Origin of the sequence: Nocardioides ungokensis (assembly GCF_013466985.1) — a bacterium.
Lineage (GTDB): Bacteria > Actinomycetota > Actinomycetes > Propionibacteriales > Nocardioidaceae > Nocardioides > Nocardioides ungokensis.
Genome location: NZ_CP059164.1, coordinates 1 through 55,034, shown reverse-complemented (window position 1 = coordinate 55,034; position 55,034 = coordinate 1). Strand labels below are relative to the sequence as shown.

The following is a 55,034-nucleotide window of genomic DNA, read 5'->3' as shown; positions in this document are numbered from 1 at the left end:
GGCGGAGCTCGCGCCCGCGCTGGCCGACCGGCTGACCAAGATCGGCGAGGAGCGGGTGTTCGTGCTGCACCGCCCCTACCCCGACTGCAAGACCGACGAGTGCGTTGGTGCTCTCGCAGCGCGACGTCCGCGAGCTGCAGTTCGCGAAGGCCGCGATCTCGACCGGCTGGAGCCTGCTGCTCGAGGAGCTCGGCCCTCGAGCACCTCGACGTCCAGCAGGTGCTGCTCGCCGGATCCTTCGGCAGCTACCTCTCCCCCGCCTCGCCGTGCGGATCGGCCTGGTCCCGAAGCTGCCTGTGCTGCGGATCGTCTCGGCCGGCAACGTCGCCGGCGAGGGCGCCAAGATGGCGCTGCTCTCCGTGCGCGAGCGGGCCGGCGCCCGGACGCTGCTGGAGGAGGTGACCTATGTCGAGCTCTCCGACCGCACCGACTTCAACGACCGCTTCGTCGAGCAGCTCTCCTTCTGAGCGGGTCGCGCTCGTCGCCTGCGGCGCCCTCGCCCAGCCCGCGGCGCAGGTCGTGGCTCGCCACGGCTGGCCGGTCGACGTGCACCCGCTGCCGCCGCTGCTGCACAACCAGCCCCAGCTGATCGCCGGCGAGGTGCGGCGGCTGGCGGGCGAGCTCGCCCCGTCGTACGCCGAGGTCGTGGTGGGCTACGCCGACTGCGGCACCTACGGCGCCCTCGACGAGGTGTGTCGCGACCTCGGGCTGCGCCGGCTGCCGGGGCTGCACTGCTACGACCTGTACGCCGGGGAGTCGCGCGTCGAGCGCCTCTCTCGACGAGCAGCCCGGGACCTACCTGCTCACCGACTTCCTGGTGCGTTCCTTCGCGCGCACCGTGCTCCAGGAGCTCGGGCTGGACCGGTGGCCGGAGCTGCGCGACGCCTACTTCGGCCACTACACACGGGTGGTCTGGCTGGCCCAGCGTCCCGACCCGGAGCTGCGCGAGCTGGCGGCGGACGCGGCGGCCCGGATCGGGCTGCCGCTCACCGTGGTCGAGACCGGGGACGGCCGGCTGGAGCAGGCGCTCGGCGATCTGGTCGCGCACCGGTGACACCAGTGGTCTGATGGCGGTCATGACCGAGCTGAACCGCTTCCCGAGCAGGGCGTCACCGACCGCGCCGCCCTCGACGCGCTGCTCGACTCGCAGTGGGCCGGGGTGCTCTCCTGCGTCGCGGACGGCGAGCCGCTGGCCGTCCCATGCTCTACGCGCGCGACGGCGACCGGGTGCTGCTGCACGGCTCGACGGGAGCCGGCGCGCTGCGACGGGTCGCGGGCGGGGCGCCCGCCGTGCTGACGGTCTTCGCCCTGGACGCGCTCGTGGTCGCGCCGACGACCTTCGAGTCGTCGGTCAACTACCGCTCCGCCACCATCCGCGGTCCACTCACGCCGGTCGACGACCTGGAGCCCACGCTCGACCTCTTCAGCGAGGTGTGCTGGTGCCGGGGCGTACGACGGAGGTGCGCCCGCCGACCCGCAAGGAGCTGGCCGCCACCCTGGCGCTGTCGCTGCCGATCCGCGAGGGCGGCTGGTTGCTCAAGGTCGCCGACGACTGGCCGGCCACGCCCGAGGAGGCCGGCGCCGAGCCGGACGTGTGGAGCGGGCTGGTGCCGGTGCGGACCGGGCTGGGCACCCCGGTCCCGGCCCCGTGGGCCGCGGACCTGCCGGTCCCGCCCTCGGTGCACCGCCTCACCGACTGACCCGCGCGGAGCCGTCAGGTCAGGCGGTTGCGCAGCCCGACCAGCAGGTCGTTGCGCCAGGCCTCGGTCTCGGCGATCTGGTTGAACGTGAAGACGTGCAGCCCCTCGACCAGCGCGTTCGGCTCCCCGAGCGCGGGAGCGCACTTCTCCAGGAAGCGCTCACCGGTGAAGCCGCCGGGAGCGGCCAGCCTGGCGAAGGTGCCCTTGTGCTTGACCAGGAACCGCGTCGACTCGCCGACGCCGATCTTGGTCGCCATCCCAGCAGCTTGGCCCTCTCGACCGGGCCGGCATCCCGAGCAGGAGCGGCATGGTCACGCCTCGGAGCGGAGCCGCCGCACCCACGACGACACGGCGGCGGGGTCGAAGGTCAGGTTGCTGACGATGTGGGTGGCGTGGTGGCGCTTGTCCCACATCGACTGCACGGTCAGGTCGTCGTGGATGGTGGGGTGCGACTCGGGGTAGCCGGTGATCCCGACGTGCCCGAACGGGCTGCCGAGGTCGGCGAGGTCCTCCAGGAGCGCCAGCGCGTCCGGGTAGTCCCCGACCGGCTCGGAGTCGCCGCCCGCACGAAGATCCGGGTGATGCCCTTGCCGGTCAGCCGGGCGCAGATCTCGGCCAGCTCGCTGCGGCCGCTGACCATCCGGCGGCGAGGTGCGGGACGGTCGTGTAGCCGTGCCCGGTCAGCCGCTCGGCGAGGTCGAGGGTCGCCTCGAGCCCCTTGCTCGGTGAGGCGGTGATGGTGACCGTGCGGTCACGGGGCAGGTGCTCGAGGACCTTGTCCTCGGTGGTGCCGGTGGGCAGTACCTCGTAGCGTGCCTGCTCCAGCAGCCGGACCATCGTCCGCGCGACGCTTTTGTTGCGCATGATGCAATCCGTTTCGTGATGCGCATCGACTGACGATCATGCTAGCCGCGTCGTACGGCCCCGGGAAGGGGCGCGGTCACCGCGTGCGGTCACCCGCGTCGCGGTGCTGCCCGGGCCCCCCGGGCCACCGGGCCACCCCGGTCTGCCGGATCGTCGCCCACGACAGCAGCCCACCGAGCATCAGCAGGACCGCGCAGGCGGTGACAGCGGAGCGGTACGCCGCGTCGAAGGCCACCGGGTCGGCGTACTCCGAGCCGCTCAGCCCCACCGCACCGGCAGCGCGGCCACGGCGAGCAGCGAGCCGGAGCGCGCGACCGCGTTGTTGACCCCGCTGGCGATGCCGGCGTGCTCGTCCGGCGCGGAGGCGAGGACAGTCGCGGTCAGCGGCGCGACCATCATCGCCAGGCCGAGCCCGAAGACGGTCAGCCCCGGGAGCACGTCCGTCACGTAGACGACGCGTCGGGCCGACCCGAGCAGCAGCAGTGTCCCGCAGGCCATCACCAGCGGGCCCACCGTCATCGGGATCCGGGGGCCGATCCGTGCCGCCAGGGCACCCCCGCGGGCCGCGAGGAAGAGCATGCAGATCGTGATGGGCAGCGTCGCGATGCCGGCGCCGAGAGGGCCGTAGCCGCCGACGGTCTGCAGCTGCAGCACCAGGAAGAACAGCACGGCGCCGAGCGCGGCGTACACCAGCAGCGTCATGGCGTTCGCGGCGCTGAAGTTGCGGTTGGCGAAGATCCCCAGCGCGAGCATCGGGTGGTCGCTGGTGCGCTCGACCCACCAGAACGCGACCCCCGCCAGCAGCGCCACCCCGGCCGCCCAGGGCGCGACCGGACCGCCCCACTGGATCAGGACGTACGTCGCGCCGCCCAGCGCCAGCGTCGCGAGCACCGCGCCGATGACGTCGAACCGGGCCGGCGCGTCGGGGTCGCTGGTCTCGGGGACCCGGGTCCGGGCCACCACGACGGCCACCACGGCGAGCGGCAGGTTGATCAGGAAGATCCACCGCCAGGAGGCGAACTGCACCAGGCCGCCGCCGACGAAAGGGCCGAGCGCCGCAGCGATGCTGCCCAGGCCCGACCAGGAGCCGATCGCCTGGGCACGGTCGTCGCGGTGGAAGGTGCCCTGGATCATCGCCAGGCTGCCGGGGGTCAGCAGCGCGGCGCCCGCCCCCTGCACGACGCGCGCCACGATCAGGGCCACGGGCGTGGGCGCCAGGCCGCAGGCCAGGGACGCCAGTGCGAACCACACGGTGCCGATCACGAACACCCGGCGCCGGCCGAACCGGTCTCCCAGCGACCCGCCGAGCAGGATCAAGCTGGCCAGCGAGAGCAGGTAGCCGTTGGTGATCCACTGCAGCTCGGCGAGGCTCGCTCCCAGGTCCCTCCCGATCGTGCGCAGGGCGACGTTGACGACCGTGCCGTCGAGCAGGGTCATGCCCGAGCCGAGAACCGCGGCCGCGATGACCGCGCGTCCGGTGGGAGAACCCAGCCGGACTTCTGCGCAGCCAGCGACCTCGCCCTTCACGGGCTGCGCAGCACTCGTGCGGAGATCCAGGCGATGTCGTCGGCGGTCTGCTCCGGCGGCCCGGACGGCTGCATGACGTGGCTGAGCACCACCCGCACGACCATGTCGATCGCGGCCTCGAGGTGTTCCTCGTCCATGCGCAGCTCGTAGGGCTCGATCCGGTCCGCGACGACGATCTTGGCCGCAGCCAGGAGCGACTCCGCGTGCGTGGTCAGCAGCGGGAGCAGCTCGGTGTCGGCGCCGTGCGTGGCGGAGACGACGGCGTGCAGGAGGAGGTTGTCGTGGGCGAGGACCAGCACCTCACGCGAGGCCTCGCGGATCGCGGCGACCAGGTCGTCGGGGTGGTGGTCGAACGCCTCGCTCACGACCCCGAGGAACCGGTCGAGCTCGTGCAGGATCATCGCCTCCGCGAGCCCAGGCTTGGTCCCGACCTCGTTGTAGACCGTCTGCCGGCTCACGCCCACCCGGTCGGCGATCGTCGCCATCGTGACCCGCGCCCACCCGATCTCGGTGGTGAGCGCGACCGCCGCCTCGACGATGCGCTCGCGCATGGTCGGCGCCGCGGCGGCGTACTGGGCACTGGTCACGGACACAGTCTAGGAACACCCGCCCCGGGGCAGGTGCTCGTCGATGCTCCCCGGCGCTACGGGTGGTTGAGGTGCGAGCGTCAGCGAGCCTCGAAACCCCTGCAACCCACGCGGGGCGTTGCTCCCGTCGGCTTGTGGGTAGTGGGTGGTTGCGGTCTTTGGCAGCTACGCGGGGAGGCTTGCCTTAGGTTGCGGCTGCTTCCCGGCTTTCGGGCCGGCGGCCGGAGTCGGCCAACGCCCCTATGCTCGAACATGTGACCGATTCGTTACCTTTGTCGGTGGATAACCGCAGGTCAGCGGGCCCTGACTGTCGGTGGCTCTGGTTGAGTTGGTCATGGAGCAGCCCACCGGTACGCCGACCACCCCCGCCGGGGTGCTCGCTGCCGCCAACACGCTGGTGGCTGACTCGACGAGACGATGTGGGTCGCCAGAACCTCGGAGGAGCTGGTCGAGGCGGTGGTGGTCGCCGAGAAGCTCCGCGCCCACCTGCCGCCCTCGAAGCCGGGGTGCTGGCGGAGGTGCACGCCCGTGGGGTCGCCAAGCAGGAGTTGGCGTGGGGGTCGACCGCGGAGTGGTTCACCCACCTGGCCGGCACCCACCGCGGCACCGGCACCAGACCGTCCGGCACGCCGACACTGGTCCACGAGCGCTGCGCGACCCACGCCGCGATGGTCGCGGGGCGGGTGTCGCCCGAGCAGGCGGCGGTGATCGTGGACGCGGTCGACCGGCTCCGACCGACGCAACGGTGCGGGCGGACGGGGAGGCGTTCCTCGATGCCGCGTCCCGGTGAACGCGACCGACCTGGCCAAGGCCGCCCGGCGCCTGGTCGAGGTGCCGACCCCGACGCCGCCGAACGCAGGACCGAGAAGGAGCTGGAGCGGCAGGACCGGGCCGCCCACCACGGTCGGTTCCTGGCGATCGTCGAGGACGGGCCGGCGGCATCCGGCTCCGCGGCCGGGCACCGTCGAGGACGCCGCGGCGATCAAGGCCGCCCTCCCCCGCTGACCAAGCCGCCCCGCCGTCGATCCGGTCACGGGTGGCGAGAACGTGGACCCGCGGACCACGGCGCCCGGCTCTGGGACGCGCTGTCGAGACCTGCCGGCACGCCCTGACCACCGACCTGCCACCCGACTGCCACGGCGCCCGACCCCGGATCGCGGTCACCACCAGCCTCGAGGCTCCAGCAGAGATCGACTGGGCCACCCTCGGCACCGCTGGCCTGCCGTCACCGACGACGGGCTGGAGCTCACCCCCGCGGTCGTCGGGATGGCCTGCGACGCCGACCTCATCCCCATCGCCCTCGGCACCCAGGCGAGGTGTTGGACGTCGGCCGCACCAGCCGACTGTCACCCCCGCGATCTGGCGGGCCCTGGTCTGCCGCGACGCCACTGCGCCTTCCCCGGCTGCACCAGACCCCCGGTGATGGGCCACGCCCACCACATCGTCCACTGGGCCGACCACGGAGAAACCAGCCTCGAGAACCTGGTGCTGCTCTGCGGCCACCACCACCGCACCATCCACCACACCCCCTGGCAGGTCCGCCTCAACCCGACCGACGGAAAGCCCGAGTTCCTCCCACCCCAGCGACCCGGCGCACCACCACCGACCTGGATCCGAAGCAGGCGACGGCGGGAGTGATCTGATCTGGGAGACCCGGCACCAACCGGCAACCGCCGGACTGTCAGGCGACGTCGCGCTCGAGCCGCACCGGCTCGAAGTCGACCTTCTCCCGCACCCCGCAGTCCGGGCAGCACCAGCTGTCCGGGATGTCCGCCCACGCGGTCCCGGCGGCAAACCCCTCGTGCTCGTCGCCGGCAGTGACGTCGTACACGTAGTCACAGCCGGGGCAGCGCGCCGCCATCACCTCGTCGACGGCGACTCCCGAAGCGGCGTCCGTGCCGCCGCCCACGGCAGAACCGGAAGCCGGCGGCGGGTAGGCCGCGAGGATCCGGTCGCGCTTGCGAGGGCTCAGGTTGGCGCGGCTCAGGTCGCCGTCGAAGTGCGCGAGCACCCGCGGGTCCATCACGCGTCGCCAGATCGCGGGCACGATCGCAAGCACGATCATCCCGGCGTAGCCGGTCGGCAGCACCGGGGACTCCTCGAAGTCACGCAGCGTCTGGTAGCGCCGGGTGGGGTTGGCGTGGTGGTCGCTGTGGCGCTGCAGGTGGTAGAGCAGCACGTTGGTGGCGATGTTGTTGGAGTTCCACGAGTGGGAAGGGTCGACGCGCTCGTAGCGCTGCCGCTCGCCGACGCCGACCTTCTGACGGAGCATCCCGTAGTGCTCCATGTAGTTGACGACCTCGAGCAGGGAGAAGCCGACGACGGCCTGGACCACGAGGTACGGCAGGATCCCGACCCCCAGCCACGCGACCAGGGCGCCCCACAGCACCGCCGACATCACCCAGGCGTTGAGCACGTCGTTGCCGAGGCGGAACGGGTGCTGCTTGCGGCGGGCGTAGCGGCGCTTCTCGAGGTTCCACGCGCTGCGCAGCGAGCCGAGGACCGTGCGCGGCCAGAACTGGTAGAAGTTCTCGCCCACCCGGCTGCTGGCCGGGTCCTCGGGGGTGGCGACGCGCACGTGGTGGCCGCGGTTGTGCTCGATGTAGAAGTGGCCGTAGAAGCTCTGCGCCAGGGCGATCTTGGACAGCCAGCGCTCGTGGCTCTCCCGCTTGTGGCCGAGCTCGTGGGCGGTGTTGATGCCGATCCCGCCGATGCAGCCGATGGAGACGGCCAGGCCCAGCTTGTCCAGCGTCGAGAGGTCGGAGCCGCCCATCCCGCCGTGACCGATCAGCCACATCGCGCCGAGGAAGCCGGCGTACTGGATCGGCAGGAAGAGGTAGGTGATCCACCGGTAGTAGCGGTCCTTCTCCAGCGCCTCGATCACGTCGTCCGGCGGGTTGGAGCGGTCGAGGCCGGCGACCAGGTCGATGGCGGGTACGACGACCAGGATCACGATCGGGCCGATCCAGAACCACACCCCCCACCCGGTGAGCGCCCACATCCCGTAGCCGATGAAGGCCAGCGACGGCACGACCAGGCCGATCAGCCACAGGTAGCGCTTCCTGTCCTTCCACAGCTCGGTCGAGCCGCTCGGGACGGTGCTGTTCGCGACGGTGCTGCTGGTGACGGTTCTTGTCACGGGGGTCGTCGGTGTCATCACGTGACCTTCCTGCCGAGAGGTTTACACGACCATAGGGTTTGTAAACCTCATTGACAAGAGGGTGTGGTTTGTAAACTCCGGTCAGGGACAGGTCGAGGGCCGGGGCTCAGTGGGAGAGCCGGGTGCCGTGCGGGCGGAACTTCTTCGTCGTGCAGACCATCGCGTCCAGCGGCAGGCGGTGGAAGCCGGGGATGCCGGCGAGCCGCACCCGGAAGCCGGTGGCGTGCCGGGCGTGGCACTGCGCCGCCGGGACCGGACCCGGGTCGACCCAGGACAGGACCGAGCGCACGGTCTGGCTGGCGTGGATCACCACGGGTGCCTTGCTCGGGTCGAAGCCGGGGTTGCGCGCAGAGCGGAAGCCGATCAGGCCGGTCCGGTTGAGGAAGTGGTAGCGGGTCCACCCCGGGGTGGAGCACGCGTGGGCAGACGAGTTGGTCACCCGGACCGTCTGGAAGCGCGAGCCGGCCGCGCCTTCGAGCCTGCCCTTGGTCACCGTCAGCAACGCGTTCGTGCAGGCGGGGGCCGCCCGGGTCGCGGCCGGAGCGGCGCCCGCCGCGGTGGACGTGCCGCTCGAGACCAGCCCCGACAGGGCGATCGCTGCCGCCGCAAGCGCGGCGGCGAGGTGCTTGGCGGACATCGTGAACCCCTCCTCCCGGCCCCGCGCGGGGCCGACGCGATCAGGCAAGCACGACCTCACCCGCCGCGACAGTTGCTTTGGTCCCCCCGGAACCACGAGATTGGGAGGATGACGACCAGCGACCACCCCGTGGGCATCGACTTCGGCGGCTCGGGCATCAAGGGCGCGCCCGTGGACGTCGAGCAGGGCGACTTCACCGCCGACCGCGTCCGGATCCCCACTCCGCAGCCCTCCAAGCCCGATGCCGTGGCCGAGGTGTTCGCGGAGCTGCTCACGAAGTTCCCCGACTGTCACGGCCCGGTCGGCGTGACCGTGCCCGGCGTGGTCCGTCACGGGGTGGTCCACTCGGCCGCCAACATCGACAAGGGCTGGCTCGGCGCCGACGCCGACGCCCTATTCACCGAGGCCACCGGCCGCGACGTGCACGTGGTCAACGACGCCGACGCCGCCGGCCTCGCCGAGGTGCGGTACGGCGCGGCGAAGGGCCGCAGCGGCCTGGTCATCGTCACCACGCTCGGCACCGGCATCGGCTCCGCCCTTGTGTACGACGGGGTGCTGGTGCCCAACTCCGAGCTCGGCCACCTCGAGGTCGACGGCCACGCCGCCGAGACGCGCGCGGCCAACAGCGTGCGCGAGGCCGAGGACCTCTCGTGGGAGAAGTGGGCCAAGCGGCTCACGAAGTACTACCGCGAGCTGGAGCGGCTCTTCTCCCCCGAGCTGTTCGTGGTCGGCGGCGGGGTCAGCAAGAAGGCGGGCGAGTTCCTGCCCCTGCTCGACATCGACACCGAGATCGTGCCCGCCACCCTGCGCAACCACGCCGGGGCGGTCGGGGCCGCGCTCTACGCCTGGGAGGAGTCGGGCAAGGGCTGACCTCGCTCAGGCCTGCGCCTCGGCCAGCGCCTTCAGCCGGGTCATCGCGTCGAGCGTCTGCTTCGGCAGCGAGCGCTTGATCATGGGCGTGAGGAGCTTGCCGAAGCCGTGGGTGCGGATGTCGATCTCGTGGGTGAGCGAGGTCTGCTCGCCCATGGCCGCGGTCCGGAAGTCGATGGTCACGTCCATCGTCTTGTCGACGAAGTGCATCGTCAGGTGCCGGCCGGCCTCCCGAGCAGCGATCGCCCCGTCCATCGTCCCTGACCGGCCACCCTGCTGGTAGTGGTAGCGGAGCTTGGTCCCCGCCTGGTTCGGCCCCTCGGTCAGCTTGTCGATCCCCGTGCAGCGCGAGAGCCACTCGGGGGTACGGTCGGTGTCGTCGAGGATGGCGAACACGGCCTCGGGGGAGGCGGCGACGGTCTCGGTGTGTGCGAACGAGGGCATGGCGCCAGTATCGGCCCCCGGTCACTCAGTTCGCGCACCTCAGTGCGCGCGGCTCAGTCGGCGGTGCCGCGGATGGCCGCCGCGACCGCCTTCGGCACGTCGGGGTGGAAGACCGTCGGGATGATGAAGTTGGGGTTGAGCTCGTCGTCCTTGACCACGTGCGCGATCGCCCTGGCCGCGCGCAGCAGCATCTCGACGGTGATCTCGTGGGCCCGGGCGTCCAGCAGGCCGCGGAAGACGCCGGGGAAGGCCAGCACGTTGTTGATCTGGTTGGGGTAGTCAGAGCGCCCGCTGGCCACGACCGCGGCGTACTTCTCGGCCTCGGCCGGGTCGACCTCCGGGTCCGGGTTGGCCAGCGCGAAGACGACCGCGTCGTCGGCCATGTCCTTGATCCACTCGGCCTTGAGGATCTTCGGGGCGCTGACGCCGATGAAGACGTCCGCGTCGGCGAGCACGGTCTGCAGGTCGCCGCGCACCCGGCGCGGGTTGGTGGCCTTCGCGAGCTCCAGGTGGGCGGGCGCGAGGCTGTCGTCGTCCGCGGAGAGCGCACCGGCTCGGTCGACGACCACCACGTCGGTGACGCCCGCGGCGAGCAGCAGCGTGACGATGGCCGTGCCGGCCGCGCCGCCGCCGGACACCACGATCCGCACGGCGGGGAGGTCCTTCTTCACCACGCGCAGCGCGTTGGTCAGCGCGGCGAGCACCACGATCGCGGTGCCGTGCTGGTCGTCGTGGAAGACCGGGATGTCGAGGCTCTCGCGCAGCCGGCGCTCGATCTCGAAGCAGCGCGGGGCGGCGATGTCCTCGAGGTTGATGCCGCCGAAGCCCGGCGCGATCATCTCGACGGCGCGGACGATCTCGTCGGTGTCCTGGGTGTCGAGGCAGATCGGCCAGGCGTCGATGTCGGCGAAGCGCTTGAACAGCGCGGCCTTGCCCTCCATCACCGGCATCGCCGCGCCGGGGCCGATGTTGCCCAGGCCGAGGACGGCCGAGCCGTCGGTCACCACCGCGACCGTGTTGCCCTTCGTCGTCAGCCGCCACACGTCCTCGGGGTGCTCGGCGATCGCCATGCTCACCCGGCCCACGCCCGGGGTGTAGGCCATCGACAGGTCGTCGCGGTTGCGCAGCGGGACCTTGGAGGAGACCTCGATCTTGCCGCCGAGGTGCAGCAGGAAGGTCCGGTCGCTGGTCTTGTAGACGTGCACCCCCGCGACCAGGTCGACCGCCTGCTCGAGCTCGTGGGCGTGGTCGGCGTCGCTGGCCGAGCAGGTCACGTCGACGACGAGCCGCTCGTGGCTCGACTCCGCGACGTCGATGGCGGTCACGATCCCGCCGGCCTGCGCGATCGCCGTGGCGACCGCTCCCACCACTCCGTGGTCGGGCGCGGTGTGCAGGCGCATGGTGATCGAGTACGACGAGGTGGTGGCGGCCATGGTCGAACCATCCTCCGAGCCCGTGGTTACGTTCAAGTCACCTGCGACCGCAACGACCGAAACGCCGCACCCAGCCCGCACCCACACCGAACCCACACCGCACCCCGGGCGGGGCTCAGCGGGCGACGCCGAGGTGGTCGAGCAGGTTGTGGGAGAAGCGCTGGCCCATCGTCGCCATCACGCCCTTCATGGTGGTCCTGACGGCCGGGCCCGAGACCCGGGGCAGGGGCAGCTCGACGGACACCTCGAGGCTGGTGGCCAGGTGGGTGCCCCCGTCGGCGTCGGTGAGGTCGTACCAGCCGTGCACCCCGGTCCGCTCCTGCTTCCCGGCGGGCGGGTCGTGGCGGAACTCGATGCGCTCGAGGTCGGTGAAGGTCATCCGCTCGGTGAACGCCGAGGCGACGCCGACGCCGAGCACCTCCAGGCTCGTCATCTCCCAGAGCCAGTGCTCCCCGTCGGCCTCGATGCTCTTCACGAACGGTGTCATCCGGGCCACCAGGGCCGGGTCCGTCAGTGCCGCCCAGATCTCGTCGCGTCCGGCCCGCACCACGGCCTGGGCGTCGGTGCGCGCGGCGAAGCGGTTCAAGCCGCCTCCTCGCCGGTCCGCTCGAGCGCCGACTCGATGTCGGCGGCGATCTTCTCGGGTGCGGTGGTGGGCCCGTAGCGCTTCAGCACGCGGCCACGGTGGTCGACCAGGAACTTGGTGAAGTTCCACTTGATGCGGCTGCCGAGCAGGCCGCCCTTCTCCGAGCGCAGCCACGCGAAGAGCGGGTCCGCCCCGGCGCCGTTGACCTCGACCTTGGCGAACAGCGGGAAGGAGACCCCGAAGTTGCGCTCGCAGAACGCGGCGATCTCGGCCTCGGTCCCCGGCTCCTGGCCACCGAACTGGTCGCACGGGAAGCCCAGCACGCTGAAGCCGCGTGCGGCGTACGCGTCGTGGAGCTCCTGCAGCCCCTGGTACTGCGGGGTGAACCCGCACTGGGAGGCGGTGTTGACGACCAGGACGACCTGACCGGAGTAGTCCCCGAGGTCGACCTGTTCGCCGTGGATGCTGCGGACGGAGAAGTCCGAGAGGGTCGGCATGTCCTCGAGTGTGGCAAAGGGTTGGTCAGCCGGCCGTGACCAGGCTCACCGCGAGAAAGTTGCGCGGAACATGTTTCAGCAGGGCGCATTTCGAGCACGTACCTGTTACGCACAGCCGGCTCGACCGTTCAGACCGGCCGGCCCGAAAACCGAGGAGCAGACCCGAGATGTCGTTCGTCGCCGTGTTCACCGCAAGTGCCATGGGCTTCACGCTTCTCGTGCCGATCCTCATGGTCGTCGTGCTCCTCGCCTACAGCGCGCCGGCGCGGCGGGCGGTCCGCCTGGGCACCGACACCGAGGCCGGCACCTCGGGCGACACAGCCGACCGCGACCTCACCCGTCTCGCCGCCTGAGCACCACGACCAGCAGCACCAGCGACGCCACCTGGCAGGCGCCGAGGACCACGACCAGGTCCCACCGGCCGCCGCCGTAGAGCGCTCCCGCGAGCAGGCCACCGGCCAGCGCTGCCGCACCCTGCCAGGCCGCGAACACGCCGTACGCCGTCGCCAGCCGCGGCGCGGGCACCAGGTCAGCCACCAGGGCCTTGACCGTCGAGTCCTGCACGCCCACTGCGGCCCCCCAGATCAGGACGCCGACCAGGGCCACCGCCAGCTGGTTCGCCAGCGCGAGCAGCGGCACCAGCGCCACCAGGAACGGCAGCACCAGCAGCACCCGCGGACCGACCCGGTCGTACCGGAGCCCGGTCGCCAGCGCCGAGACCGCCTCGACCGCCATCGCGACCGCGTAGACCACCGGCACCAGCGCCGGCCGGACCAGCCCGGCGTCGCTGAGGTGGAAGCCGATCAGGCCGAACGTCATCAGTCCCAGGGTGCTGGCCGCGCACGACAGCGCGAACAGGTGGAACTCGCGCGGCAGCCGGTGCCGCCCGGCGGCGACCGCTGTCGACGTCGGAGCCGCGCCCGCCGGCGGGGCCGGGACGTCGAGCGCCACGTCGGCCTCGCCGGACCCGGTCTCGAGCGAGGCGGGCTCGGGGGCGTCGTACACCCGCATGTCGGGCACCCGCACCCGGATCACGGCGAGCAGCACCATCGCGGCGACCGCAGGGACCGCGAGCGCCGCCAGGCCGGCCCAGGTGTGCGTCGTCAGGGCGACCACGCCGGCCACCAGCAGCGGCCCCGCGAACGCCCCGACCTGGTCGAGCGCCTTGTGGACCGCGAAGCCCTTGCCGCGCCCGACGGAGCGGGCGGCGTGGGCGAGCAGGGCCGACTTCGAGGGGCTCCGCACGGCCTTGCCGGTCCGCTCCAGGAGCACCATCGTGGCCCCGAAGGCGAGGCCCACGCCGCCGAGGAACGGGGCGACCGCCATCAGCGGCACGCACACCGCGGTCATCCCGTAGCCCACGATCGTCAGCGGCCAGTAGGCGCCGCTGCGGTCGGCGAGCGGACCGAACACCAGGCGCAGCACGAGCGCGGCGGCCTCGCCGGCGCCGGTGACCACCCCGACGACCAGGGCCGAGGCCCCGAGCGAGGCGAGGTAGGGCCCGGTGATGGAGCGGGCACCCTCGTAGACCATGTCGGCGGACAGGCTGACGATGCCGAACCAGATCACCGTGCGCCACGGCGACCACACCGGGAGCGTCGCTCTCGCGGGCGTCGTCTTCATCGGACCCTCACGGTCCGGACGCTACCGTCGAGCCGTGACCCAGCAGGCAGCGCCGTGAGGGTGCTCGTCGCCGAGGACGAGCCCCGGCTCGCGGCACTCCTCGACCAGTCCCTCACCGAGGCCGGCTGGCAGGTCGAGGTCGTGGGCGACGGCCGCGCGGCCTACAGCGCCGCCCTGGGCGAGACGGCGTACGACGTTCTCCTGCTCGACTGGATGCTCCCGGGGCTGGAGGGCGTGACCGTCTGCCGGCGGCTGCGCGAGGCGGGGGTCCGCACGCCGGTGCTGATGCTCACCGCCCGGACCACGGTGCCCGACCGCGTGGCGGGGCTGGAGGCCGGCGCCGACGACTACCTGGTCAAGCCGTTCGACCTCGACGAGCTGATCGCCCGGCTGCGGGCCCTGCACCGGCGGGCGGCCGGGGACGACGAGCAGCCGCTGCGGGTGGGCGACCTGGTGCTCGACCCGGCCTCCCGCCGCACCACGCGGGGCGAGGTGGAGATCGAGCTGTCCGCCCGCGAGTTCGACATCCTGCGGCTGCTCATGGAGCGCGCCGGGCGCCTGGTCACCCGGTTCACCATCCTCGACGAGGTCTGGGACGGCGAGACCGACCTGCGCAGCAACGTCATCGACGTCCACGTGGCCGGCCTGCGGGCCAAGATCGACCGGCCGTTCGGGACGAGCACGATCACCACGCTGCGCGGCGCCGGCTACCGGATCGACCCCGCCCCGTGACCGACCGGCCCCCGCGCACCACCCGCCTGCGGCGCCGGGTGGCGAGGCTTCCGCTGCGGGTCCGGCTGGTGGCCGGCTTCTCGGCGACCATGCTGCTCGTGCTCACGCGCGGGGGGCGTTCGTCTACTGGCGCGTGCAGTTCGCGCTGGACCGGCAGCTCAACGGCGACCTGTCCGCGGACACCCGGCTGCTCACCCCCCTGATCAGGCCGAACGGCCAGCTGGTGCCCGACGTGAGCCAGGTCGTGGGCAGCGAGCTCTACCAGGTCCTCGACCGGGACGGGCACGTCCTCGCGGCCAGCCCCACGCTCAACGGCCGGGCCCTGGTGTCCCCCCGGACGGTGCACACCGCCCTGGACGGGCCGGTGCGGCAGGACATCGGCGCGCTGCTGCCCACCACCCGGGACCCGCTGCGGGTCTACGCCACGCCGCTGCCCGGCGCGGCCGGGCAGGACGCCGCGGGCCAGAAGGCGGCCGTCCTCGTGGTCGCGGTCCGCCGCGACCACCGCGACGAGGCGCTGCTCGAGCTGCTGGCCCAGCTCGCGGCCGCCGGCCTCGGCGCACTGCTGGCCACGGCCGTCGTCGGCGACCTGCTGGCCCGCTTCGCGCTGCGCCCCGTCGAGCGCTACCGCGCCCAGGCCGCCGACATCGTCGCGGGCGCGTCGGGGGTCCGGCTCGAGGTGCCGCCGGGTCGCCACGACGAGGTGACCCGGCTCGGTGACACCCTCAACGCCATGCTCGACGCGCTGGAGGAGGCCGTCGAGCGCGAGCGGCGCTTCGTCAACGACGCCAGCCACGAGCTGCGGACCCCGCTGACCCTGCTCACCACGCGCCTCCAGCTGGCCCGGCGGCGCACCCGCTCGGTGGCCGAGCACGAGGCGGTCCTCGCCGAGATCGAGACCGACGTCGTACGCCTCGTGAAGCTGGCCGAGCACCTCCTCGAGGTCGGCCACGACGCCCGGATCGACGAGGTCGGCTGCGACCTGGCGCCGGTCGCCGCCGCCGAGGTCGCCCGACGCAACGCGCTCGCCCGTGCCACGGGTCGCGGCCGGTCCGCGATCACCATCACCACCGCGCCGGCGCCGGTCCCCCTGTCCGAGGCGGCCGCCGGGCAGCTGGTCGGCAACCTCCTCGACAACGCCGTCAAGCACGGCGCGGCCCCGGTCGCCGTGGCGGTCGACCGGGTCGGCGAGTGGGGCCGGCTGCGCGTGACCGACGCCGGCCCCGGGATGGACGCCGAGCTGCTCGCCACGGCCACCCGCCGCTTCACCCGGGCCGCGAGCTCCCGGTCCCGCGAGGGGTTCGGCCTGGGGCTGTCACTGGTGGAGAGCCTGGTCACCCGGGCCGGCGGGCAGCTGCGGCTCTGCTCGTCCGGACACCACCAGCAGTACGGCGCCGCGCCTGCTGCCGAGGAGATCCCCTGCGACCACGGCGGTGAGATGACCGTCACGGTGCTGCTCCCCACCACCTGAGCCGGACTTCATCGGCACTTCACGTTCCGTTCATAGCGTGGCCGCCGTTCCGTCCCGCGAAAGGTGTTCTCCATGCTCTCGAACCTCCTGTCGAGCGTGCTCGGCAACCTCGGAGGTCCCGCCCGCCTCGGTCTGGACGTGCTGTCGATGCTGGTGCTCGTCGGCGTGCTCTACCGACGCCGCGCGGCCGCCCCCGAGATGACGCTCGTCTTCACCGCCCTGAACATCGGCCTCTTCGCGGCCGTGTCGGCGATCGGCGCCGGCGACTTCCCGACCGGCATCGGCTTCGGGCTGTTCGGCCTGCTCAGCCTGGTCCGGCTGCGCAGCGCGGCCTTCACGCTCAAGGACGTCGCCTACACCTTCGTGGCCCTGATCCTGGCGCTGGTCAACGGCCTCCCGGAGCGCAACTTCGCGATCGTCGTCGCCCTCGACGTGGTGCTGCTGGTGGCGATCTGGCTCACCGACGAGTCCCGGGTCACCCGGCCGACGCGGATCATGCGGATCACCCTCGACCGGGCCCTCACCGACTCCGACGCGGTGACCGCCGCGGTCCGCGAGCGGACGGGCCTCGAGCCGGTCGGGCTGACCGTCGACGAGGTCGACTTCGTCCGCGACACCACCCGGGTCCGGGTGCGCGTGACGGTCGAGGACACCTGGTGGGCGTGGAACGACGCCCAGACCGTGACGGCCCGCGCCGACGCCGCCGAGAGCGAGGCCGCCGCCGATGCCCGCTGAGCGCCCTTCCTCCGCTCCTGACCCGCTGGACGTCTCGGACCGGGCCACCGTCGGCCTCGACGAGGTCGTCGCCGAGGCGGCGAACCTGACCCGCGTGGACCGCAAGTACCTCGTCGACCGGCGGTCGCCGAGTCGTTCCTGGCCGGCCTGCCCGCGTCGTTCCGGGTGCTCGCCATCGACGAGCGCCGCACCACGTCGTACTGCTCGGTCTACTTCGACACCCCGCGCCTCGACGCCTGCCGCGACCACGTGCAGCAGCGGCGCCGGCGCTGGAAGGTGCGCAGCCGGATGTACGTCGAGGACCAGCTCTGCCGCTTCGAGGTGAAGACCCGCGACGGCCGCGGCGGACCCACAAGAGCGTCACCGCCAGCCGCCCCGACCAGCACGGCCTGCTCGGCTCCGACGAGGCGGCGTTCGCCACCGGCGTCCTGTCGAGCGCGGTGTCGACGTCGACGTGTCCTCCCTGGTGCCGTCGATGCGGGTGGACTACCAGCGGCTGACGCTCGCCGACACCGACGCCTCGCTGCGGGTCACCCTCGACTGGGGCGTGGACTGCACGCTCGACGGCGGCCGGGTGTGGGTCGACGAGGAGTGGGGTGCTGGTGGAGACCAAGGGCGGGTTGCGGCCCTCGTCGGCGGACGCACTGCTCGGCTCCCTGGGTGCGCGGCCGCGCTCCTTCTCCAAGTACGTGTCCGCGGCGTCGCTGCTGCGCGACGACATCCCCGACAACGACGTCCGCCGGCTGCGCGGGCACCAGCTGCACCTCGAGGAGGCCACGGCATGACCACGAGCACCGACACCTCGGCACCCGAGACCCAGCGGACCGGCCCCGGCACCGGGGGCGGCGCGACGACCGGCGTCACGCGCCGGCCGCGGCGACGCCGAAGGTTCACCGTCGTCGCCGTGGTCGCGGTCCTCGCCGTCCTCGGCGGGGCGGTCGCGCCGTGGGCGTACGACACCTTCGTCAACACCTCGGCGAAGGACCGGATCGAGGCCGACCCGCCGCCCACGCTGTTCTCCGACTCGGCCATCCGGCCGATCGAGCACCGGGTCGACGCCCAGCCGGCCCGGGCCAGGCGGCTGATGGCCGACTGGTGGCAGCAGCACGGCTCCACCGCCGACGACGCGGCCTTCGTGTCCTGGCTCGAGCAGACCCTCCCGAAGCCCCCGTCGCCCGCGCGCCGCGCCAAGGAGATCAAGCAGGTGCAGGCGATCGACAGGACCCGCACCAGCGCCGGCGTCGCGGCCGCGACCTGGCTGGAGGCCTACGGCAAGAACGACGTGTGGCAGCTGGCCGCCCACGACCAGGCCGAGATGCTGCCCGGCACCGCCGGCGACGCGCTGAAGAACCACGTCGACGACGCCATGAAGATGGCCAAGGACGTCGCCGACACCCTCGGCACCAGGGACCAGCAGTCGGCGCCGTACGTCGTCGATCCCTCGCTGCGGACCGACAAGACGGTCAACCCGGGCGACGTGTGCCCGTGCTCCTACCCGTCCTCGCACGCCGCCGAGGGAGGCGCCGCGACGACGTACCTCATGCAGACCGACCGCACGGGCCTCGGACTACCGGTGGATGCTGGGCGAGATCACCTGGTCGCGCGTCTACATGGCCGGGCACGTGCCCAGCGACATCACGGCGGGTGCCCTGCTCGGCGACATGATCGGGGAGTACTTCCTGGTCACCCGCGGCGGGATGCCCGTCCCGAAGGCCTGAGCCGGCTCAGTCGGCGGCCCGCGCGGCCGCCGACTCGGACGTCGCGCCCTCGGTGGAGAGGTGGCCGCCCTTGTCCTCGAGGTGCGCGCGGACGAACCAGTGGAAGAGCTCGAGCTGCTCGGTCTGGGCGATGAACATGTCCTGGGTGACCAGGTCGAGCTCGTCGAGCTCCTTGATCCCGGCGCGGTAGCTGGTGATCACGCCCTGGTAGACGAGGTCGAGCGCGCCGAGGTGCTCCTGGGTGGTGGCGCGACCGAGGCTGTACTCGTCCCAGGAGCGCTCGGCGACCAGCGCGCCCGGAGTGCCCTTGGGCGAGCCACCGAGGGTGGCGATCCGCTCGGCGAGGTCGTCGGCGAAGCCACGCACGGCCTCGACCTGGGGGTCGATCATCTCGTGCACCGAGATGAAGTGCGGGCCGACGACGTTCCAGTGGACGTGCTTGAGGGTCAGGTGGAGGTCGTTGGCGGCGTGCAGCCGGCCCTGGAGCAGCTCCACGACGCGGACCGCGTCCTTCTCGTCGATGCCGGGGGTGGTGAAGTGCAGGGTGGTGTTGGAGGCCATGGACCATGCGTACCCGGCCGATCAAGCCGGAAACGCGGTTGCCTGTCGCGCCCGCCACACGAGCCGCGCGCGGCTTCATCGTCCCCTCATGCAACACCGCCTAACGTCCGCCCATGACCACACAGCTCGCAGTCGACGCCGTGGGCGTGACCAAGGCCTTCGGGCAGGTCCGCGCGGTGGACGACGTGACCATCCAGGTGGCACCCGGGGAGGTGTACGGCGTGCTCGGGCCCAACGGTGCGGGCAAGACGACCTTCCTGCGGATGCTCTTCGGCCTGATCCGCCCTGACGCCGGGACCATCCGCGTCTTCGACAAGTCCTGGGACTCGGACGGTGTCGGTGTCCTCGACGGGGTCGCCGGCTTCATCGAGTCCCCCGGCTTCTACCCCTACCTCACCGGCCGGCAGAACCTCGAGGGCCTTGCGCTGCTCGACGGCGGCGCCCGCCCCGGCCTCGTCGAGGAGGTCCTCGAGGTCGTCGACCTCACCGACCGGGCCGACCGCAAGGTCGGCGGCTACTCCTACGGCATGCGCCAGCGCCTCGGCGTGGCGGCGAGCCTGCTCCGCGAGCCGCGGCTGCTGGTCCTCGACGAGCCCGCCAACGGACTGGACCCCGCCGGCATCCGCGACATGCGCGCGCTGGTCAAGCGGCTGGCCGCCAGCGGGCTGACCGTGCTCCTGAGCTCGCACAACATGGACGAGGTCGAGGAGATCTGCGACAACGTCACGATCATGAACCGCGGCGGCGTGGCCTACCACGGCAGCATCACCGACCTGCGGGCCATGGCCCCCGACCCGGGACACCTGCTCGACACCAACGACAACGCGGGAGCCCGTGCGCTGGCAGCCGACCACCCCGGCATCGAGGTCGAGCGGGCCGAGGACGGGCTCACCGTCGTCGGCCAGGAGGCCGCCGACGGGCTCACCGTCGTCGGCCAGGAGGCCGCGGTCGCGGCGTACGTCGCCGACGTGGTCCGCTCGGGCATCGTGCTGCGGGTCTTCACCCCCACCCGAACGCCGCTCGAGGCGCTCTTCTTCATGCTCACCGACCAGGAGGTGGCCGCATGACCGCGACCTCGACGTTGCCGACCACCGCACCCGTGAAGGCCGGCACGCCCGGCCGTCCCGGCCTCGGCGCCACGATCCGGTGGGAGCTGCGCAAGCTGCGCGCCCAGCACCGCACCAAGGCCGTCCTGCTGGGTGCGCTCCTCGGACCCGTTCCGATCGCGCTGGTGATCCACGCGCAGGGGCGACCACCGAAGGACACCCTGTTCGGCCGCTACGCCACGACCAACGGGTTCGCGCTCTCGCTGCTGATCCTCGGCTTCGCCGCCCAGTGGGTGCTGCCGCTGCTGATCGCCGTGGTGGCCGGTGACATCTTCTCGAGCGAGGACACGCACGGCACCTGGAAGACCGTCCTCACCCGCTCCGCGAGCAGGGCACAGCTGTTCACGGCGAAGACGGTGACGGCCGTGGGCTTCGCCGTGCTCACCCTGCTGGTGCTCTCGGCCTCCACGATCGCGAGCAGCGTCCTCGTCGGAGGGCACCAGGCCCTGACCGGCCTGGGCGGCCAGCTGATCGCCCCCTCGACGGCGCTGAAGCTGGTCGGCGCGAGCTGGCTGACCACGATCCCGCCCACGATCGGGTTCGCCTGCCTGGCGATCCTGCTCTCCGTCTGGTCGCGCAGCTCCGCCGTCGGCATCGCCGCACCCGTCGTCATCGGCATGGTGATGCAGCTCGTCGGTGCGATGGGCGGCGTCGAGGCCCTGCGGCCCTTCCTGCTGACCACGCCGTACGAAGCCTGGCACGGCCTGCTCAGCGCGCCCCGCTTCACCGGGCCGCTCGTCGAGGGCCTTCTCACCACCGGGGCGTGGGCGGCGGTCACCCTGGCCGTCTCGTTCGCCCTGCTCCGCCGTCGCGACATCACAGGAGGCTGACATGCGACGCTCCATCATCACCGCCGCGGTCGTCCTGCTCGTCCTCGCGGGCCTGGGCTCCGTCGCAGTCGCCACCGGCGGCGGCAGCACCGTGACCAGCGCCCGGCTCGAGCGGTCGCTGACCGCGTCGTTCTCACAGGTCTACAGCCAGCAGGCCCGGCTCCTCGGGCACCGTGGCGTGACGCCCGCCTCGCTGCACGCGAAGGCGATGTGCGACAACGGCGGCAGCAACGTCGGCCCCGGGTCGAGCTGGAACTGCCTGATGAGCTTCCACGACCCCAGCAACCCCATGCCCACGACCGGCTACGGGAAGTTCGAGCTCAACGTGCACAGCAACGACTGCTACACCGCCGGCAGCCCGAGCACGCTGGTGGGGTTCCAGACCATCACCGACAAGCAGGGCCGCACGGTCAACAACCCGGCGTACGAGTTCGACGCGTGCTTCGACCCGGGCTCGTCGAACGAGCCCACCGGCGTGACATTCCCCTCGGCGCTGACGATCACCACCACGGCGCTGACCCCCGACCCACAGGGGCGGGCCACGGTGGCCGCGCTGTGCGGCACCGGCGCCGACGGGTGCGTCGGCTCGATCGAGGTCACCACCCACGGCAAGAAGCTGGGATCGGTGCCCTTCCACCTCGCCGAGAACGAGACCGCCAAGCTGACGCTGCCGCAGCTCCCGCCGGGGACGAAGGAGGCGGACCTCGCCGTGACCTACCAGCAGGGCGTCGGCTCCAGCGGGACGACCCTCCCCGTCCAGGGCTGAACCGGCAGCACCGTTGAACCAGCAGCACCGTGGAAATGCACGAGGACCCCGGCCGGAGCCGGGGTCCTCGTCACACGTGCGCGAGGGGGGAGTTGAACCCCCACGTCCTTTCGGACACACGGACCTGAACCGTGCGCGTCTGCCTATTCCGCCACTCGCGCGTGATGCGGCGCTCACGTTATCCCAGCGTCCTCGACATTCCCAAACCGGCCCGAGGGCCCTGCACCACCGCCTGTGCCGGCCCCGTTACGATCGGTCGCGAACCCGCCGAGCAGGCTGGGCTCGTCGGCCTGCCGTGGTCGAGGCGGCCGGCTCGGCCGAGGACGAAGGGAGGCGGGCAGCGTGAGCGGACTGTCACGGTTCGAGCACAAGCTGGAGGAGATGATCTCCGGCGCCTTCGCGCGAGCGTTCCGCTCCGCGGTGCAGCCGGTCGAGATCTCGGCCGCGCTCCAGCGCGAGTGCGACAACAACGCCCAGATCCTCTCCCGGGACCGGCGCATGGTCCCCAACGACTTCCACGTCGAGCTGGCGCAGACCGACCTCGACCGCCTCTCGCCGTACGACTCCGCGATGGGTCAGGAGCTGGTCCGGCAGCTGCAGGAGCACGCCGACCAGCAGGGCTACACGTTTCCGGGCCCGGTGACGATCGAGTTCGAGGCCGCCGAGGACCTCACCACCGGCCGGTTCCGCATCCGCAGCCGGGCACAGGCCAGGGTCACCGGCCACTCGACCGCCACCCAGGTCGGCCGGGCCCGCGCGGTCGTGGAGATCAACGGCACCCGCCACCCGCTGCAGCCCCCCGGCCTGGTCGTCGGCCGCGGCACCGAGGCCGACGTCCGCATCAACGACCCCGGGGTCAGCCGCCGGCACATCGAGTTCATCGTCGAGCCGGGCGAGCACCACCGGATCGAGGTGCGCGACCTCGGATCGACCAACGGCATGCAGGTGGACGGCCACCGGGTCACCCACACGGGCGTGCGTGACGGCAGCCTCGTCAAGATCGGCAACACCACGATGACGGTCCACGTCATCGAGGAGGAGACGGATGTCTGAGCTCACCCTCTTCCTGATCCGGGTGGCCTACCTGGCGATCCTCTGGATCTTCGTGCTGTCGGCCATCTCGGTCATCCGCTCGGACATGTTCGGCGCGCGTGTGCCCGAGGCCGCGCGTGGGGCAGCCGACCGCAGCCGCAAGCAGTCCAAGCAGGCGCAGCCGCCCAAGCGGCGGCGCGGGGCGCCGACCCACGTGCTGGTCACCGAGGGCGCCAACTCCGGTGAGCGCGCCGAGCTCGAGCAGGCGCCGATCCTGATCGGGCGCGGCAACGACGCCGCGATCCGCCTCGACGACGACTACGTCTCGACGCGGCACGCCCGGATCGCCGCCTCCGGCGACCAGTGGTTCGTCGAGGACCTCGGCTCCACCAACGGCACCTACATCGGCAGCGTGCGCATCACCCAGCCCACCACGATCACCCTCGGCACCCAGGTCCGCATCGGCAAGACGATCCTCGAGCTGCGGAAGTAGCCGCGCATGACCCAGCCGAGCACCGAGACCGACCTCAGGGCGACCACGCCGCTGCGGCTCCACTTCGCCGCGATCTCCGACGTGGGCCGGGTCCGCAAGGACAACCAGGACTCCGGGTACGCCGGCCCGTGGCTGCTCTCCGTCTGCGACGGCGTCGGTGGCGCCGCCCGCGGCGACATCGCCTCCGCCACCGCGATCCAGCAGCTGCGCAAGCTCGACGAGCCGCCGACCGAGGACCTGCTCGGCCAGGTCGCCGGCGCGCTCCACCGCGCCCACGACCGGATCGGCGAGCTGGTCGACGAGGACCCCTCTCTCAACGGCACCAGCACCACCGCCACCGTGGCGCTCTTCGACGGCACCCGGCTCGGGATGGGACACGTCGGGGACAGCCGCGCCTACCTCTACCGCAGCGGCGAGATCACGCAGCTCACCAAGGACCACACCTTCGTCCAGAGCCTCATCGACGAGGGCCGCATCACCGAGGAGGACGCCCGCGTCCACCCGCACCGCAACCTGATCCTCAAGGCGCTCGACGGGATCCACGAGACCGAGCCCGACCTCTTCCACATCGGCCTGGCCGCCGGTGACCGGGTGCTGCTCTGCAGCGACGGCGCCTCGGGCGTGCTCGACGACGGCCGCCTGGCCGACATCCTCTCCACCGGCGGCCCCGACTTCGCCGCGGTCGAGCTGGTGCGCGCGAGCCTCGAGGCCGGCAGCTCCGACAACGTCACCTGCATCGTCGCCGACGTCGTGGACGGCAGCACCCCCGTCGAGTCCGACGAGCCGATCCTCGTGGGCGCCGCCGCCGAGCTGCGTCGACGCAGCCGCAGCTCCAAGGGCAGCCTCTTCCGCGGGCACCGCTCGGGCGACACCGGCGAGCTGGAGCCGGTCGCCGCCGAGATCCCCGACGACGTCCCGTTCGCGATCTCCAACGACCCGCTCGACCCCGAGCAGGCCCGCTACGCGCCCCGGCCGCCCCGGCGGTTCGTGTGGCTCAAGGGACTGCTGGCCGCGATCGTCGTCATCGGCATCGGCTGGATCGCCCTGGCCGGGGCGTACTCCTGGAGCCAGCAGCAGTACTTCATCGGCGAGCAGGACGGCAGCGTGGTGATCTTCCGCGGGCTGAACGCCGACCTGCCCGGCGTCTCGCTGTCCTCGCCGTACGAGACGACCGACGTGCGGGTCGACAAGCTCTCCGACTTCGACGCCGGCAAGGTCCGCGAGGGCATCGACGCCGGCAGCCTCGACGCGGCCCGCCGGGCCGTGGACAACCTCGCCAACAAGCAGCTGGCCTCCGGCACGGGTGGGGGGAGCTGAGACATGCCCCAGAGCAACGGCTCCTTCCTCGGGTTCGTGCACCGGCTCCCGGGTCGCCGGGGTGCCGAGCTCTTCCTGCTGATCCTGGCGCTGTTCGTCGGCATCGGCGCCTACGCCGCGGTCGGCCTCGGGGTCCAGGGCGAGGTGCCCGCCGACATCGTCGGGTACGGCGGCTGGCTCGCGCTGCTGGTCATCGGCTGCCACGTGGTGGTCCGCTTCGTCGCGCCGTACGCCGACCCGGTGCTGCTGCCGGTCGTGGCCGCGCTCAACGGACTCGGGCTCGCGGTCATCCACCGTCTCGACCTGGCCTACGCGGCCGACGGCAGCGACGCGACGCCCTCGGGCTTCGCCCGCCAGCAGCTGATCTGGATGACGCTCGGCGTGCTGCTGTTCATCGGGACCCTGTTCGCGCTGCGCGACCACCGGGTCCTGCAGCGGTTCACCTACACCAGCGGCCTCGCCGCGATCGTGCTGCTCCTGCTGCCGATGCTCCCCGGCATCGGCGCCACCATCAACGGCGCGCGGATCTGGATCCACCTCGGCCCGTTCAGCTTCCAGCCCGGCGAGGTCGCCAAGGTGCTGCTGGTGATCGCCTTCGCCGGCTACCTGGTGCTCCACCGCGAGGCGCTCGCGCTGGCCGGACGGCGGGTGCTCTTCGTCGACCTGCCCCGCGGCCGCGACCTCGGCCCGATCCTGGCGATGTGGCTCATCAGTCTCGGCATCCTGGTCTTCCAGCACGACCTCGGCTCCAGCCTGCTGTTCTTCGGCCTGTTCCTGATCGCGCTGTACGTCGCGACCGAGCGGCCGGGGTGGCTGATCGTCGGCGGCGGCCTGTTCCTGATCGGCGCGCTGGCGGCGTACAAGCTCATCAGCCACGTCACCCTGCGCGTCGACGTCTGGCTGCACCCGATGACCTACTACGACAAGAGCCCCGGCAGCTTCCAGCCCGTCGAGGCGATGTTCGGGATGGGCTGGGGCGGCCTGATCGGCCGCGGCTTCGGCGGCGGGAGCCCCGAGCGGGTGCCCTACGCCAACTCCGACTTCATCATCAGCTCGATCGGCGAGGAGCTCGGCCTCACCGCCGTCATCGCCGTGATCCTGCTCTACGGCCTCATCGTCGAGCGGGCGCTGCGCGCGGCCCTGGTGTGCCGCGACGGCTTCGGCAAGCTGATGGCCACCGGCCTGGCCGCGATCTTCGCGCTCCAGGTGTTCGTCGTCATCGGCGGCGTCACCAGCCTGATCCCGCTCACCGGGCTCACCACACCGTTCCTCTCCTACGGCGGGTCCTCGCTCGTCGCGAACTGGGTGATCATCGCGTTGCTGCTCCGCATCTCCGACCAGGCCCGGCGGCCCATCCCGGACCTCTCCGGTCCCGACGAATCCGCCGACAGCGAGACCACCCAGGTGGTGAAGCTCACGCCATGAACAAGCCGATCCGCACGATCTCGATCTTCTGCCTGCTGCTCTTCCTCGCGCTGATGGTCAACGCGACCTACCTGCAGTACTACAAGGCCGGAGCGCTGGACAAGGATCCGCGCAACCGCCGGGTCATCGCCGCGTCGTACTCCCGCGAGCGGGGGGCGATCCTGGTCGGCCGCGACCCGGTCGCGCAGAGCGTGCCCAGCAACGACCAGTACAAGTTCCAGCGCAAGTACCCCCAGCCGTTCAAGTACGCGCCGCTGACGGGCTACTTCTCCTACTACAGCCAGACCGGCATCGAGCACTCCCAGAACGAGGTGCTCTCCGGCGACGACTCGCTGCTCTTCGTCAACAAGCTGGTCGACCTGGTCAGCAACAACGCCACCAAGGGTGGCAGCGTCGAGCTGACCATCAACCCGGCGGCGCAGACCGCGGCGTTCAACGGCCTCACCCAGCTGGGCGCCGGCGTGCAGGGCGCCGTGGTCGCGATCGAGCCCACCACCGGCAAGATCCTGGCGCTGGCCTCGACGCCGAGCTACGACCCCAACCAGCTGGCCAGCCACGACCTCTCGGAGGTCAGCCAGGCCTACGACAAGCTCAACAAGGACCCGGCCCAGCCGACGGTCGACCGGGCGATCCAGACCGTGCTGCCGCCGGGATCGACGTTCAAGCTGGTCACGGCCGCCGCCGCGCTCGAGAGCGGGAGCTACAGCCCCGACTCGCGGGTCCCCGGAGGCACCACGCTCGACCTCCCGCAGACCACGCACGACCTGCACAACGAGAACGGCTCGAGCTGCGGCGGCAGCCAGATCACGCTCACGCAGGCGCTCGACGTGTCGTGCAACGTGACCTTCGGCTGGCTCGGCCTGCAGCTCGGCGCCGACCGGCTGCGCTCGCAGGCGGAGAAGTTCGGCTTCGGCCAGCACTACCTCGACGACCTCTCGCCGCAGGCGATCAGCCGGTTCCCGCAGGGTGACCTCGCACCGCCGTACACCGCCCTCTCCGCGATCGGCCAGTACGACGTGGCCGCCACCCCGCTGCAGATGGCGATGGTCTCGGCCGGCATCGCCAACGGCGGCACCGTGATGAAGCCCTACGTCGTCGACGAGGTGCAGTCGCCGGAGTTCGACGTGCTCGACAAGACCCAGCCGTCGGAGTTCTCGCAGGCGATCTCCTCGCAGACCGCGCGCGACCTGACCACGATGATGGAGTCGGTCGTCCAGAACGGCACCGGCACCGCCCCCAGATCCCGGGCGTGGCGGTCGCGGGCAAGACCGGCACCGCGCAGAGCACGCCGTCCCGCCCGCCGTACGCGTGGTTCACCTCCTTCGCCCCCGCCGACGACCCGAAGGTCGCCGTCGCCGTGCTGGTGCAGTCCAGCAGCACGACCCGCAGCGAGATCGCCGGCGGCCTGCTGTGCGCTCCCATCGCCAAGGCCGTGATGGAGGCGGTGATCCAGCAGTGAGCAACGGGGACGCTGAGGGCTTCGGCTTCGCCGACGACGCCCGGCGCTACCGGCTGGACTCGCGCATCGCGACCGGCGGCATGGGCGAGGTCTGGCGCGGGACCGACACCGTGCTCAGCCGCGAGGTCGCCATCAAGCTGCTCAAGCACGAGTACGCCGACGACGCGTCGTTCCGCTCCCGGTTCGAGACCGAGGCCCGCCACGCCGGCTCGCTGCACCACCCGGGCATCGCGGCGGTCTTCGACTTCGGCGAGGGGATCTCGTCGGACGGGTCGGGTTCGCCCCGGCCCTATCTCGTGATGGAGCTCGTCGACGGCCAGCCGCTGTCTGACCTGCTGCGCCCCGGCGAGCCGATGGACCCCGAGGTCGCCCGCGACCTGCTCGCGCAGGCGGCCGCCGCCGTCGGCGCCGCCCACGCGGCCGGGATCGTGCACCGCGACATCAAGCCGGCCAACCTGCTGGTCACGCCCAATCGCGAGGTCAAGATCACCGACTTCGGCATCGCGCGCGCCGCCGAGGGGATGGCACTGACCCAGACCGGCCAGGTGATGGGCACCCCGCAGTACATCTCGCCCGAGCAGGCGCGCGGCACCACCGCGGTCCCCGCCTCGGACGTCTACGCCCTCGGGGTCGTCGCGTTCGAGTGCCTCGCCGGGCGGCGCCCGTTCGTCGCCGACACCCCGATCGCGACCGCCCTGGCCCACCTGCGCGAGCCGGTGCCGCCGCTCCCGCCGGAGGTGCCTGCAGACCTCGCCGCCGTCGTCCGCAAGGCGATGGCCAAGGAGCCCGGCGAGCGGTACGTCGACGGCGCGGCGTTCGCAGCGGCCCTGCGCGACCCGGCCACGGCCGCCACCGCGCTCGTGATGCCCCCCGGCAGCATGGCCACCGACACCGGCAGCACGCAGGTGATGTCGGGTGCAGCGGCTGCCGCCGGTCTGGGCGCGGCCGACGCGTCCACCACCGGCCCCGTGGACGGCCCGTCCCACGCGGGCCCGCCGAAGCGCCGCCGTGGCGCCCTCTGGCTGCTGCTCGGCGGCGTCGTGGTGCTCGCGCTGGTCGTGATCGGCTTCCTGGTCTTCGCCAACCAGGGTGACCAGGCGAACCCGACCGACAACCCCACCAAGCACCCCTCGCGCACCCACAAGCCCCACTCGCCCTCGCCGACACAGGCGGCACCGACGACCGCCGCGCCACCCACGAGGTCGGCGAGCCCGACCACGACGCCTTCCTCGAGCCCGACGACGACTCCGTCCTCGACGCCCACCACGGCGTCGCCCTCGGCGACCTCGACCTCGCCGAGCGCGCCGGTGACCTCGTCGAGCAGCGCCCCGGCCCAGACGACGACCACGACCGCCCCGGCGTCGCAGGCGCCCCCGACCGGTCCCACGACCTCTCCGAGCGCGGCAGGGCCAGCCGCTGCCAGCCGCGCCCCCGCCCCCGGCAACGACGGAAGGAGCGCCCGCTGATGAGCAACCCCCAGCCGACCGTGGTCGGCGGACGCTACGAGCTCGGCGAGCTCCTCGGCCGCGGCGGGATGGCCGAGGTCCGCAAGGGCATCGACACCCGGCTCGGACGGGTCGTGGCGGTCAAGCGGCTGCGCACCGACCTGGCCAGCGACGCGACCTTCCAGGCCCGGTTCCGCCGGGAGGCCCAGTCCTCGGCGTCCCTGAACCACCCGGCCATCGTGGCGGTCTACGACACCGGCGAGGAGCTGTCGACCGACGGCTCCGACGTGGCCCAGCCCTACATCGTGATGGAGTTCGTCGCCGGCCGGACGCTGCGCGACATCCTGCGCGAGGGCCGCAAGATCCTGCCCGAGCGTGCCCTGGAGATCACCAGCGGCGTGCTTTCGGCGCTCGACTACAGCCACCGCGCGGGCATCATCCACCGCGACATCAAGCCCGGGAACGTCATGCTCACCCCGAGCGGCGACGTGAAGGTGATGGACTTCGGCATCGCCCGGGCGATCAGCGACGCCTCCTCGACGATGACGCAGACCGCGGCCGTCGTGGGGACCGCGCAGTACCTCTCGCCGGAGCAGGCGCGCGGCGAGACCGTCGACTCCCGTTCCGACGTCTACTCCGCCGGCTGCCTGCTCTACGAGCTCCTCACCGGCCGGCCGCCGTTCGTCGGCGACAGCCCGGTGGCCGTGGCCTACCAGCACGTGCGGGAGCCGGCCTCGCCGCCGTCGGACCACGACACCGACCTGCCGCCCGAGATCGACGCGATCGTGATGAAGGCGCTGGCCAAGCGGCTCGAGGACCGCTACCAGTCGGCGGCCGCGATGCGCAGCGACATCGAGCGCTACCTCGCCGGTCGCCCGGTGCACGCCGTGGTCCCGCCCGCGTCCCAGACGACCGTGATCCCGCCGGTCGACCCGCCGGCCGACGCCACCTCGGTGCGGCCCGCCGTACTCCCTCCTGACGACGACGAGGGCCGCAGCCGCACCGGCCTGTACGTCGCCCTGGGGCTGCTGCTGGTGCTGCTGATCGCCGGCGCGGCCTACCTCCTGCCGCGGCTCTTCGAGCAGCCTCCGCAGCAGGTGCAGGTGCCGAACCTGATCGGCCTCACCGAGAAGCAGGCCCGGTCCGCGATCGGCGATGCCGGCCTCGGGGTGGGCAAGATCGACTTCCAGTCCGACCAGGACGTCGCCAAGAACAAGGTCATCAGCCAGGACCCCAACCGGGACCAGTACGTCGACCCCGACACCCGTATCGACTTCGTGGTCTCGACCGGCAAGCCGCTGGCGACCGTGCCCTCGGTGGTGGGGCAGGACAAGAACGCCGCCAAGGCGGCCCTGCGGAACGCCCACTTCAAGGTGATCCTCCAGCAGACGAACTCCGACGAGCCGGCGGGCCAGGTCATCTCGACCAACCCGGCCGGCGGGGAGAACGTGCCGCAGGGCACCACCGTCACGGTGTCCTTCTCCGACGGGCCCGAGCAGGTGCCCAACGTGGTCGGCATGAAGCAGGCGGACGCCGAGAAGGCGATCCGGGCCGCCGGCTTCCAGCCCGACGTGGTGGAGTCGTCCAGCACGACCGAGCCCAAGGGCACGGTGATCCAGCAGAGCCCGAAGCCCGGGCAGACCGCCGCCCAGGGCTCGACGGTGACCATCCTGGTCTCGTCCTTCGAGGCTCCCTCGGAGTCCCCGTCACCGACGACCTCGTCGCCCTCGCCGACACCCCCGCTGCCGAGCGGGTCACCGACCCTGCCGCCCTCGGGGCGCACCCAGTCGTTCGGGCTGCCGCCGGGGCGGGCCACCGGCTGACCCGGTCGTGGCGGCCGGGCCCCGGGTCAGTCCAGGGCTGTCACTTCAGGAGCCGTCATTTCAGGGGCTTGGCGTAGTTGAGGTCCAGCAGGCCGTCGTACGCCGGCGCGGTGATGCTGTCCTCGAGCTGGAGGTCCCAGCCGACCGAGATGCTCGGGTCGGCGGCCTGCTCCCGGTAGACCTGCAGGTAGCGGTCGCCGGCGATCGCGTTGAGCAGCGCGGTCTGGTCGCCGACCGCCGAGATCCGGTAGGGCTGGGAGTAGGGCACGCCCTGGAGCTGGACGGCGTTGCCCTCGCACTTGATGCCCGTGGTGCTGACGATCCGCTGGCCCTGCACGGTCACCGCGGTCGCGCCCGCCTCCCACATGGCGTTGACGACCGCCTGGATGTCCTGCTGGTGGACGACGAGGTAGTTCAGGTCGCGGGTGGTGTTGTTGATGACGTCGGCGGGGGCGTCGGAGAGCGTGACGGTGACACCCGGACCCGTGCGCGGCACCAGGCCGGCGGGGTCCTCGAGCTTGGCGACGCGGCGCTGGTAGCGCTGCACCTCGCTGTCGTTGACCGAGCTCGTCAGGGTGGCGATGTCGGCGTTGAGGCTCTTGACCTGCGCCTGGAGGGCGCCGTAGTCCCGCGCCTCGCTGCCGACCAGCGACGCCAGGTCGGTGTAGCGGCCCGGCCGGAGGTCGGTCCCCTGGCTGTTGTGGGCGCTGACCACGAAGAGCCCCCCGCAGAGGAGCACCACCAGCGGCGTGCCCACGCGCCAGGCACCCCACCGCCGGCGGGGCCTCTCGGGTCGCGCGGGACCGTCCTCGGTGGGCCTCGCGTGGGATCCAGGGGTCACGGCGACTAAGGTAGCCCGCGACCTGTGACGAACGCGTCACGGCCACGTGTCGAACTCAAGGGCCCCGGTCGGGCCCACCACCGAGGAGCAGTCTCGTGTCCAAGCAGAAGGCGAAGCAGCCGGACTTTCTCAACCCGACCCGCGGGCCGGTGTTCTCGGTGCGGTTCGTGCTCGCCATAGTGCTTGTCGCCGTCGGCATCGCCTGGATGGCCTATTACTACAGCGTCGTGCGGGTCGACCCGACCGTGCTGCCCGCGCCGAAGGCCGGGAGCCCGAAGTTCATGGCCGACCTCGGCAACTGGAACTACCTGATCGGCTTCGGCGCGATCTTCGCGGGCCTCATCATCGCGGCCCACCCCTCGACCCCGCTCGGCCGCGGCCGCGGCGTCGTGGTCGGCATGCTGGGCTGCTTCCTGATCGGCCTGCTGTGGATCTGCACGTTCTACGTCATCAGCAACGACGTGAGCCGCCTGCCGGTCTTCAACGACCTGGCCCAGAAGAACCTCTTCGTCGGCATCGGCTTCATGGCCGTCGGCTTCACCTACGCCACGCGCTGGGAGTGACCCGGTCGGTCGCTCCCCGACCGCACCGTGCGTCGACCGTCATGCGGCGACGTCTCGCGAGCGCCGGTTCTCCACCTCCGGAGGGCCGGCGTTTGTGCACATCTGGGGATAACCATGTGGAGAACTACACCGATGTAGTTCTCCACAGGTGATTCCACAATTGTGCACAACCATCCCCACTGTGACGGGCTTCCACACCTCCGGGAATCCGGCGTACCCACAATTGGGGAAGGCTCCCTCAGGCGGGACGCGGCCGGCCGAGGGGATCGGCGTCCGTGGGCTGTGGACAAGAGCCCTTACCGCATCCCCAGCCTGTGGAAAGCGGGGCTCGACGCCGTCTTCCGCCTGTGAACAACCCACGGCCCGCTGGTCCACAGCTGTGGACGAGCGACGAGTCGTCGTCAGGCGTTGAGGACGGCGGTGCGGACGACGATCGACACCACGATGGCGACGGTGATCGCGCCGAGGCCGACGGACTGCCACAGAGTCCGGTGGTTGCGGGGTGCGTAGACCAGGACCAGGGCGATGAGCACGCCGCCGAGGAAGCCCCCGAGGTGGCCCTGCCAGGAGATGGAGCCCCGGCCGATGGCCGTGAACACGAAGTTGATGCCGATCCACATCAGGATCTGCTGGGGGTTCGACCGCACCTTCAGCGCGACCACCAGCAGGGCCCCCATCAGCCCGAAGATCGCCCCGGAGGCTCCCAGGGTGGACTGGTACTCGAAGGTGGCCCAGTAGACGAGCGCCGAGCCCGCGAGCGCGGAGAGCAGGTAGAGGGCCAGGAACCGGGTCCGCCCGATCACCAGCTCCAGCTGCGGGCCCAGGATCCACAGGGCCAGCATGTTGAAGCCGATGTGCCAGATCTCGACATGGGTGAAGGCGCTGGTCATCAGCTGCCACCAGGCGCCGTCGCTGACCCCGGGCAGCCAGGTCGCATTGCCGCTGCAGGCCGCCTGCGGGACGTCGAAACCGCCCCTCGAGGTCAGGCAGAGCCCCTTGGGTCGCAGGGCGAGGAGGTCGACGAGGCGGCTGGCCGACCCGCCGGTGGCGACCACCATCAGCCAGACGCCGACGTTGATGGCGATCAGCACCATCGAGGTGATGCCGGCGTTGCCGGGCCGGAGCCCGCCGTACGCCGTGCGCCCGGTCCGGGTGGTCTTCGCACCCTCGGCGACGCACGTGGGGCACTGGAAGCCCACGGCGGCGTCACGCATGCAGTCCGGGCAGATCGCCCGGTCGCAGCGCTGGCAACGGATGTAGGTCTCGCGACCGGGGTGCCGGTAGCAGGTCGGCACCCCGGTCGACGGACTCTGCTGCTCGCTCAGGAGCGCACGACCTCGACGTGCTCGATGACGACCGGCTCGAGCGGGCGGTCACCGGGGCCGGTGGCGGTCGTGGCGATCGCGTCCACGATGTCGCGCGAGGACTGGTCGGCGACCTCGCCGAAGATCGTGTGCTTGAAGTTCAGCCACGTGGTGGCGCCCACGGTGATGAAGAACTGCGACCCGTTGGTGCCCGGCCCGGCGTTCGCCATCGCCAGCAGGTAGGGCTTGTCGAAGGTCAGCTCGGGGTGCGGCTCGTCCTTGAAGGTGTAGCCCGGGCCGCCGGTGCCGGTGCCGAGCGGGCACCCGCCCTGGATCATGAAGCCCTCGATCACGCGGTGGAACCCGAGGCCGTCGTAGAAGGGACCGGTCCTGCCGTTCCCGGCGTCGTACGACTTCGTGCCCTCGGCCAGTCCGGTGAAGTTGGCCACCGTCTCCGGCGCGTGGTCGGGGAAAAGGTTGACGGTGATGTCGCCCTTGTTGGTCTTCAAGATGGCCTGCTGGTCAGCCATGACTGCCTCTCACGTTTTGGGGTACGACGTGCACGTCGATGCTGTCTGTGCGTCCCCGATCCTTTCACGCGTCGCAAGATGTCCCGGCACGACGCCCGGGCGGTGGCTGGGTCGGGTGAGACATGATCGAATGGAAGCCACACGACGAGAAGGAAGTGTCACGCCCATGGGCCTGCGCAAGAAGAAGTCGCTCATCGATCAAGCCTCCGAGTACGTCGACACGGTCCGGCCGCAGCTCGAGTCAGCTGCCGAGACCGCCATGGCCGCGGCGCTCGAAGCCAAGGATCGTGCCGTGCCGCTGCTCGTCGAGGCGCGCGAGAAGGCCGGCCCGGCCCTCGCGGACGCCCGTGAGAAGGCGGCCCCCTACCTCGCCGATGCCCGCGAGAAGGCCGCCCCCTACCTGGCCGATGCCCGCGAGAAGGCCGCTCCGGTGATCAACGGGGCCCGGGAGAAGGCCGGGCCGGTCATCGCCGACGCCCGTGGGAAGGCAGCCCCCTACCTCGCCGACGCTCGCGAGAAGGCCGTCCCGGTGGTCGTGGCGGGCGCCGCCATCGCCACCGAGAAGGTCGCCCAGGGGGCGAGCTTCGCCTCCGAGAAGGCCGACCTGGCCGCCGCCAAGGCCGCCGAGATCAACGCCGCCCAGCAGAAGAAGAAGGGCAGCAAGCTCAAGAAGCTCGTCCTCATCGGCGGGATCGCGGCCGTGCTCGGGTTCGTGGCCAAGAAGCTCCAGGGTGGCAGCAGCAGCGACAACTGGCAGTCGTCCTACGTGCCGACGCCCGCGCCCACGACCACCACCCCGCCCACGCCCGCCGCGCCGATGGCCGGCGCCACGAGCGACGAGGACTCGGGCGGCTCGTCGCCCGACGAGGCGATCGCCGACCAGGCCGAGGCGCCGCACGCGGTCACCACGCCGGACGACCCGGCCGAGGTGGTCACGCTCGACGAGGACGCCGAGGGCAACGACAAGGCCTGAGCCCGGCTCGGCCTTCCAGCCCAGTCAGCTCCCGGACCGGCCGGAGGAGAGATCCTCCGGCCGGTTCTGCTCCACCCAGGTGTCGATCCGCTCCCACCACGCGTAGAGCCAGTCGATCCGGGCCTCGCGCCCCTCTGGGATGTCGGCCCGCGGCACCTGCCACCAGCGCATGATGATCTGCTTGTCCATCGGCAGCTCGCGCCACAGGTCCGCCACCGTGCTGAGGTGGTCCAGCCCCGTGTGCGCCACCAGCACGACGTCGGCGTCGGGCGCGGCGTCCAGGGCCGCGAGGAAGCCCCCCGGCCGGGGCGCCAGCACGTTGGACATCCTCTCGGCCCGCCGCGCCATCCGCTCCATCCCGAGCCGCCGCAGCCGGTCGATCGCCCGCTGCCGGCGTGCCGGGGTGAAGTTCCCGCCCTCGGGGAAGATCACGAACGCGTCGTTCTCGTCGAGGCCTGAGGCCAGCGCCGCGATGTGCGACTCCAGGTCCTCCCCGGGCCCGGGGTTGGTGGAGATGAAGCGGGCCGGGATGCGGCTCAGCAGCACGTCGATGGCCGGGTCCCACGCCAGCGTGTCCTTGAGCACCACCCGCGGCTCGCGGGAGTACCAGTGCATCAGCGCGTAGATCAGCGTGAAGGAGTCGCCCGGCCCGGCGTGCCGGCAACAGACCAGCAGCGGGATCCCCGGGTGGGCGTCGGGCGCCGGCCCGTCGGTCACGATCCGCAGCCGCAGCACCCGCCGCGCCTCCCGGAAGAACACCCACGTCACGCCCTGGACCAGGTCGTAGTGGATTCCCTCGAAGTACGGCGTCCTGATCCGCCAGCCGAAGCCGGAGGCGAGCCACAGGCCGAGCAGCACGACCAGCAGGACCGCCTCGCAGGTCAGGTAGAGGATGAAGACCCAGAGCAGGCGCAACGCCCGCCAGCGCCCGGGCAGCACCGGGGACAGCGCCGCCGCCGCGATCAGCCACAGCGGGAAGGTGACCCAGAGCAGCACCGTCAGCAGCACGACGAGCGGCGCGAGGACGACCCGGCGCAGCAGCCTGGTCATCCGCCTTGCTCGCTCATCGCGGGTCGGGGGACGCGAGGTGCTCCCCGAGGTAGGCCAGCGACGCCTCGTAGGTCTGGTCGATCCGGAGCTGGACGGTGCCGAAGTCCCGGCTCCCGAGCAGCGTGTCGTCACGGCTGGAGGTGCCGCGCGCCGGGAGCACGTGCGCCTCGACGCCCTCGGGTAGCTCGGCCATCTCGCGGACGAACCGGTGCCGCCGGGCGATCTCGAAGGACACCCGGGCCACCTCCCACGGGCGCCGCGGCACGCTCAGCGGCCGGTCGATGCGACCGACCTGGAGCACGAAGATGCGGGTTGCGCCCAGCCGGACCGCCCGGCCCACCGGCACGGAGTTCACGATGCCGCCGTCGAGGTAGTGCTCGTCGCCCACCTTCGCCGGCGGCAGCAGGCCCGGTACGGCGGCGCTCGCGACCACGGCGTCCACGACCGGGCCGGAGTCGAACCAGTGCTCGGCGGCCCGCTCGATCGAGGCCGCGCACACCTGGAACCGGACCGGCAGCTCCTCGAAGGTGATGTCGCCGAACTCCTCGACCAGCCGCTTCTTCAGCGGCTTCGCGGAGTAGATGTGGGTGCCGGTCGACACCGCACGGCGCACGGTGCGCAGCGCGCGGTCGCCGTACACCTCCTGGCCCGAGCGGCTGGCGCCGCGCCACAGGTCGGTGAGCCGGTCGATCACCGCCAGGGACGGGTCGCGGGCCACCATCGCACCGTTGAGCGCCCCCACGCTGGTGCCGAGCACCAGGTCCGGGACCACCCCGCGCTCGAAGAGGGCCCGCAGCATGCCGACCTCGACCGCGCCGAGGACACCCCCGCCCCCCAGCACGAACGCGGTCGTCACGGACTACACGCTCTCGACGGTCGAGCCGGTCGGGTGCGACGGGTCCAGCTCGGGGTGCTCGGCGCGCACCTTCTGGGTGACCCGGTGCTCGACCCAGAAGATCAGGATCGGGATCAGGCCCGCGGCCAGCGCCAGCAGGGTGAAGCCGAGCGACCACCGGGCCCGGCGGGAGAGGAAGAAGGCGGTGACGACGTAGGCCATGTAGAGCCAGCCGTGCGCGATCCCGACGACCGTGGTGATGGTCTCCCCGGTGTGCTGCAGGGAGGTCCCGTCGGTGGTGAAGTACTTCAGGGGCAGGCCGACGAAGACCAGGATGGTGAGCAGGATGCCCACGAGGATGGCCAGCACGCGGTAGACGTTGAACAGGTTCTTCACCTGCCCCACGCTACTGGCCGTCCACAGCGGTGCCGGCGGGCTCTCCCGCGGGGCCCACCGCGGGCGTGGCGTGGGTCTCGTCGACCTCGGCCTCCAGCCGGTCGGTCTCGTCCCGGATCCAGCGGATCCACACGAAGAGCGCGAACGCCGCGAAGAACCACCACTCGATCGCGTAGAGCAGGTTGCGCACGGCGGTGAACTGGCCGACGTCGGGCAGCTGCTGGAGGTCGGCGTGCACCAGGCCGGTGGTGCCGTCGTTGGTGGCGCGGTTCCCGACCGGCCACGAGCCGGGGGCGACCTTGTCGGCGACCACCGCGTACGCGCCGTACAGGTCCTGGTCGACGTGCTGGATGATGTCGGCAGTCCGCAGCTGCGGCAGGACGTCGTCGTTCGGGTTGCCGTCGACCTCGCCGGTGCCCTCGGGGGGCTGCAGCCAGCCGACGAGCTTCGCCCGGCCGGTGGGGGCCGCGGGTGCGTCCGAGGGGTGGTCCACCCACCCGCGGACGACCGGGATGGCCGGGTCGCCGGGGCTCGAGATCGCGAGCGGGGTGACGACCCAGTAGCCCCGGTGGCCGTCGTGCTCACGACCGGAGACGAACACCGTCCCGGAGGGCACCCAGGTGCCGTCCAGGATGACCGGCTGGCCGACCTTGTTGCCCGGGAAGGGCGCGTCCGACCCCATCACCGACGTCAGCGGCACCGGTTCCACCTGGGTCAGGTCCTGGGCCTCGGCCGCGCGGCGGGACTGCCAGGCGTCGTACTGCCACACCCCGAGGCCGATGGCGGCCGCGGTGAGCACGAGGGCCAGGAGGTGCATGCCCCAGTAGCGCGGAGCGAGCAGGGCGGGCACGCGCTCCAGTCTACGAACGCCGCCCCGCCGCCCACCCCGCGGGCGACCTGTCTCGGCTACTGGTCATACCACTTGACCACCAGAATATGGGCGACCTAGCGTCGACGGCATGCCCCTGCAGCCCGTCTCCCCTCGTTCGGTCCCCGACGAGGTGTTCGACCAGGTCCTCGCCGAGGTGGTGGACGGCGGCCTCGAGGCCGGCGAGGCACTGCCGAGCGAACGCCGCCTGGCCGAGGTCCTCGGCGTCTCCCGGCCCGCGGTCCGCGAGGCCCTCCAGCGGATGGCCCAGACCCGGCTGGTCGAGGTCCGCCACGGCGGCTCGACGACGGTGCGCGACTTCCGCCGGCACGCCGGGCTCGACCTGCTGCCTCGCCTCCTGCTGCGCGGCGGGGGACTGGACGCCGCGGTGGCCCGCAGCATCCTCGAGGCGCGCCTGGTCGTCGGCCCGGGCGTGGCCGCCCTCGCCGCGGAGCGCGGCGGACCCGCCCTCGTGGCCGCGCTGACCGCCGCCGTCGAGGCGCTGGCCGGCACCGAGGACGACGTGGAGCGCCAGGTCCACGCCCTCGCCTACTGGGACGTGGTCGTCGACGGGGCCGACTCGCTCACCTTCCGGCTGATGTTCAACAGCCTGCGGGCGGCCTACGAGCCGGCCCTGGAGGCGCTCGCCCCGCTGATGGCCGAGGAGGTCGGTCAGGTGGGCGCCTACCGGGTCCTGACCGCCGCGATCGGCGAGGGCGACCCCGACACGGCCCGCGCGGCCGCCGAGCGGGTGCTGCGCCCCGCGACCACCAGCCTGCTCACCGCGCTGAAGGCGCTCGAGAACAGCGAGGAGTGACCATGACCAAGCCGTCCCCCGAGGTCGAGCGGCTCGCCGCCCAGCGACTGGCCGCCGACGAGGACCGCATCGTCGGCCAGGCCCGGCGCCGCCAGTCGCTGTCGCTGGGCGCGGCCTGGCGGGAGTTCTGGAAGCACCCGAGCCCGTGGATGATCTCCGCGTTCCTCCTCGGCTCGGTCCTCGCCCGCGTCCTGGTCGGCGGCGGCTCGTGGTGGGAGCTCGTGATCCCCACCGCGCTGGTGGCGCTCTTCCCGGTGATCGAGTGGTGCATCCACGTCGCGATCCTGCACTGGAGGCCGCGCTCGCTGGGGCCGGTCACGCTCGACTCGCTGCTGGCCCGCGAGCACCGCGCGCACCACGCCGACCCGCGGGACCTGCCGCTGGTCTTCATCCCCTGGAAGGCGCTGGTCTGGCTGCTGCCGGCGTACGTCGCGGTCGCGCTGCTCGCGATGCCGACCCGGGCGAGCGCCCTGACGCTGCTGGTCTCGGTCTACACCGTCAAGATCGGCTATGAGTGGACCCACTACCTCGTCCACAGCGACTACCGGCCGCGCTCGCGGTGGTACCGCTCGGTGTGGCGCAACCACCGGCTCCACCACTACAAGAACGAGCACTACTGGTTCACCGTGACGAGCGCCGGCACCGCCGACCGGCTCTTCGGGACCTACCCCGACCCGGCTGCCGTGCAGACGTCCCCGACGGTCAAGCGGCTGCACGCGACGGAGGTCGACGGGCCCGGCAGCGTCGCCTCGTGACCGTCCACCACCTCAACTGCGCGACGATGCGGCCGGCCGGCACGATCGGCGGCCGGGTCCTGCCGAGTCGGCTGGTGGCGCACTGCCTGCTGGTCGAGCGCGGTGACGGGTTGCTGCTCGTCGACACCGGCTTCGGCACCCGCGACGTCGCGGACCCCGCCCGGCTGGGGCGGCCGTTCCGCGCCGCGGTGCGGCCGGCGCTCGACCCGGCCGAGACCGCCCGGGCCCAGGTCCTGGCCCGCGGCCACCGGGTCGACGACGTCACCGACATCGTGCTCACCCACCTCGACCTCGACCACGCAGGCGGCATCGGGGACTTCCCACGCGCTCGGGTTCACGTCCTCGGCGCCGAGCTGGACGCCGCCCGGGCGCCGCACCTGCGCGAGCGGCCCCGCTACGTGGCGGCTCAGTGGGCACACGGCCCGCGCTGGCAGCGGCACGGGGTGGCGGGGGACTCGTGGTTCGGCTTCAAGGCGGTGACCGCGCTCGACGACGACGTGCTGCTCGTCCCGCTGCACGGCCACACTCGCGGCCACTGCGGCGTGGCCGTGCGCCGCCCCGACGGCCACTGGCTGCTCCACGCCGGCGACTCCTACTTCCACACCGGAGACCTGGCCACGCCGGTCTCCACGCCGCCCGGGCTGCGCGCCTTCCAGCGGCTGATGGCCGTCGACGACCTGCAGCGCCGCCACAACCAGGAGCGGCTGCGCGAGCTGGTGGCCGCACTCGCCGGTGAGGTCACCGTGTTCAGCGCCCACGACGCCACGGAGCTCGCCGCCCTCGTCGGGGACTGAGCCCGAGCGCTGGGCCCGGGCGCTGGGTCCCGCTCAGCGCTGGTCAGAGCCCGGTGGGCCGGGGGATCGGCGAGACCTCGTTGCACACCGCGAACGGCAGCGTCTCGGTGAGGGTCAGCCCCGCGGCCACGGCCGGCCGGGGCACGTCGTACCCGATGCGGCCGGTGGTCGGGTCGCCCACCGCACCGCCGAACCCGTCGCCGAACGACGGGCTGCCACCCGGCCAGTGCTCGCCCAGCTGCAGCCGGTCGAAGAGGTCGGTGCGGTTCCGCCCCATCCGCACCGTGGCGAGGTGGTCGCCGAAGGACACCGCGAAGGCGTCGAGCTCGTCGAGGTCGGTGACGTCCTGGTGCGCGAGCACCCGGTCCTGGTCCTCTGCGGTCGCGTCGGGGCCGAGCGCGTCGGCCAGCGGGACGCAGCCTCGATGGACGTAGGTCGCCTCGGCGGGCACACCCACCAGTGGCACGACCGCCGGGTCGGTCGCCCAGCTCGACGCGCCGTCGTCAGCCGTCCCCGAGACGACCAGGTGCGGCCCGCGCAGCACGGTCGCACCCGCCAGCGGCCCCGCGCCCGCCGCCACCGCGGCCGCCACCGCGTCCATGTCCTGGTCGGGCCGGAAGGCCAGCACGTAGCCGTTGCCGTCCGGACCGGTGAAGTGTGCCTCCCAGTCCACGTCGTCCTCGGTGAAGCCGTGGTCCAGCATCAGCTCGGACCCGTTCGCCCGCAGCATCCCGTCGGTCAGCAGCGGGGCCTGCGTCGCGGCCTCCTCCCAGAAGGCCGCGCGATCGGTCATCAGGTCCCCGCTGGTGAGGTCGGGCACCCCGAGCTGGCGGCGCACCTCGTCGAGGTCGGTGACGCTCAGCGTCGTCGCGGTCGCCGGGACCAGCGGCAGCACCGCACGTGCCGGCTCCTGTTGCGCGTCGTACGACGGGTTGCCGGCCAGCCGCGCGGGCGGCTGCGTCGGCTCGGCCTGCGGCGGCGGCACCTCGTCGCACGCCGACACCGTCAGCGTGAGCAGCGCGCCGAGCACGAGCCCGGCCGAGCGAGGAGACATGGCGGCGATTGTGCCAAGGCGGTGACGGCGGCTAGCGGCAGGTCAGCGGTGCCGGACCCACAGGTTCTCCTCGACGTACGTCGCCCGGTCCGCGTCGCGGTCGACCGTGATCGTGTTGAGCGCGTCAGGCACCACGTAGCGGCCGCTGACCGGGAAGACCATGTCGGCCCACGACTCCCACTCCGCGACCGTGCCGCTGATGACCATCGACCGGGTCGCCGGCCCGAGCACGGCGGCGCCCATGCGCTGGTGGGTGCGGATCCACGGGTCGATCGACAGGCCGTCCTCGCGCACCCAGGTGGCGTAGTCGGCCATCGTGGCCAGCGGGTAGCGGTGCTTCCAGGTCGGTCGCAGCGGCGCCACCACCTGGCCGATGCCCTGCTCCTCGGCGCGAGCCACGAGGGCGGCGAGGACCTGCTGGGCCAGACCCTGCTTGTCGTACGCCGGGGCCACGGCGGCCGCCATGAAGCTCAGCGCGGACGGGAGTCGTCCGGCCTCGTGGTCGGCCACGGACCGTGCGAGCGCTCCGTCGTAGCCGTCCGGGAGGTCGTCGAAGTCGCCGGACCACGCGAACGGGACGCCCCAGCCACCCGCGGCCACCGTGCCCTCGTCGAGGAGCAGGATGTCGAAGTGTCCGAAGTACTCCGAGACGCGGGGGAGGTATTCCGGACCCGCCTCCCCGTGGAAGATGAACTCCGGCCACCGCTCCCGGAACGCCTCGCGGACCTCGTCCTCCAGGTCCGGTCGATCGGCGCTCGTCACCACCTGCACTGCACGTACCTCCCTCGTCCCGCGTGTGCACCGGGGGAGGAGGCTACTGGTCATCGAACCCCACCGGGAGTCGAACTTCGGATGTGCGGCCAGAACCGTGGAGGGCGTCGGCGGAAGGAGTGGAGCCTAGGGGACTCGAACCCCTGACCCATGCTTGCAAAGCCCAGGAACGGCAGAGCCGCTACCAATTGCGCCAAGGCCCCGCCGACACGGCGAGACGAAGAGTGGAGCCTAGGGGACTCGAACCCCTAACCCCCTGCTTGCAAAGCAGGTGCGCTACCAATTGCGCCAAGGCCCCCTGGGGTGGTCTAGCGCGCGGCTCGACCACCGGTGAGGAGAAGGTCAGCTGCGCTCGACGTTGTCGGTGGCCTCTGCCCACAGGGCCTGCTCGGAGCGGCCCTCGTCGATCTTCTTCTTGGCGATCACGGCACCGGCGGCCGCGAGCAGGATCAGGATCAGCTTCTTCATGGTGACTCCCACGATCTCGGGGCCGCCTGCCCGGGTCGGCAGGCGCGGTGCGTCGAGCTGTGCTGGTGGGCCTAACAGGACTTGAACCTGTGACCTCTTCCTTATCAGGGAAGCGCTCTAACCGTCTGAGCTATAGGCCCGGGTCTGGACCAGGCAGAGCCTGCGCCAGGGGGGTGGTCGGCCAGCGACCGAGGGGGACATTACCCCACGGCGAAGCGGCCGGACAAAACGGGATCAGCACCCCCGCGAAGGGCGCCGGGGACCTCAGCGCTCGTCCTCCGCGAGGGTGACCTCGATGCCGCCGAGCAGCGCCGCGGCCATGTTGTAGAGGAACGCTCCCAGCGTCGCGATCGCCGTGAGCAGCAGCACGTCGACGACCGCCACGACCATCGTGAAGCCGAGGACCCGCGAGGTGCCGAGGTAGTTCTGCACGTCGAAGCCCGAGGAGTCCTGGCCGCCGACGACGTCCTGGACGGTCTGGTTGATCGAGTCCCAGACGCCGGCGGCGCCGAGCACCGACCAGACCATCAGCACCGACACGACCGTCACGACACCGAAGGCGATCGAGAGCAGGAACGCAGTCTTCATCACCGACCACGGGTCGACCCGGCTCAGCCGCAGCCGTGCCCGACGCGGGGGACGCCCGCCGGCCGCGGCCTTCTTGACCGCGGCGCGCGAGTCGGGGTTGGCATTGGCGCGGTGCTCGTCGGCCGCGTTGCCCAGCTTGGCCGAGATCCGCTCGCCGATGGGAGTCCGGGCCGCGGTCCCCTCGTCGCGGGGCCGTTCACGGGCAGTGCGGGTGGAGGTTCGCTCGACGGGTCGTTCCGTCATCAGTCCTCACTCTCCCCAGTCTCGTCGGGGGCATCAGTCTCGGAGCCGGTCGTCTCGGCCCCGGTGGTCTCGGAGGCGGACCCGTCGATTGTTGCATCCGCGTCCACATGCGCCGATTCCTCGGCCGCCTCGGCGACCTCCTCCTCGTCGCGTGCTTCGACCGATCGGGCCACGACGGCGACCGCGTCGCCGGACTTCGGCGTCACGAACTTCACACCCATCGTGGAGCGCCCGGTGGCCCGGAAGTGCTCGTTGATCGGGCTGCGCACGACCTGCCCGGCCTGGGTGATCGAGAGGATCTCGTCACCCTCCTCGACGATGAACGCGCCGACCAGGCCACCGCGGCCCTCGTTGGCCAGCGACATGGCCTTGATGCCGAGCCCGCCGCGGGACTGGAGCCGGTACTCCGAGATCCGGGTGCGCTTGGCGAAGCCACCGTCGGTGATGGTGAAGACGTACTGCTCCTTGACGTCCGGCAGGTCGCCCGGAGCGGTCGACTCGCCCGCAGCCTGGGCACGCGCCTCGGCGGCCTCCTCGGCCGCCACCTGCTCGGCCCGGATGACCGAGAGCGAGAGGAGTGAGTCGCCGTCGCGGAACTTCATCCCCGAGACGCCCGACGTGGCCCGGCCCATCGGACGCAGCTGGCTGTCGTCGGCGCGGAAACGGATCGCCTGGCCCTTGCGGGAGACCAGCAGGATGTCGTCCTCGGCGTTGACCAGCTCGGCGCCGATCAGCTCGTCGTCGTCCTCGCGGAAGTTGATCGCGATGACGCCGGCCTGGCGGGGGCTGTTGTAGTCGCCGAGGCGGGTCTTCTTCACCAGCCCGCTACGGGTGGCCAGCACGAGGTACGGCGCCTGGTCGTAGTCGCGGATCGCGAGCACCTGGGCGATGTTCTCGTCCGGCTGGAAGCTGAGCAGCCCGGCGACGTGGCCGCCCTTCGCGTCGCGCGAGGCCTCCGGCAGGTTGTAGGCCTTGGTGCGGTAGACCCGGCCGGCGGTGGTGAAGAACAGCAGCCAGTGGTGGTTGGTCGTGGAGATGAAGTGCTCGACGACGTCGTCGCCGCGCAGCGTGGCTCCGCGGACGCCCTTGCCGCCACGCTTCTGGGTGCGGTACTGGTCGGCGCGGGTCCGCTTGGCGTAGCCGCCGCGGGTGATCGAGACGACCAGGTCCTCGTCGGGGATCAGGTCCTCCATGGAGAGGTCCCCGTCGGCCGCGATGATCTGGGTGCGGCGGTCGTCGCCGTACTTCTCGACGACGGCGGAGAGCTCGTCGGCGATGATCTGACGCTGGCGCGACTGGTTGGCCAGGATGTCCTGCAGGTCGGCGATCTCGAGCTCGATCTCGGCGAGCTGGTCCACGATCTTCTGGCGCTCGAGGGCGGCCAGGCGGCGCAGCTGCATGTCGAGGATCGCGTTGGCCTGGATCTCGTCGATCTCGAGCAGCTCGATCAGCCCGCGGCGGGCGTCGTCGACCTCGGGGGAGCGGCGGATCAGCGCGATGACCTCGTCGAGGGCGTCGAGCGCCTTGACCAGGCCGCGCAGGACGTGGGCGCGACGCTCGGCCTCGGCGAGGCGGAAGCGGGTACGACGCTGGATGACCTCGATCTGGTGGGTGACCCAGTTGGAGATGAACTGGTCGATGGTCAGGGTGCGCGGCACGCCGTCGACCAGGGCCAGCATGTTGGCGCTGAAGTTGGTCTGCAGCTCGGTGTGCTTGAGCAGGTTGTTGAGGACGACCCGGGCGACGGCGTCGCGGCGGAGCACCACGACGAGGCGCTGGCCGGTCCGGCCGGAGGAGTCGTCGCGGACGTCGGCGATGCCCTGGACCTTGCCGGAGTCGGCGAGCTCGGCGATCTTCAGCGCCAGGTTGTCCGGGTTGACCATGTAGGGCAGCTCGGAGATCACCAGGCAGGTGCGGCCCTTGTTGTCCTCGTCGATCTCGATCACCGCGCGCTGGGTGACCGAGCCACGTCCGGTGCGGTAGGCCTGCTCGATGCCCTGGCGGCCGACGATCATCGCGCCGTTGGGGAAGTCGGGGCCCTTGATGCGCTCGACCAGCGCGTCCTGAAGCTCCTCGCGGCTGGCGTCGGGGTGCTCGAGCGCCCAGGTGGCGCCCTCGGCGACCTCGCGCAGGTTGTGCGGCGGGATGTTGGTGGCCATGCCGACCGCGATGCCGGCCGAGCCGTTGACCAGCAGGTTGGGGTAGCGCGACGGCAGCACCGTCGGCTCCTGCGAGCGACCGTCGTAGTTGGGCTGGAAGTCGACGGTGTCCTGCTCGATGTCGCGGACCATCTCCAGCGCCAGCGGCGCCATCCGGCACTCGGTGTACCGCATGGCGGCAGCGGAGTCGTTGCCCGGCGAGCCGAAGTTCCCCTGGCCGTGGATCAGCGGGGCCCGCATCACCCACGGCTGCGCCAGGCGGACCAGGGTGTCGTAGATCGCCGAGTCGCCGTGGGGGTGGTACTGACCCATCACGTCACCGACGACGCGCGAGCACTTGGAGAAGCCGCGGTCGGGGCGGTACCCGCCGTCGTACATGGCGTAGAGCACCCGGCGGTGCACGGGCTTGAGGCCGTCGCGCACGTCGGGCAGCGCGCGCCCGACGATGACCGCCATCGCGTAGTCGATGTAGGCCCGCTGCATCGAGGTCTGCAGCTCGATGGGCTCGATACGGCCGCCCGGGCCGTCGCCGGTGCCGCCGGTGTTGTCCGTGGGGGTCTCAGTCACGTCTCTGGGCTTCTCTCAGGCTCTCTGGTGGGTTCTACTCGAATCTAGGAATTTCGCTAGACACCTAGATATCGAGGAATCGCACGTCCTTGGCGTTGCGCTGGATGAACGAGCGGCGCTGCTCGACGTCCTCGCCCATGAGGATCGAGAACACCTCGTCCGCCTGGGCCGCGTCGTCGAGGGTCACCTGGAGCATCAGGCGCTGCTGGGGGTTCATCGTCGTCTCCCACAGCTCCTCGGCGTTCATCTCGCCCAGACCCTTGTAGCGCTGGACCGGGTTCTCCTTGGGCAGCTTCTTGCCCTGCTCGAGCCCGTCGCGCATCAGTGCGTCGCGCTCCGCGTCGGAGTAGACGAACTCGTGCTCGGCCGGCTTGTTCCAGCGGATCCGGTAGAGGGGCGGCTGGGCCATGTAGACGTAGCCGTGCTCGATCAGCGGCTTCATGAACCGGAACAGGAGCGTCAGCAGCAGGGTGTTGATGTGGTGGCCGTCGACGTCGGCGTCGGCCATCAGCACGACCTTGTGATAGCGCAGCTTGTCCAGGTTGAACTCCTCCTGGATGCCCGTGCCGAGCGCCGAGATGATCGCCTGCACCTCCTGGTTGCCCAGGACCTTGTCGATGCGGGCCTTCTCGACGTTGAGGATCTTGCCGCGGATCGGCAGGATCGCCTGGACCCGCGGGTCGCGGCCCTGCCGGGCCGAGCCGCCGGCCGAGTCGCCCTCGACGATGAAGACCTCGCACTCGCCCGGGTTGGTCGACTGGCAGTCCGACAGCTTGCCGGGCAGTCCACCGCCACCGAGCAGGCCCTTGCGGTTGCGGGCCAGGTCGCGGGCCTTGCGGGCCGCGAGCCGGGCCTGGGCCGCGGCCTGCGACTTGCGGACGATGTCGCGTCCCTCGGCGGGGTTCTTCTCGAACCAGTCGCCGAGCTGGTCGTTCATGATCCGCTGCACGAAGCCCTTGGCCTCGGTGTTGCCGAGCTTGGTCTTGGTCTGCCCCTCGAACTGGGGCTCGCCGAGCTTGACCGAGATGATCGCGGTCAGGCCCTCGCGGATGTCGTCACCCGAGACGCGGTCCTCGGGCTTCTTCATCAGGCCCCACTCGAAGCCCCAGTTGTTGACCAGTCCGGTCAGGGCCGCGCGGAAGCCCTCCTCGTGGGTGCCGCCCTCGTGGGTGTTGATCGTGTTGGCGAAGGTGTGCACCGACTCCGAGAAGGTGGTGTTCCACTGCATGGCCACCTCGAGGCTCATGTGGTTCTCCACCGAGTCGGGCGTCTCGGCCTCGAACGCGATGATCGAGGGGTTGGCGACCTGCTTGCGCCGGTTGAGGTGCTCCACGTAGTCGACGAGGCCGCGGTCGTACTTGAACACGCGCTCGAGGCCTCCGGCCTCGCCCTTGCGGATCGCGTCGGCGCCGGCCTGGTCGACCTCGTCGGCGATGGTGTCGTCCTGGACGGCCTCGAGCACCTCTTCCGCCTCGGGCCGCTCGTCGCGCACGACGATCTCGAGGCCCTTGTTGAGGAAGGCGTACTCGCGGAACCGGCTGGTGATCGTCTCGAGGGAGTACTCGGTCGTCTCGAAGATCTCGGGGGAGGCCCAGTAGGTGACCGTGGTGCCGGTGCGCTCGTCGGGCTCCATCGGGCGGACCTGCTCGAGGTCGCCGTCGGGGACGCCGATGGTGAAGCTCTGGCGCCACAGGTGGCCGCGGTTCTTGACCTCGACGATGAGGTGGCTCGACAGGGCGTTCACCACCGAGACACCGACGCCGTGCAGGCCGCCGGACACCTTGTAGCCGCCGCCACCGAACTTGCCGCCGGCGTGCAGCATCGTCAGCGCCATCGTCACCGCGGGCATCTCCTGCCCGGGCGCGGTGTCGGTCGGGATGCCGCGGCCGTTGTCCTCGACGCGGATCGCACCGTCGGCCTGCAGGGTGACCACGATCCGGTCGCAGTAGCCGGCCAGCGCCTCGTCGACCGCGTTGTCCACGATCTCCCAGATCAGGTGGTGCAGGCCGCGCACACCGGTCGAGCCGATGTACATGCCGGGACGCTTGCGGACCGCCTCGAGGCCCTCGAGGACCTGGATCGCGGAGGCGTCGTACGACGTGCCGTCGGGGGGTGCGGTGCCCCGGAGTGCTGGGGGGACGGGAGCGTCGGTTGCTGCTTCGACGGTGCTCTCGGTCCCGTCCTCGACGGGGCTCTCGACGTGCTGTTCGTCGGTCACACACACCTCTTCACGAATGGCCATCCCGCGCGGTGCGCAGGTGGCGATGACACACAGAAGGCCGCCGCAGCGAAGGAGCCGGCGACCCTTGAGCCATGATACCGGCCACAGCGCCTTATGCCACGTACCGACCCTCAGGCTGGGGGTGACGGCGGGCAAAAGATGCCCCTGAGCGGCTCGTGAGGGCCTCTCATGCGCCCGTGGAGGGGTGCGGATGGGTCCCCATACATCGACGGGGCTCCCAGATCGTCTCGTGGCGACGCCTCGGAGACGGGTCGGCGAGCGGGCGACCTCAGCCGTAGGTGTCCCGGGGGCCGCGCCCGTCCCGGGCCGAGCGGGGGCCCTTCTTCCACGTGGGCAGGTGCGGCCCGAGCACGTCGATCAGGGCCACGGTTCCGTGCCCGAGCTCCTGGTTGAGGCGGCGCACGATCGTGGGAGCGAGCAGGCGCAGCTGGGTGGCCCACGCCGTGGAGTCGGTGCGCACCACGAGCTTGCCGTCGGCGAACGACTCGGGCGTGCAGTGCTGCGCCACGTCCGCGCCGACCAGCTCCTGCCAGCGGCCGAAGACGCCGTGGACGCGCAGGTCGACGTCCCAGCCGTGGTCGTCGACCAGCCTGTTCACCACGCTGTCGAGCAGCTGCGGGTCCCTGTCGTCGGGGTGCGCGCCGGACACCCGCGACGACGTCGGCCGCCGGGGCCGCTTGCCGCTTCGGCCGCGGGCGGGCAGCCCGCCCGCCCGCGCGGTCGCCCGGGTCAGCGCCCGGGCGAGGTCCAGGCCGTCGTCGTGGTGGTCGAGGTCGGCCCGGTCGGCTTCGGCCTGGTCGGCTTCGGCCTGGTCGGCGGCCGGCTCGTCCGGGGCCGTCTCGGGCAGCACCCTCTCGCCGGGGGAGTCGGGGAGCTCGGAGTCACCGCTCATCGTCGGCTGCCCTGCGGACCTCGCCGTTCGCGACCACGAAGCGCGCCCCCGCCAGCGCCGGCGGCACGTCGGCCCCCACCGCCGCGGTGACCAGCACCTGCTCGGCCCCGGCGACCAGGTCGGCGAGCTGGGCCCGGCGTTCGCTGTCCAGCTCGGCGAACACGTCGTCGAGGATGAGGATGGGGTCGTCCCCGTCGGCCCGGAGCAGGTCGTACGACGCCAGTCGCAGCGCGAGCGCGAAGGACCACGACTCACCGTGCGAGGCGTAGCCCTTGACCGGCAGCCGGGTGCCCCCGGTCTCCGCGGCCCCCTGGCCCAGGGTGAGCACCAGGTCGTCGCGGTGCGGCCCCACCAGCGAGACGCCGCGGTCGAGCTCGTCGCCGCGGCGCCGCTCCACCTCGGCGAGCAGCGCGTCGGTGAGCCTCGCGCGGTCCGGTGCCCCGTGCTCGCCGGGGGAGGGCAGCTCGAAGGACGGCTTGTAGGCGATCTCGGCGTCGTCGCGCGAGGCGCCCCGGGCCACGGTCTCGTAGGCCTTGCCGACGTAGGGACGCAGGGCCTCGGTCAGCGCGAGCCGCTCGCCGAGCAGCTCCGCGCCGGTGCGGGCCAGGTGGGCGTCCCACACCCCGAGCGTGGCGAGCGCCGACTCCTGTGACGAGCTGCCGCGGCGGGCGGCGCCGGCCGTCTTCAGCAGCGAGTTCCGCTGCCGCAGCACGCGGTCGTAGTCCGCGCGGACGCCGGCGAGGCGGGGGGAGCGCAGCACCAGCAGGTCGTCGAGGAAGCGGCGCCGGTCCGAGGGGTCACCCTTGACCAGGGTGAGGTCCTCGGGGGAGAACACCACTGTCCGCACCAGGCCGACCAGCTCGCGGGCGCGGGGGAGCGGCGACTTGTTGACCCGGGCCCGGTTCGAGCGGCCGGGGTTGAGCTCCACCTCGAGCACCGCCGTACGTCCGTCCCGGACGACCGCGGCGCGCACCACGGCCTGCTCGGCACCGGCCCGGACCAGCGGCGCATCGGTCGCGACCCGGTGCGAGGAGAGCCGGGAGAGGTAGTCGATCGCCTCCACCAGGTTGGTCTTGCCCTGCCCGTTGCGACCGATGAACGCGGTGACACCCGGCTCGAGCCGGACGTCGGCGGCGGCGTACGAACGGAAGTCGTGCAGGACGAGGTGGGAGACGTACAACGAGCTCCCCTAGTCACCCGGGGAGTCGCCGGCGCCCGCGTCGCCGCCGGCCGGCGGCGCGGTGCGGGTCGCGTGGCCGCCGAACTGGTTGCGCATGGCGGCGATCGCCTTCATGGCGGGGCTCTCGTCCTGGCGCGAGGCGAAGCGCGCGAAGAGCGACGCGGTGATCACGTTGAGCGGGACGGCGTTGTCGATCGCGGCCTCGACGGTCCAGCGGCCCTCACCGGAGTCCTCGGCGTAGCCGGCGAGCTTGTCGAGGTGGGTGTCCTCGCGCAGCGCGGCGACGAGGAGGTCGAGGAGCCAGGAGCGGATGACGGTGCCCTCGCGCCAGGAGTCGAAGACGTCCACGACGTTGTCGACCAGGTCGACCTTCTCGAGCAGCTCGAAGCCCTCCGCGTAGGCCTGCATGATGGCGTACTCGATGCCGTTGTGGACCATCTTGGCGAAGTGGCCGGCGCCCGGCGCCGTGCCGGCGTGGACGAAGCCGGAGTCGCCCTCGGGCTTGAGCGCGTCGAAGGCCGGCTGGACCTTGGCGACGTCCTCGTCGGAGCCGCCGCACATGAGCGCGTAGCCGTTCTTCAGGCCCCAGACCCCGCCGGAGACGCCGCAGTCGACGAAGCCGACACCCTTGCCCGAGAGCAGCTCGGCGTTCGCCTGGTCGTCGGTCCAGCGGGAGTTGCCGCCGTCGACGACGAGGTCACCCTCGCCGAGCAGGTCGCCGAGCGCCGCGATGGTCTCGCGCGTCGGGTCGCCGGCCGGGACCATGACCCACACCACCCGGGGCGAGGGCAGCTGCGCCACCATCTCCTCCAGGCTGGCGACGTCGGCCACGTCCGCGTTGCGGTCGTACCCCACGACGGTGTGCCCGGCCTCGCGCAGGCGGGTGCGCATGTTCCCGCCCATCTTGCCGAGCCCAACAAGTCCAAGTTCCATGCGAAGAGCCTAAGGGTCGATGGTGAGCGGCGGTCGGCGCCCGTCTGGCAAGGCCGAGGAGCGAAGGCGGCCCGGGTTTGGCCGTCGAGCGACGAGAACGCCGCCAGGCGGGATGCCGGGCGGCGCTCAGGAGAGCAGGCGCCGCGGCATCAGCAGGTAGCGGAACGGCGACGCCTCGGCGTCGTCACCCACCGAGCCGCTGAGCACCACGGGCTTCGAGGCCTGCGTGAACGCGAGCTCCACCACGGGCTGGTCGATCGCGCCGAGGCCGTCGAGCAGGAACTGCGGGTTGAAGCCCGTGGTGATGTCCTCGCCGTCGATGGTCGCCTCGATCGACTCCGAGGCCTGCGCCTCGTCGCCCGATCCGGCGTCGAGCGTCAGCACCCCGTCGCTGAAGGCAAGCTGGACCGCGGTGTTGCGCTCGGCCACGAGCGAGACGCGCTTGACCGACTCGATGAGCGCCGCCTTGTCGACCTTGGCGACGGTCTGGTGCTCGTGGGGGAAGAGGCTGCGCACCTTGGGGAACTCGCCGTCGAGGAGGCGGGTCGTGGTGCGTCGTACGCCGCCGGGCGCGGCGCCCTCGAAGCCGATGATGCCCTCGCCGGTGCCGGAGGCGGCCAGGGCGATGGTCACCTCGCTGCCGGCGGTGAGCGACTTGGCGGTGTCACCGAGGACCTTGGCGGGCACCAGCGCAGCCAGGGACTCGTCGGGGGTCCGCGGGTCCCAGCCGAGCTCACGGTGGGAGAGCCGGAAGCGGTCGGTGGCGAGCAGCGAGATGGTCGAGCCCTCGATCTCGATGCGGACACCGGTCAGCACCGGGAGCATGTCGTCGCGGCCGGCCGCGGTCACGGCCTGGGCAACGGCATGGGCGAACTGGTCGCTCTGCACCGTGCCCGTGGCGGCCGGCATCTCGGGAAGCGTGGGGTAGTCGTCGACCGGCATCGTCTGCAGGCTGAACCGGGCGGAGCCGCAGGTCAGCGAGACGCGGGAGCCGTCCAGCACCATCTCGACCGGCTTGGCGGGCAGGCTGCGGCAGATGTCGGCGAGCAGGCGGCCGCTGACCAGGGCCCGGCCCTCGTCGCTGACCTCGGCCTTGAGGGTCGCCCGGGCGGAGGTCTCGTAGTCGAAGGTCGACAGGACGAGACCCTCGTCACTGGCATCGATGAGCAGTCCGGCCAGCACCGGCACGCTCGGACGGACCGGGAGGCTGCGGGCAGCCCAGGCAACGGCATCGGCGAGCACGTCGCGATCGACGCGGAACTTCACGGTGAGTGTTCCTTCGGGTCGGTGAATCACAACGCGGTGCGTCGTGGGGGCCAGGTCTGGGAGGTGAATCCTGCCATGCGCCGACGTCGCGCGGGAGGTTCGGTGTGGTTTGCCCCGTTCGGAGGAAGTGTCGGAGCGGGTCGGGCCGGGGGTTTGTCCCCAGGTCGGGGCCCGAATGGATGTTTACGGAGGATCGATCTGTCTGGAGGTACGTGGGAGTCACAGCATTGGTGGAAACTGTGGAGAACTCCCGTTCGTGCAGGTCAGCGGCCGAATTTCCGTGCACAGGGGGTGTGCAGTCGGCAGGGTACGAATGACACGTTCATGTGGATCGGGCGACGGCCGTCGAGTTCGCCGGCTCAGTTCTCCACAGCCACTCCCGAGAGCGACCCTCCCGACGCACATTTCCTCCACAGGGCCGGGGAAGTCGTTCGAGGACGAAAAATGGCTCGTCAGAAACCGAAATGAGAGCGACGCCCGGCATGGTGCCGGGCGTCGCGGGGGGCTCAGGGCCCCCAGATTCGTTTCTGGTGAGCCATTTCGACGGAATCTGGTCGGATCAGGACTGGCGGGCCTGCAGCTTGATCCGGTTGGTGAGCTCGGAGACCTGGTTGAAGACCGCGCGGCGCTCGGCGAGCAGCTGGTTGATCTTGCGGTCGGCGTACATCACGGTCGTGTGGTCGCGGTTGCCGAACTGGGCGCCGATCTTGGGCAGCGAGAGGTCGGTGAGCTCGCGGCACAGGTACATCGCGATCTGGCGCGCCATCACCAGGTGCCGGCCGCGGCTGGGGCCGGTGAGCTCCTCGATCGCGAGGCCGAAGTAGGCCGCGGTCTGGGCGATGATGAGCGCCGCGGTGATCTCGGGCTCACCGCCCTCGGGGATCAGGTCCTTCAGCACGATCTCGGCCAGGGTCATGTCGACCTCCTGGCGGTTGAGGTTGGCGAAGGCCGTGACCCGGATCAGCGCCCCCTCGAGCTCGCGGATGTTGGTCTGGATCTTGGAGGCGATGAACTCCAGCACGTCCGGCGGCGCGGTCAGCCGGTCCATCGCCGCCTTCTTGCGCAGGATCGCGATGCGGGTCTCGAGGTCCGGGGGCTGGACGTCGGTGATCAGCCCCCACTCGAAGCGGTTGCGCAGCCGGTCCTCGAGCGCCTCGAGGCGCTTGGGCGCGCGGTCGGAGGTGAGCACGATCTGCTTGTTGGCGTTGTGGAGCGTGTTGAAGGTGTGGAAGAACTCCTCCTGGGTCTGGGTCTTCCCCTCCAGGAACTGGATGTCGTCGATCAGCAGCACGTCGACATCGCGGTACCGGCGCTTGAACCGGTCCTGCCGGTCGTCGCGGATCGCGTTGATGAACTCGTTGGTGAACTCCTCGCTCGACACGTAGCGCACCTTGGCCCCGCTGTAGAGGCTGCGCACGTAGTGGCCGATCGCGTGGAGCAGGTGGGTCTTGCCCAGCCCGGAGTCGCCGTAGACGAGCAGCGGGTTGTACGCCTTGCCCGGGGCCTCGGCGACGGCGACGGCCGCGGCGTGCGGGAACCGGTTGGACGAGCCGATGACGAAGGTCTCGAAGGTGTACTTGGGGTTGAGCCGGGTCTCGAGGGCCGTCGGGCGCGGGAGCGAGTCGACCGGATCGGCCGTCGGGCGGGGCTGCTGGATCGGGACGGGCGGCTCGACCACATTTGTCGACATGTCGATCTCTCGACTTGTCACTGTGTCGACAGGTTCGGGTGCGCTCTCGACGTGGGCCTGCTCGTCGAGCTGCGCATTGACCGTGACCGCGATCCGGATCTCGCGGCCGAACGCGACGGTCAGCGCGTCCTCGAGCTGGCCACGCAGCCGGCCCTCGAGCTGGGTTCGGGTGAAGTCGTTGGGCACCGCGATGATCGCGGTGCTCTCGTGCAGCGTGACCGGCTCGCTGGCGCGGAGCCAGGCGCGCTGGTTGGGCTGCAGGTCGTCGACGACGCCTCGCCAGGCGACATTGAGGTCCGAGGTGCTCTGCTCCACGGGGTTCCCGCCTCGCTTCCGGTGGTCGTGCGCGGTCGTCGAAGCCCCATCGTCGCTGCCCGGTCGGCCCGCTCGCAGCGGAACCGGGCATCACTCTGG

The 55,034-nt window shown here is 71.7% G+C and carries 55 protein-coding genes, 4 tRNA genes and 5 pseudogenes (1 of these 64 running past the window's edge); 29 read left to right on the top strand and 35 right to left on the bottom strand.

What is annotated here, in order from left to right:
* From H0S67_RS00290 to H0S67_RS24050, 5 genes and pseudogenes are all read left to right on the top strand, one after another.
* Positions 1–589, top strand: partial view of an ASKHA domain-containing protein gene (locus H0S67_RS00290; protein ID WP_219635408.1) — the final stretch only. 1,496 nt of this gene lie to the left of the window's left edge; only the last 589 of its 2,085 coding nucleotides appear in the window; its start codon lies beyond the left edge, outside the window; its stop codon occupies positions 587–589.
* A pseudogene (locus H0S67_RS27670) lies at positions 520–711 on the top strand (hypothetical protein); the annotation flags it as partial. The gene H0S67_RS00290 and the pseudogene H0S67_RS27670, both read left to right, overlap by 70 nt.
* 79 nt (positions 712–790) lie before the next feature.
* Positions 791–1,054: pseudogene (locus H0S67_RS24060) on the top strand (DUF1638 domain-containing protein); the annotation flags it as partial.
* A gap of 146 nt (positions 1,055–1,200) precedes the next feature.
* A pseudogene (locus H0S67_RS24055) lies at positions 1,201–1,347 on the top strand (pyridoxamine 5'-phosphate oxidase family protein); the annotation flags it as partial.
* 92 nt (positions 1,348–1,439) lie between these two features.
* On the top strand, positions 1,440–1,700 hold the full coding sequence (locus tag H0S67_RS24050; RefSeq protein WP_246355453.1) for a hypothetical protein: 261 nt from the start codon (positions 1,440–1,442) through the stop codon (positions 1,698–1,700).
* Between the two features lie 14 nt (positions 1,701–1,714).
* Here the strand turns inward: H0S67_RS24050 and H0S67_RS22970 are convergent, their stop codons facing one another.
* The 5 genes from H0S67_RS22970 to H0S67_RS00265 all read right to left on the bottom strand — a co-directional run bounded on the left by H0S67_RS22970 (position 1,715) and on the right by H0S67_RS00265 (position 4,678).
* A complete protein-coding gene (locus H0S67_RS22970) occupies positions 1,715–1,957 on the bottom strand; it encodes a hypothetical protein (protein ID WP_219635406.1) in 243 nt (80 codons plus the stop codon).
* A gap of 337 nt (positions 1,958–2,294) precedes the next feature.
* Positions 2,295–2,564, bottom strand: coding sequence for a hypothetical protein (locus H0S67_RS22965; RefSeq protein WP_219635405.1), 270 nt, complete (start codon positions 2,562–2,564; stop codon positions 2,295–2,297).
* A 76-nt stretch (positions 2,565–2,640) separates the two neighbouring features.
* Positions 2,641–2,832: a hypothetical protein gene (locus H0S67_RS22960; RefSeq protein WP_219635404.1), complete on the bottom strand. Its 192-nt coding sequence runs from the start codon at positions 2,830–2,832 to the stop codon at positions 2,641–2,643.
* The gene (locus tag H0S67_RS00270; RefSeq protein WP_219635403.1) at positions 2,823–4,001 is read right to left on the bottom strand and encodes an MFS transporter; all 1,179 of its coding nucleotides are present in this window, start codon (positions 3,999–4,001) and stop codon (positions 2,823–2,825) included. The genes H0S67_RS22960 and H0S67_RS00270 overlap by 10 nt, the downstream gene beginning before the upstream one ends.
* Positions 4,002–4,087: 86 nt before the next feature.
* The gene (locus H0S67_RS00265; RefSeq protein ID WP_246354994.1) at positions 4,088–4,678 is read right to left on the bottom strand and encodes a TetR/AcrR family transcriptional regulator; all 591 of its coding nucleotides are present in this window, start codon (positions 4,676–4,678) and stop codon (positions 4,088–4,090) included.
* 506 nt (positions 4,679–5,184) lie between these two features.
* Between H0S67_RS00265 and H0S67_RS00260 the strand changes: the two genes are divergently transcribed.
* Together H0S67_RS00260 and H0S67_RS26310 are read left to right on the top strand one after the other, a co-directional pair.
* Positions 5,185–5,790: a hypothetical protein gene (locus H0S67_RS00260; RefSeq protein WP_180934974.1), complete on the top strand. Its 606-nt coding sequence runs from the start codon at positions 5,185–5,187 to the stop codon at positions 5,788–5,790.
* Between the two features lie 154 nt (positions 5,791–5,944).
* Positions 5,945–6,316, top strand: a complete 372-nt coding sequence (locus tag H0S67_RS26310; protein ID WP_281368931.1) for an HNH endonuclease signature motif containing protein — start codon at positions 5,945–5,947, stop codon at positions 6,314–6,316.
* Between the two features lie 43 nt (positions 6,317–6,359).
* Here the strand turns inward: H0S67_RS26310 and H0S67_RS26305 are convergent, their stop codons facing one another.
* Both H0S67_RS26305 and H0S67_RS00245 read right to left on the bottom strand, forming a co-directional pair.
* Entirely contained in the window at positions 6,360–7,835 is a 1,476-nt protein-coding gene (locus H0S67_RS26305) for a fatty acid desaturase (RefSeq protein ID WP_180934973.1), read from the bottom strand.
* Positions 7,836–7,944: 109 nt separating this feature from the next.
* Complete coding sequence (locus H0S67_RS00245) at positions 7,945–8,475, bottom strand: DUF4232 domain-containing protein (RefSeq protein ID WP_180934972.1); 531 nt, start codon at positions 8,473–8,475, stop codon at positions 7,945–7,947.
* A 108-nt stretch (positions 8,476–8,583) separates the two neighbouring features.
* Between H0S67_RS00245 and ppgK the strand changes: the two genes are divergently transcribed.
* A complete protein-coding gene (gene ppgK / locus H0S67_RS00240; RefSeq protein ID WP_180934971.1) occupies positions 8,584–9,345 on the top strand; it encodes a polyphosphate--glucose phosphotransferase in 762 nt (253 codons plus the stop codon).
* A gap of 6 nt (positions 9,346–9,351) precedes the next feature.
* On the opposite strand, the gene H0S67_RS00235 is transcribed toward ppgK, so the two are convergent.
* The 4 genes from H0S67_RS00235 to H0S67_RS00220 form a co-directional block, all read right to left on the bottom strand.
* On the bottom strand, positions 9,352–9,789 hold the full coding sequence (locus H0S67_RS00235) for an SRPBCC family protein (RefSeq protein ID WP_180934970.1): 438 nt from the start codon (positions 9,787–9,789) through the stop codon (positions 9,352–9,354).
* Positions 9,790–9,842: 53 nt separating this feature from the next.
* Entirely contained in the window at positions 9,843–11,222 is a 1,380-nt protein-coding gene (locus tag H0S67_RS00230) for an NAD-dependent malic enzyme (RefSeq protein WP_180934969.1), read from the bottom strand.
* A 115-nt stretch (positions 11,223–11,337) separates the two neighbouring features.
* Positions 11,338–11,808, bottom strand: a complete 471-nt coding sequence (locus H0S67_RS00225) for an SRPBCC family protein (RefSeq protein ID WP_180934968.1) — start codon at positions 11,806–11,808, stop codon at positions 11,338–11,340.
* Positions 11,805–12,305, bottom strand: coding sequence for a glutathione peroxidase (locus tag H0S67_RS00220; protein WP_180934967.1), 501 nt, complete (start codon positions 12,303–12,305; stop codon positions 11,805–11,807). The genes H0S67_RS00225 and H0S67_RS00220 overlap by 4 nt, the downstream gene beginning before the upstream one ends.
* Before the next feature lie 167 nt (positions 12,306–12,472).
* Between H0S67_RS00220 and H0S67_RS00215 the strand changes: the two genes are divergently transcribed.
* Entirely contained in the window at positions 12,473–12,658 is a 186-nt protein-coding gene (locus H0S67_RS00215; protein WP_180934966.1) for a hypothetical protein, read from the top strand.
* Here the strand turns inward: H0S67_RS00215 and H0S67_RS00210 are convergent.
* Entirely contained in the window at positions 12,639–13,928 is a 1,290-nt protein-coding gene (locus tag H0S67_RS00210) for an MFS transporter (protein WP_180934965.1), read from the bottom strand. The two genes, H0S67_RS00215 and H0S67_RS00210, sit on opposite strands and share 20 nt — an antisense overlap.
* Before the next feature lie 54 nt (positions 13,929–13,982).
* On the opposite strand from H0S67_RS00210, the gene H0S67_RS00205 reads away from it, so the two are divergent.
* The 5 genes and pseudogenes from H0S67_RS00205 (at position 13,983) to H0S67_RS24035 (ending at position 17,651) form a co-directional block, all read left to right on the top strand.
* The gene (locus H0S67_RS00205) at positions 13,983–14,660 is read left to right on the top strand and encodes a response regulator transcription factor (RefSeq protein WP_180934964.1); all 678 of its coding nucleotides are present in this window, start codon (positions 13,983–13,985) and stop codon (positions 14,658–14,660) included.
* 133 nt (positions 14,661–14,793) lie between these two features.
* Entirely contained in the window at positions 14,794–16,131 is a 1,338-nt protein-coding gene (locus tag H0S67_RS00200) for a sensor histidine kinase (protein WP_246354993.1), read from the top strand.
* Between the two features lie 72 nt (positions 16,132–16,203).
* Entirely contained in the window at positions 16,204–16,866 is a 663-nt protein-coding gene (locus tag H0S67_RS00195) for a DUF4956 domain-containing protein (protein ID WP_180934963.1), read from the top strand.
* 165 nt (positions 16,867–17,031) lie between these two features.
* Positions 17,032–17,190 (top strand): annotated as a pseudogene (locus H0S67_RS27665) (VTC domain-containing protein); the annotation flags it as partial.
* A 272-nt stretch (positions 17,191–17,462) separates the two neighbouring features.
* The gene (locus H0S67_RS24035) at positions 17,463–17,651 is read left to right on the top strand and encodes a hypothetical protein (RefSeq protein WP_246354992.1); all 189 of its coding nucleotides are present in this window, start codon (positions 17,463–17,465) and stop codon (positions 17,649–17,651) included.
* A gap of 939 nt (positions 17,652–18,590) precedes the next feature.
* Here H0S67_RS24035 and H0S67_RS00185 read toward each other — a convergent pair.
* Positions 18,591–19,145 carry a Dps family protein gene (locus H0S67_RS00185; RefSeq protein ID WP_180934962.1) on the bottom strand — a complete coding sequence of 185 codons (555 nt, stop codon included), beginning with the start codon at positions 19,143–19,145 and terminating at the stop codon, positions 18,591–18,593.
* Positions 19,146–19,258: 113 nt separating this feature from the next.
* On the opposite strand from H0S67_RS00185, the gene H0S67_RS00180 reads away from it, so the two are divergent.
* The 3 genes from H0S67_RS00180 to H0S67_RS00170 are packed head-to-tail and all read left to right on the top strand — an operon-like array spanning position 19,259 to position 21,847.
* Positions 19,259–20,212: an ABC transporter ATP-binding protein gene (locus tag H0S67_RS00180; protein ID WP_180934961.1), complete on the top strand. Its 954-nt coding sequence runs from the start codon at positions 19,259–19,261 to the stop codon at positions 20,210–20,212.
* Positions 20,209–21,081 carry an ABC transporter permease gene (locus H0S67_RS00175; protein ID WP_180934960.1) on the top strand — a complete coding sequence of 291 codons (873 nt, stop codon included), beginning with the start codon at positions 20,209–20,211 and terminating at the stop codon, positions 21,079–21,081. Before H0S67_RS00180 ends, H0S67_RS00175 begins: the two co-directional genes overlap by 4 nt.
* A 1-nt stretch (position 21,082) precedes the next feature.
* Positions 21,083–21,847, top strand: a complete 765-nt coding sequence (locus tag H0S67_RS00170) for a hypothetical protein (protein WP_180934959.1) — start codon at positions 21,083–21,085, stop codon at positions 21,845–21,847.
* Between the two features lie 77 nt (positions 21,848–21,924).
* Here the strand turns inward: H0S67_RS00170 and H0S67_RS00165 are convergent.
* Positions 21,925–22,008 (bottom strand) — tRNA-Leu (locus H0S67_RS00165).
* A gap of 181 nt (positions 22,009–22,189) precedes the next feature.
* Between H0S67_RS00165 and H0S67_RS00160 the strand changes: the two genes are divergently transcribed.
* From H0S67_RS00160 to pknB, 7 genes and pseudogenes are all read left to right on the top strand, one after another.
* Entirely contained in the window at positions 22,190–22,900 is a 711-nt protein-coding gene (locus tag H0S67_RS00160; protein WP_180934958.1) for an FHA domain-containing protein, read from the top strand.
* Positions 22,893–23,372: an FHA domain-containing protein FhaB/FipA gene (locus H0S67_RS00155; RefSeq protein ID WP_180934957.1), complete on the top strand. Its 480-nt coding sequence runs from the start codon at positions 22,893–22,895 to the stop codon at positions 23,370–23,372. Before H0S67_RS00160 ends, H0S67_RS00155 begins: the two co-directional genes overlap by 8 nt.
* Before the next feature lie 6 nt (positions 23,373–23,378).
* Complete coding sequence (locus H0S67_RS00150; protein ID WP_180934956.1) at positions 23,379–24,689, top strand: PP2C family protein-serine/threonine phosphatase; 1,311 nt, start codon at positions 23,379–23,381, stop codon at positions 24,687–24,689.
* A gap of 3 nt (positions 24,690–24,692) precedes the next feature.
* Positions 24,693–26,114: an FtsW/RodA/SpoVE family cell cycle protein gene (locus tag H0S67_RS00145; RefSeq protein ID WP_180934955.1), complete on the top strand. Its 1,422-nt coding sequence runs from the start codon at positions 24,693–24,695 to the stop codon at positions 26,112–26,114.
* Positions 26,111–27,573: pseudogene (locus H0S67_RS00140) on the top strand (peptidoglycan D,D-transpeptidase FtsI family protein). Before H0S67_RS00145 ends, H0S67_RS00140 begins: the two are co-directional and overlap by 4 nt.
* A complete protein-coding gene (locus H0S67_RS22950; protein WP_246354991.1) occupies positions 27,570–29,039 on the top strand; it encodes a serine/threonine-protein kinase in 1,470 nt (489 codons plus the stop codon). Before H0S67_RS00140 ends, H0S67_RS22950 begins: the two are co-directional and overlap by 4 nt.
* Positions 29,039–30,841 (top strand): Stk1 family PASTA domain-containing Ser/Thr kinase, encoded by a 1,803-nt coding sequence (gene pknB, locus H0S67_RS00130; RefSeq protein WP_180934954.1) that lies wholly within the window; start codon positions 29,039–29,041, stop codon positions 30,839–30,841. The genes H0S67_RS22950 and pknB overlap by 1 nt, the downstream gene beginning before the upstream one ends.
* A 55-nt stretch (positions 30,842–30,896) precedes the next feature.
* Here pknB and H0S67_RS00125 read toward each other — a convergent pair whose 3' ends face one another.
* Complete coding sequence (locus H0S67_RS00125) at positions 30,897–31,598, bottom strand: DUF881 domain-containing protein (RefSeq protein ID WP_246354990.1); 702 nt, start codon at positions 31,596–31,598, stop codon at positions 30,897–30,899.
* Between the two features lie 179 nt (positions 31,599–31,777).
* On the opposite strand from H0S67_RS00125, the gene H0S67_RS00120 reads away from it, so the two are divergent.
* Positions 31,778–32,245, top strand: coding sequence for a cell division protein CrgA (locus H0S67_RS00120; RefSeq protein ID WP_180934953.1), 468 nt, complete (start codon positions 31,778–31,780; stop codon positions 32,243–32,245).
* A gap of 401 nt (positions 32,246–32,646) precedes the next feature.
* Here the strand turns inward: H0S67_RS00120 and H0S67_RS00115 are convergent, their stop codons facing one another.
* Both H0S67_RS00115 and H0S67_RS00110 read right to left on the bottom strand, forming a co-directional pair.
* On the bottom strand, positions 32,647–33,459 hold the full coding sequence (locus tag H0S67_RS00115; protein WP_246354989.1) for a rhomboid family intramembrane serine protease: 813 nt from the start codon (positions 33,457–33,459) through the stop codon (positions 32,647–32,649).
* 107 nt (positions 33,460–33,566) lie between these two features.
* Entirely contained in the window at positions 33,567–34,079 is a 513-nt protein-coding gene (locus H0S67_RS00110) for a peptidylprolyl isomerase (RefSeq protein WP_180934952.1), read from the bottom strand.
* Positions 34,080–34,245: 166 nt separating this feature from the next.
* Here H0S67_RS00110 and H0S67_RS00105 point away from each other — a divergent pair, with 166 nt between their 5' ends.
* A complete protein-coding gene (locus H0S67_RS00105; RefSeq protein ID WP_180934951.1) occupies positions 34,246–35,052 on the top strand; it encodes a hypothetical protein in 807 nt (268 codons plus the stop codon).
* A gap of 24 nt (positions 35,053–35,076) precedes the next feature.
* Here H0S67_RS00105 and H0S67_RS00100 read toward each other — a convergent pair whose 3' ends face one another.
* From H0S67_RS00100 to H0S67_RS00085, 4 genes are read right to left on the bottom strand one after another with little or no spacing between them, the layout of a single operon-like run.
* Positions 35,077–36,102, bottom strand: a complete 1,026-nt coding sequence (locus H0S67_RS00100) for a 1-acyl-sn-glycerol-3-phosphate acyltransferase (RefSeq protein WP_180934950.1) — start codon at positions 36,100–36,102, stop codon at positions 35,077–35,079.
* Positions 36,103–36,115: 13 nt separating this feature from the next.
* Entirely contained in the window at positions 36,116–36,958 is an 843-nt protein-coding gene (locus H0S67_RS00095) for a patatin-like phospholipase family protein (RefSeq protein ID WP_180934949.1), read from the bottom strand.
* A 3-nt stretch (positions 36,959–36,961) separates the two neighbouring features.
* Positions 36,962–37,333 (bottom strand): DUF3817 domain-containing protein, encoded by a 372-nt coding sequence (locus H0S67_RS00090; RefSeq protein WP_180934948.1) that lies wholly within the window; start codon positions 37,331–37,333, stop codon positions 36,962–36,964.
* Positions 37,334–37,343: 10 nt separating this feature from the next.
* On the bottom strand, positions 37,344–38,183 hold the full coding sequence (locus H0S67_RS00085; RefSeq protein WP_180934947.1) for an SURF1 family protein: 840 nt from the start codon (positions 38,181–38,183) through the stop codon (positions 37,344–37,346).
* A 109-nt stretch (positions 38,184–38,292) separates the two neighbouring features.
* Here H0S67_RS00085 and H0S67_RS00080 point away from each other — a divergent pair, with 109 nt between their 5' ends.
* From H0S67_RS00080 to H0S67_RS00070, 3 genes are read left to right on the top strand one after another with little or no spacing between them, the layout of a single operon-like run.
* On the top strand, positions 38,293–39,018 hold the full coding sequence (locus H0S67_RS00080; RefSeq protein ID WP_180934946.1) for a FadR/GntR family transcriptional regulator: 726 nt from the start codon (positions 38,293–38,295) through the stop codon (positions 39,016–39,018).
* A gap of 2 nt (positions 39,019–39,020) precedes the next feature.
* Positions 39,021–39,773, top strand: coding sequence for a sterol desaturase family protein (locus tag H0S67_RS00075; protein ID WP_180934945.1), 753 nt, complete (start codon positions 39,021–39,023; stop codon positions 39,771–39,773).
* Entirely contained in the window at positions 39,770–40,567 is a 798-nt protein-coding gene (locus H0S67_RS00070) for an MBL fold metallo-hydrolase (RefSeq protein WP_180934944.1), read from the top strand. The genes H0S67_RS00075 and H0S67_RS00070 overlap by 4 nt, the downstream gene beginning before the upstream one ends.
* Before the next feature lie 43 nt (positions 40,568–40,610).
* On the opposite strand, the gene H0S67_RS00065 is transcribed toward H0S67_RS00070, so the two are convergent.
* The 14 genes from H0S67_RS00065 to dnaA all read right to left on the bottom strand — a co-directional run bounded on the left by H0S67_RS00065 (position 40,611) and on the right by dnaA (position 54,935).
* The gene (locus H0S67_RS00065; RefSeq protein ID WP_180934943.1) at positions 40,611–41,621 is read right to left on the bottom strand and encodes a hypothetical protein; all 1,011 of its coding nucleotides are present in this window, start codon (positions 41,619–41,621) and stop codon (positions 40,611–40,613) included.
* A 42-nt stretch (positions 41,622–41,663) separates the two neighbouring features.
* The gene (locus H0S67_RS00060; protein ID WP_219635401.1) at positions 41,664–42,383 is read right to left on the bottom strand and encodes a hypothetical protein; all 720 of its coding nucleotides are present in this window, start codon (positions 42,381–42,383) and stop codon (positions 41,664–41,666) included.
* A gap of 129 nt (positions 42,384–42,512) precedes the next feature.
* Positions 42,513–42,595 (bottom strand) — tRNA-Ala (locus tag H0S67_RS00055).
* Between the two features lie 22 nt (positions 42,596–42,617).
* Positions 42,618–42,690 (bottom strand) — tRNA-Ala (locus H0S67_RS00050).
* Between the two features lie 44 nt (positions 42,691–42,734).
* On the bottom strand, positions 42,735–42,860 hold the full coding sequence (locus H0S67_RS22945) for a DLW-39 family protein (RefSeq protein ID WP_219635400.1): 126 nt from the start codon (positions 42,858–42,860) through the stop codon (positions 42,735–42,737).
* Between the two features lie 63 nt (positions 42,861–42,923).
* A tRNA-Ile gene (locus H0S67_RS00045) sits at positions 42,924–43,000 on the bottom strand.
* Positions 43,001–43,124: 124 nt separating this feature from the next.
* Positions 43,125–43,691 carry a DUF3566 domain-containing protein gene (locus tag H0S67_RS00040; RefSeq protein ID WP_180934941.1) on the bottom strand — a complete coding sequence of 189 codons (567 nt, stop codon included), beginning with the start codon at positions 43,689–43,691 and terminating at the stop codon, positions 43,125–43,127.
* Positions 43,691–46,417 carry a DNA gyrase subunit A gene (gene gyrA / locus H0S67_RS00035; RefSeq protein WP_180934940.1) on the bottom strand — a complete coding sequence of 909 codons (2,727 nt, stop codon included), beginning with the start codon at positions 46,415–46,417 and terminating at the stop codon, positions 43,691–43,693. Before gyrA ends, H0S67_RS00040 begins: the two co-directional genes overlap by 1 nt.
* A gap of 64 nt (positions 46,418–46,481) precedes the next feature.
* Positions 46,482–48,659, bottom strand: coding sequence for a DNA topoisomerase (ATP-hydrolyzing) subunit B (gene gyrB, locus H0S67_RS00030; RefSeq protein ID WP_180934939.1), 2,178 nt, complete (start codon positions 48,657–48,659; stop codon positions 46,482–46,484).
* A gap of 268 nt (positions 48,660–48,927) precedes the next feature.
* On the bottom strand, positions 48,928–49,551 hold the full coding sequence (locus H0S67_RS00025; protein ID WP_180934938.1) for a DciA family protein: 624 nt from the start codon (positions 49,549–49,551) through the stop codon (positions 48,928–48,930).
* Positions 49,541–50,731 (bottom strand): DNA replication/repair protein RecF, encoded by a 1,191-nt coding sequence (gene recF, locus H0S67_RS00020; protein ID WP_180934937.1) that lies wholly within the window; start codon positions 50,729–50,731, stop codon positions 49,541–49,543. Before recF ends, H0S67_RS00025 begins: the two co-directional genes overlap by 11 nt.
* A gap of 9 nt (positions 50,732–50,740) precedes the next feature.
* Positions 50,741–51,664 carry a phosphogluconate dehydrogenase (NAD(+)-dependent, decarboxylating) gene (gnd, locus tag H0S67_RS00015; protein WP_180934936.1) on the bottom strand — a complete coding sequence of 308 codons (924 nt, stop codon included), beginning with the start codon at positions 51,662–51,664 and terminating at the stop codon, positions 50,741–50,743.
* Between the two features lie 126 nt (positions 51,665–51,790).
* Entirely contained in the window at positions 51,791–52,930 is a 1,140-nt protein-coding gene (gene dnaN / locus H0S67_RS00010) for a DNA polymerase III subunit beta (RefSeq protein WP_180934935.1), read from the bottom strand.
* Between the two features lie 559 nt (positions 52,931–53,489).
* Positions 53,490–54,935 carry a chromosomal replication initiator protein DnaA gene (gene dnaA / locus H0S67_RS00005; RefSeq protein WP_180934934.1) on the bottom strand — a complete coding sequence of 482 codons (1,446 nt, stop codon included), beginning with the start codon at positions 54,933–54,935 and terminating at the stop codon, positions 53,490–53,492.
* Positions 54,936–55,034 lie beyond the last annotated feature (99 nt).

Bases quoted from the DNA above. Each gene is read 5' to 3' on its own strand.
- H0S67_RS22970 (WP_219635406.1), bottom strand. From the start codon at position 1,957: ATGGCGACCAAGATCGGCGTCGGCGAGTCGACGCGGTTCCTGGTCAAG.
- H0S67_RS22965 (WP_219635405.1), bottom strand. From the start codon at position 2,564: ATGCGCAACAAAAGCGTCGCGCGGACGATGGTCCGGCTGCTGGAGCAG.
- H0S67_RS00270 (WP_219635403.1), bottom strand. From the start codon at position 4,001: ATGACCCTGCTCGACGGCACGGTCGTCAACGTCGCCCTGCGCACGATC.
- H0S67_RS26310 (WP_281368931.1), top strand. From the start codon at position 5,945: ATGGCCTGCGACGCCGACCTCATCCCCATCGCCCTCGGCACCCAGGCG.
- H0S67_RS26305 (WP_180934973.1), bottom strand. From the start codon at position 7,835: ATGACACCGACGACCCCCGTGACAAGAACCGTCACCAGCAGCACCGTC.
- H0S67_RS00245 (WP_180934972.1), bottom strand. From the start codon at position 8,475: ATGTCCGCCAAGCACCTCGCCGCCGCGCTTGCGGCGGCAGCGATCGCC.
- ppgK (WP_180934971.1), top strand. From the start codon at position 8,584: ATGACGACCAGCGACCACCCCGTGGGCATCGACTTCGGCGGCTCGGGC.
- H0S67_RS00235 (WP_180934970.1), bottom strand. From the start codon at position 9,789: ATGCCCTCGTTCGCACACACCGAGACCGTCGCCGCCTCCCCCGAGGCC.
- H0S67_RS00230 (WP_180934969.1), bottom strand. From the start codon at position 11,222: ATGGCCGCCACCACCTCGTCGTACTCGATCACCATGCGCCTGCACACC.
- H0S67_RS00220 (WP_180934967.1), bottom strand. From the start codon at position 12,305: ATGCCGACCCTCTCGGACTTCTCCGTCCGCAGCATCCACGGCGAACAG.
- H0S67_RS00215 (WP_180934966.1), top strand. From the start codon at position 12,473: ATGTCGTTCGTCGCCGTGTTCACCGCAAGTGCCATGGGCTTCACGCTT.
- H0S67_RS00210 (WP_180934965.1), bottom strand. From the start codon at position 13,928: ATGAAGACGACGCCCGCGAGAGCGACGCTCCCGGTGTGGTCGCCGTGG.
- H0S67_RS00195 (WP_180934963.1), top strand. From the start codon at position 16,204: ATGCTCTCGAACCTCCTGTCGAGCGTGCTCGGCAACCTCGGAGGTCCC.
- H0S67_RS00185 (WP_180934962.1), bottom strand. From the start codon at position 19,145: ATGGCCTCCAACACCACCCTGCACTTCACCACCCCCGGCATCGACGAG.
- H0S67_RS00180 (WP_180934961.1), top strand. From the start codon at position 19,259: ATGACCACACAGCTCGCAGTCGACGCCGTGGGCGTGACCAAGGCCTTC.
- H0S67_RS00175 (WP_180934960.1), top strand. From the start codon at position 20,209: ATGACCGCGACCTCGACGTTGCCGACCACCGCACCCGTGAAGGCCGGC.
- H0S67_RS00170 (WP_180934959.1), top strand. From the start codon at position 21,083: ATGCGACGCTCCATCATCACCGCCGCGGTCGTCCTGCTCGTCCTCGCG.
- H0S67_RS00155 (WP_180934957.1), top strand. From the start codon at position 22,893: ATGTCTGAGCTCACCCTCTTCCTGATCCGGGTGGCCTACCTGGCGATC.
- H0S67_RS00150 (WP_180934956.1), top strand. From the start codon at position 23,379: ATGACCCAGCCGAGCACCGAGACCGACCTCAGGGCGACCACGCCGCTG.
- H0S67_RS00145 (WP_180934955.1), top strand. From the start codon at position 24,693: ATGCCCCAGAGCAACGGCTCCTTCCTCGGGTTCGTGCACCGGCTCCCG.
- pknB (WP_180934954.1), top strand. From the start codon at position 29,039: ATGAGCAACCCCCAGCCGACCGTGGTCGGCGGACGCTACGAGCTCGGC.
- H0S67_RS00115 (WP_246354989.1), bottom strand. From the start codon at position 33,459: ATGCGTGACGCCGCCGTGGGCTTCCAGTGCCCCACGTGCGTCGCCGAG.
- H0S67_RS00110 (WP_180934952.1), bottom strand. From the start codon at position 34,079: ATGGCTGACCAGCAGGCCATCTTGAAGACCAACAAGGGCGACATCACC.
- H0S67_RS00105 (WP_180934951.1), top strand. From the start codon at position 34,246: ATGGGCCTGCGCAAGAAGAAGTCGCTCATCGATCAAGCCTCCGAGTAC.
- H0S67_RS00100 (WP_180934950.1), bottom strand. From the start codon at position 36,102: ATGACCAGGCTGCTGCGCCGGGTCGTCCTCGCGCCGCTCGTCGTGCTG.
- H0S67_RS00080 (WP_180934946.1), top strand. From the start codon at position 38,293: ATGCCCCTGCAGCCCGTCTCCCCTCGTTCGGTCCCCGACGAGGTGTTC.
- H0S67_RS00075 (WP_180934945.1), top strand. From the start codon at position 39,021: ATGACCAAGCCGTCCCCCGAGGTCGAGCGGCTCGCCGCCCAGCGACTG.
- H0S67_RS00065 (WP_180934943.1), bottom strand. From the start codon at position 41,621: ATGTCTCCTCGCTCGGCCGGGCTCGTGCTCGGCGCGCTGCTCACGCTG.
- H0S67_RS22945 (WP_219635400.1), bottom strand. From the start codon at position 42,860: ATGAAGAAGCTGATCCTGATCCTGCTCGCGGCCGCCGGTGCCGTGATC.
- H0S67_RS00040 (WP_180934941.1), bottom strand. From the start codon at position 43,691: ATGACGGAACGACCCGTCGAGCGAACCTCCACCCGCACTGCCCGTGAA.
- gyrB (WP_180934939.1), bottom strand. From the start codon at position 48,659: ATGGCCATTCGTGAAGAGGTGTGTGTGACCGACGAACAGCACGTCGAG.
- H0S67_RS00025 (WP_180934938.1), bottom strand. From the start codon at position 49,551: ATGAGCGGTGACTCCGAGCTCCCCGACTCCCCCGGCGAGAGGGTGCTG.
- gnd (WP_180934936.1), bottom strand. From the start codon at position 51,664: ATGGAACTTGGACTTGTTGGGCTCGGCAAGATGGGCGGGAACATGCGC.